The organism is Rhizobium sp. S152, assembly GCF_030380735.1.
Lineage (GTDB): Bacteria > Pseudomonadota > Alphaproteobacteria > Rhizobiales > Rhizobiaceae > Rhizobium.
Genome location: NZ_JAUDRZ010000005.1, coordinates 1 through 55,015 on the forward strand (window position 1 = coordinate 1; position 55,015 = coordinate 55,015).

Consider the following 55,015-nt stretch of genomic DNA (forward strand, 5'->3'; position numbering starts at 1 on the left):
CCCACCACATCGCCACCCTGCTCGGCAAGCCGGCCGGCTCGATGGTCGGTGAGCTGCTGCGCGGCTCCTCGCAGCCGATCTTCCGCGGCGGCATCAAATCAGGCGTTCCCGCCGACCTGATCCGCAACCGCCCCGACATCCGCGTCGCCGAGCGCAATCTCGCCGCCGCCACCGCCGATATCGGCGTCGCCATCAGCCAGCTCTATCCGACGATCACGCTGTCGGGCTCGATCTCGCCGTCCCTGACCAACCGGGCCGGCCTGAGCAGCAGCAGCATGGCCAGCTGGTCCTTCGGCCCGACGCTGACCCTGCCGATCTTCGACGGCGGCCGCCTGCGCGCCAATGTCGACATCTCCAAGTCGACCGCCAAGACCCAGTACCTCGCCTGGAAGCAGACGGTTCTGGAAGCGGTCGAGGAAGTCGAAAACGCGCTCTCGGCCGTTCGCCGCGACGCCCAGACGGTTGCAGCCCTGCGCGCCCAGGTGAAGACCACCCAGGAAACGCTGGAACTGTCGACCGCCAGCTACAAGGACGGCGCCTCCTCGCTGCTCGACGTTCTCGACGCCCAGCGCCAGGTCTCGCTCGCCCAGGCAAGCCTGGCAGCCGCCGTCCAGCAGATGGCCAGGGACTACGTCTCCCTCAACGTCGCCATCGGCGGCGGATATACCCCGGACGGCAAGCCCACCGTTGCGCCGCCGAAGGCGAGCTGAGGAAGACGCGCGCCACGCCGCGCTTCTTGCCGGATCGCGCTCGCAGGCACTCTCGCTTGTCGCGGACATGCGATCGACGGTCGTGACCATGGCTAGAGGCCAACCAAGCGTGATCACAAAATCGTGAGTTGCATTATCACCGCGAAATAAACGGCGCGCGTCATTGAGCGATTATTAATGTAGATGTGCCGAAATGAAGCGGCTGGAAGTACGAAAACAGTGCATGCGCGAGCGCCGCATTTCCTTTTGATCCAACCCGGCGATCGCGACCCCCAGCCAGCTCCACGCTTAACCTTACCGGATAACCAATCCATTCGCATTCGCTTGAAAATGTTGGGGATTATGGCACTCTGATGCCATGACAAACATTCGTTCACCCAGATATAATGCCGAGGACACAGCTCGTACGCGGGAATGCGAAAACGTCTGCTCCACGGCGATTACCGATGTTGTCCGTCGCGCTGTCGCGGCGGGATGGCGCGAAGAGGAAATCGCGCTGCATTTGGCGGATGCCGCCGAGAATTATGTCATGTATCTCGCGACCAAGGCCGAGCGCAGGTTGATGGCCGCCAACAACAACTGAAGCGCCGACCGCGCGCCGGCATCCGGCCACGCGCGGACCGAGGGGAATGCATGCAGGGCCGCAGAACGATCCGGCAGGCTTGCACCGACTGAACTGTGACGCCCCCCGCACCTTTCGCGGGCGACCAGGCACCGATGGCGCCGCATGAACGCACCAGCCACGCTCTCGTGGCTCAGTGCGACACCGATTTCGAAAACAGATTGACGACGAGCACGCCGGCGATGATCAGCGCGAGCCCGAGGACGGCCGGCAAATCCAGCCGCTGCTTGAAATAGACGAGCCCGACCAGCGAGATCAGCACGATACCGAGCGCGCTCCAGATCGCATAGGCGATGCCAACGGGGATCACCCTCAGCGTGATCGACAGGCAGTAGAAGGCCGCCGCATAGCAGACGACGAGCACCAGCGCCGGGCCGAGACGGGTGAACTGTTGCGACAATTGCAGCGCCGTCGTGCCGATGACCTCGAGCACGATCGCGACGAAAAGCAGCGCATAGACCGCAACGGGCGCCATGGGCAAAATCCTCAACGTTCCCTGTTGGTCATATCGATGAGCCGCGCGATGAGCGCCGCGCGATCCTCCGTGCCGATCTCATGGCTGCCGAGCATGTCGGCGAGCCACAGGCCATCGACGGCGAAGCGCACGATCTGCAGATCGATCGACGAATCCGTGCCGACATACTCTTCGGCCCGCGCCTGCACCCATTGGCGCCAGCGATCCCGAAGCCGCGGCTCGGCGAGAAGCGCGATCGTCACCTGCGCCCAGTGCGCGGCCTCAGCTGGACTATCCCTCAGATCCGAGACCGCCCTCAGATAGGCGCGGCTGAACCGACCGTAGGAAACAGGATCCTCGCGCATCCGCTCTTCCATATCCGCATCGAAGCGGTCGAGCAGGCTCTCGAACAGCGCATCGATCAGCGCGTTCTTGGTCGGGAAATGATGCAGCAAGCCGCCCTTGCTGATGCCGGAGGCGCCGGAGACAGCGTCCAGCGTCACGTATCCCATCCCCTGCTCCATTGTCAGCCGCGCGGCGACATCAAGCAACTGCTGGCGAACGAGAGCGGGCTGTTTGCGGCGGTGATGAGCTGTAGACATGAGCCATAAAGATACCGTCTGGACGGTTTTGTCAAGAAGATCTGGCGGCAGTGCCTGTCGCCAAAGCGAATTGCCGCATCCATGCTGCAACGGTTGCGATCCAGGCTCGGGCGATGCAAATAAGAGCAGACGATCGAGGATTGAATTGTGAGTGAAGAAGTCATCACGCTATATCAGGCCGTTGGCGGGGAGCCGACCATCCGGGCGCTGTCCCGCCGCTTCTACGAGCTGATGGATACGCTGTCGGAAGCAAGCCACGTCCGCGCCGTGCATCCGCCGACGCTGGAAGGCAGTGAAGCGAAGTTCTACGACTACCTGACAGGCTATCTCGGCGGCCCGCCGCTCTATACCGACAAGCACGGCCATCCCAGATTGAGGAGCCGGCACTTCGTCGCCGAGATCGGCCCGGTCGAGCGTGACGAATGGCTGCTCTGCTTCCGCCGGGCGCTGGAAGAAACGGTGCCCCATCCCAAGCTGCGCGCGCTGATATGGGAACCGATCGAGCGCCTCGCCTTTCACATGCAGAACAAGGAATAGCCGGATGATACCGAATACCCGCTTCGTGCCGGCCTTCTATGTGCTGTCAGGCATTTTCGGCTTCGCCGGCGTCGCCCTCTCGGCCGCCGCCGCGCACGCCGGTGGCGATCCGCATCTTCTGGCCTCGGCCGCCGCGATGTGCCTGGCTCACGCCCCTGCCCTGCTGGCGCTTGCGATCGGCGCAGAGAAGCTGAAGACAGCGGCGATAGCGGGCGTCCTGATCGGCCTCGGCACGATCCTCTTCGCCGGTGACCTCGTCATGCTGCGCTTCGCCGGATCCGGCTTGTTTCCGATGGCGGCGCCGACAGGCGGTTTTGCGATGATGTTCGGCTGGCTGTCGGTGGCAGTCGGCGCCTTCTTCCGCACCGGCGTCAAGGCTGGCTGAGCGGTATCCGCCCGAAGCGGAGCAGATTGCCGTGCGGATCATGGATATAGAACTCTTCCATGTTCCACGGCCGCACCTGAAGCCCGGTCAGGCTTTTCACGCCCTTCGCGTCATATTCGGCGTGCAGGGCGCCGATACCACCGCCGCGCAGGTACACTGAGGTGCGCTCGCAAAGCGAACGATCATCGGTTCGCCAGAAATGCAGTTCCATGTCGTCCCGACGCACGATCAGGTAATCCTGCGCGTGATAGACGATCTCCCTGAAACCGAGCTCGCCGCGATAGAAGGCCAGCGTCTCCTCGATATCGAGAGACGGGAGCACCGGCAGAACCTCGATGCGATCGGGATTCTCCGCCATTCTCAGATACCGTCCACGACGTTGAAACCTTCGAAGACCGGCGGCCCCTTGTACATGGCCTTGCGATCCCCCGCATTGCGGTGCGCCGCACGGAATTCCTCCGATTTCGTCCAGTTCAGGAAATCGGCCTCGCTCTTCCAGATCGTGTGCGAGGCAAACAGCGTGTAGCCGCCCTCGACATTCTCCTTGCCGCGGAGCATCCGGAATTCCACGAACCCAGGAACCTTGGAGAGACTGGAATCGCGGTTGCGCCACACATCCTCGAAGTCCGCCTCAGAACCGGTCACCACCTGAAAGCGGTTCATCGCAATGAAGGTCATGGCCTCAAGCCTTTCGCTTACGCTCGGCCCTCGTCGACGCGAAGGCGACGACATTATTGCCGTTGGCGGCATCCGGGCCAAGCGGCTTTTCGGAAGGCTGGCCGGAAAGCCGCGCTTCCCATGCCGGGAATTCCGTGACGTTGGGATAGTGCTCGCGCCGTTCGGCATTGCGCATCATCAGGTCGTAGAGTTCGGGCACAAGTCCATCGCCATTCTGAGCGGCGAGCTTGTGCAGGCCGATCATCATGAAGCCCTCGGGGCGTTCGTCATTCATCTGGAAGCGTCTCGTTCATTCATCGTGGTGAGCGCGCGCTCGAGGCTGGACTTGCTGCCGTTGCGCAGCGGAATGAAGGTCTTGCCGAACTTCTTGCAGCCGGTCTTAACGCGCAGACACGCATCGTGGCTAATACAGTCGATGGGGCAGAATACGCAGTCGACCGACGGAAGCACGGTGTCGATGCGCGAAACCGCCTCGCGCAGCCCGCCATCGTGGTGGATCAGCTCGGCGCCGAAACTGCTTGCGATCTGCCTCAGATGCGCCACCTGGCAGTCACGCCCGCCGACATAGAGGAAGCTGCGACCATCGAGCTTGGAGCGCCCGGTCTCCTCCTGAACCGCGCGTGCATCCACGTTAACGCGGATCTCCCGGTTCGTCCCCTTCTTCCCCTTACGCGCCATTTACCACCCGTTCGCTCATTGATCGGCACACGATTCCCGTGTGTATGAGCGGACCTTAGTAAACTTGATTTTTATAGTAAAGTATAAAGTTGATTTTTTTTATCATATTTTCTCATCGGCCGCTCGTCAGCTGCACTTCCTGACTGAACGGCCACGTCGGCTTCCCCCATTCCGCAGGCAACGGAGGGAACGGCGCCGCGCGGCGTATGCTATCCAGTGCAGCCTGGTCGAGTTCCGGAATGCCGGAACTGCGGGCCACACTCAATCCGCTAAGGGCACCGGACGAACTGATCGTCAGCCTGATGCGGACCGTCATTGCCACGCCCATGCGCTTGAACTTGGTTGGAACCCGCATCGAACGCCTGAGCTTGGCCTCCAACTTGCCTTGATAGTTGGCGACGGCGGCACTTCCCGAACCGCCGACACTTCCAGCGCTGCGGGAATCATGGTCGGATTGCGCGGTCTCGCTGCCATCGGCGGTGCCCCGCTTGCTGTCCTGCTTGTTGTCACCCTTCGATCCAGCCGCCTGCGTCGTCTTCTTCGGCGGCGTCTTCTTCTCCACGGGCTTCGGCTTCTTGACCGGCGTCTCGGCCTTCGGCTTCGGCGTGGGAGTTGGCGTCGCATCCGGCTCGGGCGCGACCTCCGCGGTCTCGGTCGGCTGCACCGGCGTCACTTCCTCCGGTGTCGCCTGCGCGACCGGCGGCGTTTCCGGCGGAACTTCTTCCGGCACCTGCGTCGCCATCGGCTGCACCACGGACGTCTCCGCCGGCGTTTGCGATGTCAGAACCTCTGGCTCCTGGGCCGTTGCGTTCTCGGGTGAAACGCGCGTGACCTGCTGCGTCGGCGCGACAGCCTGCGGCTCGGCCGGTTGGGCCTGCTCAGGCGTGACTTCCGTCGGCTGCACGGTTTCGGGTTGAACGCTTTCCGCGACCACCTGATCGGGCTGCGGATCCTCGACATCCTCGCCGGAGGACTGCTGGTCCACATCGGAATCGCCAAGAATGATCACGCTCACCGTCTCGCCCGCTTCCTCGACAGGCTCCGTCGGCGTGACGACGATACCGATCAACAACGCGGCGACGAGTGCGACGTGAAAGATCAGCGAACTGGCACAGGCGGCGGTGACCACCCACTTGCGCTTGCCCTTTGTCGCGGCTTCCTTCTCCACAGCCGCATCCATGCTGGGAGCGGCCACATGGCCGCTGCTGGCGCTTCTGGGATCTTGCGGGAAAGATTCGATATGCGCGAACCGCGCATAGTGGATGACGGCTTCGGCGGCCGGCTGGCGAGGACAATTGCGCAGGTCCGACATTTCATGTCCCGGATGCATTCCGGGGTTGTTGTCGTTCGTCCCGGCATCAGCGACCGGCTCCTCAATGAGAACATGTCTCAATCTGGACTTTGCTGAAACTGCCATATGCATATGCCTCGGTCAGTTGAACCTGAAACCGCCGGACGTCATGTCCGGCGAGCCACTCAACCCTCGAAAGGAACGGAAACCTGCGAACGGGTCACGAGACCCTTCATGCACTCACCGGCCGCCAGACCATCACAGACGGGTGTGTCGTTGATCAGGATGCGGGTCACGGTCTCGCACTTCACGTTCGGCATATCGAACTGCCGCACGCGCTTCTTGCCCTGCGGCAGGTCGCGGAAGTCGAGAACGGTCACGCGATCGACAGCGTTCTTGTCGTTGAAGAAGGCGAGCTCGAAAGAAATCTTGTTGATCGGCGCCGCCAGGTTGTTCAGCGCCACGAAGGTCATCATGCAGCCCTTCTGCGAAGGCGCCAGAGCGTTCAGTTCGACCTCGAGACCGGCCTTCTGCGCGGCCTCCTGTGCATGGGCCTGCGACACCGCCGATACCGCCAAAAGCAAGCCCGCTACGAGCCTTGTTGCACCGCTCATCGCCATTCCACATTCTCCAGCATTTGCTCAAATATGACTTTTTCAGTCCGCTATTGCGTCTTTAAAAAATGATGACTATGAGAGTCAACATAATTATGAGCAAAACCGCACGCCGCGCGTGCAGTTCTAGCGGAACTAACCGACTGAAATGATGGTTGATAAACCAGACGCATCAAAGCATGTGGCGCTTCAGCGTGCTCCCGTTGCGGAAGTACGCACAATGGAAAGCGCCGATATTTTTCGCGGGGCAAGCGAGATCATGATCCATCACGATGGTGTGATCTATCGCATGAAGATCACCCGGCAGGGCAAACTCATTCTCAATAAGTAGGGGCATTGTAATGACTGACAACACCAAGGTCTCGCCGGCCGACATCCGCGCGTTTCGCGCTGAAAATCCGACGATGCGCGAGCGCGACATCGCTGCCCAGCTGAAGGTTTCGGAGGCAGCCCTCGTCGCTGCCGAAGTCGGCATCAGCGCGACCCGCATCGATGCCAGCGTCGAGAAGTTCCTCGGCCGCATCGCCGAGCTTGGCGAAGTCATGGCGCTGTCGCGCAACGAGAGCGCCGTTCACGAAAAGATCGGCACCTACGAGAACATCAAGTTCGGCCCGCAGGCCTCGATCGTGCTCGGCGAGAACATCGACCTGCGCATCTTCCCGAGCCGCTGGGCCCACGCCTTCGCTGTGACCAAGAGGGATGGCGATCAGGAGCGCCTCAGCCTCCAGTATTTCGACAAGGCCGGCGTTGCCGTCCACAAGGTGCATCTGCGCCCGGAATCGAACGTCGAAGCCTACCGCGCCCTGGTGCGCGACTTCACGCTCGAGGACCAGTCGCAGGACTTCATTGCCGACACCGCGAGCAACCCCGCGGACGAGAGCGGCGATGTGAGCCGCGAGGAGCTTCGCGAGCACTGGAGCAAGATGACCGACACCCACGAATTCTTCGGCATGCTGCGCAAGCTGAAGATCGGCCGCCAGGCCGCCGTGCGCACCGTCGGCGACGATTATGCCTGGCTGCTCGACACGGGCGCCACGACCGAAATGATGCATGCCGCCGCCAATGCCGGCCTGCCGATCATGTGCTTTGTCGCCAATGACGGCATCGTGCAGATCCATTCCGGCCCAATCCACAAGGTCGAAGCCATGGGTCCGTGGATCAACGTTCTCGACCCGACTTTCCACCTGCATCTGCGCCAGGATCACATCGCCGAGGCGTGGGCCGTGCGCAAGCCGACCAAGGACGGCCATGTCACCTCGCTCGAGGCTTACAACGCACAGGGTGAGATGATCATCCAGTTCTTCGGCAAGCGAAAGGAAGGCTCCGACGAACGCGCGGAATGGCGCGAGATCATCGAGAACCTGCCAAAGGCCGCGACCAGCGTCGCAGCGTAAGGGAATATGACGATGAGCAAGATTTCCTATCGCACATGCCTGCGCAGCGCAGCACTCTCTCTGGCAGTGCTTGTATTGCCGCTCGCATCATCCGCTAGGGCCGAGGATATCGACACCAGCCGGCTCGTCTCCGTGGGCGGCGACGTCACCGAGATCATCTACGCGCTCGGCGAGGAAAGCCGCCTGATCGCCCGCGACACCACAAGCATGTACCCCGAGGCCGCGATGAAGCTGCCCGACGTCGGCTATATGCGCGCGCTGTCGCCGGAAGGCATCCTGGCCATGAACCCGACGGCGATCATCGCCGTCGAAGGGTCCGGCCCGCCGGAGGCGCTCACCGTTCTCAAGGGCGCCAGCGTGCCCTTCGAGGTGGTGCCGAACGCCTATACGCGTGACGGCATCCTCGCCAAGATCGACAGGGTCGGCACCCTGCTCGGCATTCCCGACAAGACCAAGGAACTGGAAGCCAAGGTCGGCGCCGATCTCGACGCGGCCATTGCCGACGCCACGAAGCGGCCGGAAGGCGAGCGCAAGCGTGTGCTCTTCATCCTCAGCCTGCAGGGCGGCAAGGTCATGGCATCGGGCACCGGAACGGCCGCCGATGGCATCATCGCGCTCTCCGGCGCCGACAACGCAGTCGGCAACTTCCCGGGCTACAAGCCGCTGACCGACGAAGCGATCATCGAGGCCAAGCCCGACGTGATCCTGATGATGAGCCGCGCAGGTGCCACGACCTCGAACGACGACCTTTTGAAGCAGCCGGCCCTGGCGCTGACGCCGGCAGTGCAGAACAAGGCCGTCATCCGCATGGACGGCCTGCATCTGCTCGGCTTCGGTCCGCGCACGGCGAGCGCCGTTCGCGAGCTCAACGCGGCAATCTACGGGGGCTGACATGGCTCTGCACGACGCCATGGACGGGAAGCGCACAATGTTTTCGGCTGCAAACCTGCGCGCGCGTCACCGCATCGGTGACCGCTCGGCGCTGGCCTTGCTGGTGATCGCATTGCTTGTCGTCTGCTCCGTCCTGGCGTTGCTGTTCTCCGTCACGACCGGCGCCTCCGACGCCTCGTTCCTCGACGTCATCGCCAACCTCGCAGGCTCGCAGGATGCGCTCAATCTGCGTGACCGCATCATCATCTTCGATATCCGCATGCCCCGCGCCATCCTCGGCTTTCTCGTCGGAGGCTCGCTCGCGGTCTCTGGCGCGATCATGCAGGGGCTGTTCCGCAACCCGCTGGCCGACCCCGGCCTTGTCGGCGTGTCCTCCGGCGCAGGCCTCGGAGCTGTCGTCATGATCGTGCTCGGTGGCTCCTTCGCCGCCCCGCTCTATATACTTCTCGGCATCTACGCGCTGCCTCTGGCGGCCTTCGGCGGCGGCCTCGCCAGCACCTGGCTGCTCTATCGGATCGCCACCGGCCACGGCCGAACCTCCGTCGCCACCATGCTGCTCGCCGGCATCGCGCTCGGTTCGCTGGCGGGTGCGCTGACCGGCCTGCTCGTCTACATGGCCAACGACCAGCAGCTTCGCGACCTCACCTTCTGGGGCATGGGCTCGCTGGCCGGCTCCACCTGGACGAAGATTTCCGCGGCCGGCCCGATCATTCTCCTCTCCTTCGCCGCCATTCCCTTCATGGCGCGCGGGTTGAACGCCATCACGCTCGGAGAAGCTGCTGCCTTCCACATGGGCGTATCGGTGCAGCGGCTGAAGAACATCGCCATCGTCAGCGTCGCGGCCGCGACCGGCGCCTCCGTCGCCGTCAGCGGCGGCATCGGCTTCATCGGCATCGTCGTGCCGCACCTGCTGCGCATGGTGATCGGCCCGGATCACCGCTTCCTGCTACCGGCCTCCGCCCTACTCGGCGGATCGCTGCTGATCTTCGCCGACGTTCTCGCGCGCACCGTCGTGGCACCCGCCGAGCTACCGATCGGCATCATCACCGCAGCCGTCGGCGGACCCTTCTTCCTCTGGATTTTGCTGCGGCAGCGCTCGCGCCTGACCCTGTGAGTAAACTTTGATGATCGAAGTATCCGGCCTCTCCGTCCGCCTGTCCGGCAAGACGATCGTAAGCGACGTCGCCTTCACCGCCAGACCCGGCCAATTGACCGCGATCGCCGGTCCCAACGGCTCAGGCAAGACGACGACAATGAAGGCGGTATCGGGCGAACTATCCTACGAGGGCTCGGTCGGCTTCAACGGCCACGAAGTCCGCTCTCTACAGCCGTGGCAGCTGGCCGGCATGCGCGGCGTACTGCCCCAGGCAAGCAATATCTCCTTTCCCTTCACCGTCCGCGAAATCGTCCGCATGGGCCTGACCTCCGGCCTCAACCGGAACCCTGGCAAGGCCGAGCAGACGACCGCCAGGGCGCTGGCATCGGTCGACCTCGGGGGCTTCGAGGGACGGTTCTATCAGGAGCTCTCCGGCGGCGAACAGCAGCGTGTGCAGCTGGCCCGCGTGCTCTGCCAAATCGCCGATCCGGTGGTGGACGGCAAGCCCTGCTGGCTGCTGCTCGACGAACCGGTCTCCAGCCTCGACATCAGCCACCAGCTGACGATCATGACGCTGGCCCGCAAGTTCTGCCGGGCCGGCGGCGGCGTCATCGCCGTCATGCACGACCTCAACCTGACCGCCCTCTTCGCCGATCAGGTCATCCTGATGAAACAGGGCAGCCTCGCCGCAGCGGGAAGCGTCCGCGACGTCTTGACCGACGACATGATGCACTCGGTCTTCGGCTGCCGCCTGCGGATCAATCAAACGCCTCTGGACGATACCCCCTTCGTGCTTGCCCACTCCGCCGTAAGCGCCTGAAACAATCCGGCAATTGCCGCCGGCGACGGAACTTTTCACGCACCGGTGGCGTTAAGCTCGTGATTGATGTGGGTCATTGCCGGGCAACGCGTTTGCATGCACATTCGGCGGCGACCCTGTGTTTAAACAGGCGGCGCCTCGATGCGCCCTATAAAGGAGAAAAACACGTGGCTTCTTCGCTCCTCCATCCCCTTCGCAGCAATCGTCGCAACGGGGCGCTTGCAGATATCGAATCCACCGTCGAGGATCAGATCGAAACGTTGCGCGAAGAGATCGCGGCACTCACCAAGCTCGCGGGCAAGCAATCGCGAAAGCAGGGTGACAAGGTCCGCGCTCAAGCACTTGCCGGCTACGACGATCTCATCGCCCGCAGCGAGGATTTTCTGACGGAGTTGCAGAACGGTTATCTTCGCGGCACAAAGGAAGTGCGCAACACCGTGCGCAAACATCCTATGGCGACGGTTGGCGCGGCAGCAGCTTTTGGCCTTGTGCTCGCCCTCCTCGCTCGGCGTTAAGGGGGATTGATGCTTTTTCCGCTCATTAGCCTGCTCGTAGGCACGAGTGTTCACAAGACCGTTGCGCGCACCAAGCGCAACGGTATTTTCATTGGCATTGCCGCCATTCTGTTGCTGACTGCCTACGCGCTAGCGATCGTCGCCGGCGCCATCTGGCTCGCCGGCATCTATGGCCCGATCGGCGCAGCGCTGTTTCTCGCCGCCGGTGCATTGCTGGTGGCGATCATCGTGCTGGTGGTCATGATGATCATAAACGCCCAGGAAGCGCGGCGCGCCAAGGAACGCAAACAGGCAGTGGAATCGCTCGCAGCCGTCGGCATCGGCCTCGTTCGCTCTCAACCGCTACTGACCGCGGGCATCCTGGCCGCCGTCGTTGCCGCCAATTTCATGGGCTCCCGCAGCGACGACTAACCCCATCCGGCTATCATTGGCGGTTTTACCTGAACAAACAAAAGCCGGCGGCCCTTGGGCCGCCGGCTTTTTCCTCCCGTCTTTTTATGACGGTCCTCAGAAGGCAAAGGCCTTCGAGGTCAATGGCGAAGACGTCGCATCCGGCCCGAAATCGGCCTCGCCGCTGATCTGCAGAAGTTCCTGCAAACGCTGGCGAGCACGGTTCACGCGGCTCTTGATGGTACCGACCGCGCATTCGCAAATCTCAGCGGCTTCCTCGTAGGAGAAGCCCGACGCACCGACCAGAATGATCGCTTCACGCTGATCCGGCGGCAGTTGCTCAAGCGCCTTCTTGAAGTCCTGAAGGTCGAGCGCACCGTACTGCGACGGATGGGTCGCCATCGATTCCGTGAACAGGCCATCGCTGTCCTGGATCTCGCGACCGGCCTTGCGCATCTGACTGTAGAGTTCGTTGCGAAGGATGGTGAAGAGCCAGGCCTTCATGTTGGTGCCCATCTCGAAGTGATCCTGTTTTGCCCAGGCCTTCATGATGGTGTCCTGCACGAGATCATCTGCACGATCGTGACGACCGATCAGCGAGATGGCAAAAGCACGTAGGCTCGGCAAGGCCGACAGAAGCTCACGCTTGAAGCTAGGTTGCTGCTTATCCATGCGCCACCTTACTTCGCCGTTTTGGCCGAAGCGACGAGCTCGGCCTGGTCGAGTTTTTCCAGCAGGTCGAGAAAACGATCGGGGATCGCCTCCTCCTGGACAGCCGAATACAGCGATCGAAGCTTCACGCCGATCTGGCTGTTCGGATCCAGTATGTCGCTGGCGCGCATCTCCAGTCTTTGCTGATCTTTTTCACTGTTTCCTGTCGTCATCAACTTCACTTCTTGCCTGTTGTGCTTGAGCCCACGTTAAGCAGGTATATCGTCCTATACGTCTGCTTCGGTTCATCCAGCCATGAAAGCCATGAACGCTTCGTGCTGTGAGCGCGGCGGTCCCTCTATGGTAGCCAAGAGAATGCGCGGATGAAAAAAAAGTTCCGCAACCAGTGGAACTTTTTTGGGTTATCGTGCGTTTGCCAGTCATTAGAGCCGGTAACCGGCTATAACGGGAGCTTTCAATGACACTTTCCACACGAATTGCGCCGCATCTTCCATACCTGCGTCGTTATTCACGCGCGCTTACCGGTACGCAGACGTCTGGCGACGCCTACGTCGCGGCCGTACTTGAGGCGATCATTGCCGACCTCACGATTTTTCCGGATACGGCCGATGACCGTGTCGCACTCTACAAACTGTTCACGTCCCTGTTTAGTTCCGCGTCCGTGCAGATTCCCGAGCCCAGTTCTCCCTACGCGTGGGAGCAGCGCGCGACCCTCAACCTCTCCAAGGTTTCTCCCAAGGCGCGCCAGGCCTTCATTCTCGCCTCCGTCGAGAATTTCCGCGTCGCCGAGATCGCCCATATTCTCGATATCTCCGAAGGCGAAGTCGTCAGTCTTCTCGACAGCGCCTCGCGCGAAATTTCGCGCCAGGTCGCAACCGACATCATGATCATCGAGGACGAACCTTTGATCGCGATGGATATCGAGCAGATGGTCGAAAGCCTTGGCCACCGCGTGACCGGCATTGCCCGCACCCACGCAGAAGCGGTTGCCCTCTACAACAAGACAAAGCCAAGCATGGTGCTTGCCGATATTCAGTTGGCTGACGGCAGCTCGGGCATCGATGCCGTTAACGACATCCTCAAGACGGCGAGTGTTCCGGTTATCTTCATCACCGCTTTCCCAGAGCGGCTCTTGACGGGCGAGCGGCCGGAGCCGACCTTCCTGGTCACCAAGCCCTTCAACCCGGATATGGTGAAAGCCCTGATCAGCCAAGCGCTTTTCTTCAACGAATCCACCAAAGCGGCCGCTTGAAGGGAAGTTTCCTGACATTCGGAACAAAGCCAAAAAGAAAGCGTTCCAGTCATTCTGGGGCGCTTTTGCAGCCTTAACGGTTTCTGCAAAGCTTTGCTCTACAAACGAGCTTCCCGCACGGGAACCCTTTTTGAGAGCAAGACGAGACGATGATAGGGAAAGGCAGCTTGGTGGATAGGACGGAACCATTACTCGGTTTGCCTTTCGCTGCTGAGGGCAAGGCCGTGCTGATGGAACGCGCGCTTGCCAGTGCCGGCATTTCCGTTGTCTTCCAGGATCCCGATCTTTCTATCGTCTATGCCGAAAACCTGCCGCCGCATTTCGAGGGAATTGCCGTGCCCGGCGGCAGCGACGCCGAACTCTTCGGCGAAGCGCACGGCGCCAATCTTGAGGCATTGAAGGCGCGAGTTCTCGAAACCGGAGCGCCGGCAAGCACGGAAGTCGATATTGCCATCGAAGGCGAAATGCGCACCTACGAGCTGAAAATCCAGCGCGTCGGTGTCGAACATGTCACCGGCGTGCTGTCGATCATTACCGAAGTCACGGAAGTCAGGCACCGTGAGAAGGTGCTGAAGTCCCTCCTCCGCGAACTCTCGCACCGTTCCAAGAACCTGCTTGCCATCATTCAGGGCATCGCGACGCAGACCGCCCGTAACACCCTGTCTCTGGATGGTTTTCTCGTGAAGTTCCGCGGCCGGCTACAGTCGCTCTCAAACTCCCAGGATCTCGTCACCGATTCCAGCTGGCGGGGCGCTTTCCTCTTCGAACTGGCGCAGAAGCAGTTCGCGCCCTATTGGCCCGAAATGGCCGGCGCCGTTCCGATTTTCGGCACGAATATACATCTGACGCCAAATGCCGCCGTGCATCTCGGCCTTGCCTTGCACGAACTCATCGTCAACTCCGCGTCGCACGGAACGATCGCCCACGGCACGCCCTCGATCGCGCTTGATTGTCAGGAAGCGGCGCTCTCCGGTCGTCGCGCCATCCAGATTTCCTGGATCGAGATCCTGAACGACAAGAGCGAAGTGCACGAGTTCAGCGACAACAGCTTCGGCAAGACCGTGCTCGAACGCGTCGTCCCCTCCTCTGTCAACGGCAAGGCCGAGCTCAACCTTTTGCCCGGACGGATCGAATACCGGCTGACCATCCCTGACGCCGAGTTCGAGATCCTCAAGCGCGCGCCCCAGATGGTGGCCACGCGCTAACTCTCGCTGCTCCGCGTCAACTCGTCATCAATCAGGAAAACAGCGCCAAAACGAAGAACAGCCAGTGCGAGGGCGGCGCACCGGCTGTTCTTCACTCATCGGGAGGGGACCGTGAGTAGTCTGAACGACGGGTTGGGGGCGCGCATATTGGGTCAATGCGGTCATCGTTCAGATACCTCAAAAACGGCCAGTCAGAACTTTGGTTCCATCCATTCCCACAAAAAAACCAAAAAAATTAACGCTTCGGCCCTGCGCCGATTGTGGTGGCTTGACGAAGCGCAATTACGCATTGGGCCTCCTCAAATTAACCATTTAAAAACAACAGCTTGAAGATCGAGAATGGGCAGAAACCGTAAAAATTTTACCGTTTGATAAATTTTTTATCCTGAGTTACGCTTCGTTCCACTGGCCGTTTACCTATAATGAGGGAACTTCAATGGAACGTCTGGACACTGGGATTCATGCTGGCCGGCTTTCGCCCGCCGAGTATGACAAGAATTTTTCCGATCTTCACCCGCGCCTCGACAAGCACGAGGCTTTGGTCGCCGCCGACCGCTGTTATTTCTGTTACGACGCGCCCTGTATGACGGCCTGTCCCACCGCCATCGATATCCCGCTCTTCATCCGGCAGATATCGACTGGCAATCCCCTCGGCTCCGCCAAGACCATCTTCGACCAAAACATTTTGGGCGGCATGTGCGCCCGCGTCTGTCCCACCGAAGAGCTCTGCGAGCAGGCCTGCGTGCGCAACACGGCCGAGGAACGCCCCGTCGAGATCGGCCGCCTGCAGCGTTACGCCACCGATGCGGCGATGCAGGCCGGCAAGCAGTATTACACCCGCGCTGCTTCATCAGGTAAGAAGATCGCCGTCGTCGGCGCCGGCCCGGCTGGCCTCGCCGCCGCGCACCGCCTCGCGGTCAAGGGCCACGAGGTCGTGATCTACGACGCCAATCCGAAATCCGGCGGTCTCAACGAATACGGCATCGCCACCTACAAATCGGTCGACGGCTTCGCGCAGAAGGAAGTCGACTATGTGCTCTCAATCGGCGGCATCGATATCCGGCACGGCCAACAGCTCGGCCGCGATCTCCATCTCGCCGACCTGCAGGCACAATATGACGCCGTCTTTCTCGGCATCGGTCTCTCCGGCGTCAACGCATTGCGCGTCGAAGGCGAAAACCTCTCGGGCGTCGACGACGCCGTCGATTTCATCGCCGCATTGCGCCAGACCGACAACAAGGCCGACATCGCCATCGGCCGCCGCGTCATCGTGCTCGGCGGCGGCATGACCGCCATCGATGCGGCCGTGCAGGCGAAACTGCTGGGCGCCGAGGAGGTGACCATCTGCTACCGCCGCGGCAAGGAGCACATGAACGCCTCCGAGTTCGAGCAGGATCTGGCAACCTCCAAGGGCGTCATCATCCGCCACTGGCTGGCGCCGAAGGCGATCCTTGCACAGGACGGCAAGGTCGCGGCCCTTGAGGTCGAATACACCACGCTGTCGGAAGGACGCCTGGCGACCACGGGCGAAACCGGCGTCATCGCAGCCGACCAGATCTTCAAGGCGATCGGCCAGGCCCTCGTCTCGTCGAGCCTCGGAAGCCTGCGTCTGGAGTCCGGCCGCATCGTCGTCGACGCCGAAGGCCGCACCTCGCTTGACGGCGTCTGGGCCGGCGGCGACTGCGTCTTTGGGGGCAACGACCTCACCGTCTCGGCCGTCGCCAATGGCCGCGACGCCGCAGAATCCATCCACCGCATGCTGGCCGCTGGTGTGCAGCCAGCCGTTGCCGTCGCCTGAAGGGGAGAGTGAACCATGGCTGATCTCCGCAACAATTTCGTCGGCATCAAATCGCCGAACCCCTTCTGGCTCGCCTCGGCGCCGCCGACAGACAAGGCCTACAACGTCGAGCGTGCCTTCAAGGCCGGCTGGGGCGGCGTGGTCTGGAAGACGCTCGGCGAGGAAGGCCCGCCGGTCGTCAACGTCAACGGCCCGCGCTACGGCGCCATCTGGGGCGCCGACCGCCGCCTGCTTGGCCTGAACAACATCGAGCTCATCACCGATCGCGACCTCTACACCAACCTGCGCGAGATGAAGCAGGTGAAGATGAACTGGCCGGACCGCGCCCTAATCGCCTCGATCATGGTCCCCTGCGAGGAAGAGAGCTGGAAGGCGATCCTGCCGCTGGTGGAGGAAACAGGCGCCGACGGCATCGAGCTCAACTTCGGCTGTCCGCACGGCATGTCCGAGCGCGGCATGGGCGCCGCCGTCGGACAGGTGCCCGAATATATCGAGATGGTGGTGCGCTGGTGCAAGCAATACACCCGCATGCCCGTCATCACCAAGCTGACGCCCAACATCACCGACATCAGGAAGCCCGCCCGCGCCGCCAAGTCGGGCGGCACCGACGCGGTCTCGCTCATCAACACCATCAACTCGATCACCTCGGTCAATCTCGACACCTTCTCGCCGGAACCCTCGATCGACGGACGCGGCAGCCATGGCGGCTATTGCGGCCCGGCGGTCAAGCCGATCGCGCTCAACATGGTGGCCGAGATCGCCCGCGACCCGGAAACCTACGGTATGCCGATCTCGGGCATCGGCGGCATCACCACCTGGCGCGACGCCGCCGAATTCCTGGCGCTCGGCGCCGGCAACGTGCAGGTCTGCACGGCGGCGATGACCTACGGCTTCAAGATCGTCCAGGAGATGATCACGGGCCTCTCCGACTGGATGGACGCCAAGGGCCACCGCAACCTCGACGACATCACAGGCCGCGCCGTGCCGAATGTGTCCGACTGGCAGTACCTGAACCTCAACTACATCGCCAAGGCGAAGATCGACCAGGACGCCTGCATCAAGTGCGGCCGCTGTCACATCGCCTGCGAGGACACCTCGCACCAGGCGATCACACAGTTCGTCGATGGTGTCAGGCACTTCGAGGTGATGGAAGACGAATGCGTCGGCTGCAACCTCTGCGTCAACGTCTGTCCCGTCGAAAACTGCATCACCATGGAGCAGCTGCCCGCAGGCAGCCTCGATGAACGCACCGGCAAGACCGTCGACCCCAACTACGCCAACTGGACGACGCATCCGAACAACCCGATGGCCCGGCAGGCCGCGGAGTAGGCATTGCGCCTACCGGCAAAACACACGGCCATACCGTGAAGCAAAGCTTCACGGTATGGCCCCGCCACACGCGGTGCCACTATCGTCGGCATTTTAGCGATCTTTTACACGAGATCCTAAGTCGCCCCCCGATACAACCCTAAGAGGTTTTCGGGGTGGATCATGAAGTTTCCAATCGTTGTCGCCATATGCTCATTGACCTCGTTCCTTGCAGCGGGTGGCTACTCAGTGATGCCCGACGCAGTGCGCTACACATTTGCGACAGACCCCACCCAGCCGATGATCATCAACAGCGGCGTGATCGTTCAGCAGGGAACCTCCTGCAACATAAAAGGCAACGTCAGCATCAATTCCGGCGAACGCATCTTCCATGTACCGGGCCAGCACTACTACGCGGCCACGAAGATTTCGCCACAATACGGCGAGCGTTGGTTCTGCTCGGAGCAGGAGGCCCGCGCGGCGGGTTGGCGCAAGGCCAATTTCTGAAGATCAAACGCACTGCCAACAAACCCAGAGGACTTGACAGCACGCTCGGTGAGAGCGAGCTATGTCAGGTCAGCTGAACCCGACAATCCCCGGGATACGCCCATGATCGACGCACTTGGTATACGCGTGAAGAGCCCGGCACATCCGGGAGACTTTCTGAAGCACGAAGTTCTGGAAGACTTGGAGCTTTCGGTCACCGATGCCGCGCGCGTCCTCGGCTTCACCCGCCCTGCTCTCTCCGCGCTGCTCAACGAGCGCTCGTCCCTATCTCCGGAAATGGCGCTGCGGTTCGAGATAGCATTCGGGCTGTCCATGGACACGCTGATGCGAATGCAGAGCAGCTTCGATATCGCTCAGGCACGCAAGCGCGAAATGGACATTGACGTCCAGCCTTACCGCGCCCCCACGCATCCCTAACTCACCCCGCAAACGTCCTGCGATACGCCCCCGGGCTCGTTCCCAGCCGCTTGCGAAAGTGATGCCGCATCGTCGCCAGCGTGCCGAAGCCGCTCGCTTCAGCGATATCGTCCAAGGATATGCCGCCTTGTCTTTCCAGCAGCTGCCGGGCATGGCGCAGCCGTTCCATCAGCAGCCACTCGCCGACACTATGGCCTGTCGTGCTCTCGAACCGGCGCTGAAAGGTTCGCTGGCTCATCCCGGCCTTCGCCGCGAGCAGGCTGATCGGCTGCTCTTCGTTCAGCCGCTGCCGCATCCACTCGATCAGCGGCCCGAGCCGTATGCCCTCGCGCTCCTGAGGCACGGGTGCATGGATGAACTGCGCTTGCCCACCCTCGCGATGCGGTGGCAGCACCAGACGCCGCGCCACGCTGTTGGCCGCTTCCGCGCCGAAATCGCCGCGCACGACATGCAGGCAGAGATCGATCCCGGCAGCGCTGCCGGCGGCTGTCAAAAGACTGCCCTCGTCCATGTAGAGAACATCGGCATCGAAACGGATGTCAGGATAGCGCGCCGCGATCGCCGCGACATAACGCCAATGCGTCGTCGCCCTGCGCCCGTCGAGAAGGCCTGAGGCTGCGAGCACGGCGACACCGGAGCAGAGTGACATGATCCGTACACCGCGCTGGTACGCCGCGCGCAAGGCATCGACGAGCGCATCCGGCACCGGCGCATCGATCGCGCGCCAGCCGGGCACAACGATCAGATCTGCCTCACCGAGCACATCCAGCCCGTGATCCACGGAAACCATGAGCCCGCCCGCCGCCCGAAGCGGCCCGGGCTCGACGCCGCAGACCGAGTAGCGATACCACCCCTCGCCCATTTCAGGGCGCGACAGTCCGAAAACCTCGTAAGCGATGCCGAACTCGAAGGTGCAGAGCCCGTCATAGGCGAGCACCGCCACATGCGGGCCTTTCAACGTATTTGGCATGATCTTCACGCTATCCGTCATTATGGCCAGTTTCGCCAAGCCATAACATCGGCGACAACAGGCGGCAACGTCAACCGAGAGGAAACGCCATGCCAAGCTTCGTCGCCGAACCCCCTGCCGCCTCGTCCGAGGCCACCGCCGCCTACTACGCCCGCAAGCTCGCCTTCGAGACCGATTGCTGGGATGTCCACGCCTCGCTGGCCGCCGGCCATCGCGACTTCGTGCTGCTGGACGTCCGTTCGCCCGCGCATTACACAGCCTCCCACATCCCCGGCGCCATCAACCTGCCGCACGGCAAGATGACGGCGCATCGTATGTCCGAATGGCCTCAGGACACGCTCTTCGTCGTCTACTGCGCCGGCCCGCACTGCAACGGTACCGACAAGGCGGCATTGCGGCTTGCCCGCCTCGGCCTAGCCGTGAAGGTAATGATCGGCGGCATGACCGGCTGGGCCGACGAGGGCTTTGCGTTCGAAAGCGCGCCAGCGATATCGGCCGCCTGACCGGAGATTGAAATTTCTCGCGCCGCTCGCGATAGTCATCCGGCAAACGAGGTGGTTTCCGGATGACACAGCATATCATCGCGATCGGGCAGTTGCCGCCGCCGCTACACGGCTTCTCGCAGGCCACCGCGGGCATGATCTCGGTGCTGGCCGAGGAAAACGGCGTCACAACCTACGACATCGCGCCGCCCCCCGATGCGGGACGGCTTACCCGGCATCTCAGGAAGGCGCTGCGTGTTATCCGTGCCTGCACTGCTTTGTTTCGTTGGCACGGCACAAGCGTCTGCTATCTCGGCTGCGAGGGCGGCCTGGGCCTCGTCTATACGCTGCTCTTGGTCGCGTGCGCGAGAGCATCCAACCACCCGGTTTACCTGCATCACCATAGCTTCAGCTATATCGACAAGCCGAGCCTTTTGATGCGCGCCATCCTTGCGGTCGGCGGTCGCAACCTGACGCATATCTTCCTCTGCGAGATCATGCGCGAACGCTTCAGCGATACCTATCCCGCGCGGATTGACGCAAAGGTCGTCTCCAACGCCGCCTTCATTCCGCCTGCCGAGATAGAAACCGAAGAAGCCGAGCTCCGGCCTTTGACCATCGGCATACTGAGCAACCTGAACCGGGAAAAGGGTCTGCGGACGTTTCTCGAACTCGTGGCAGAGGCCCGCCGCGCGGGGATGCCGTTGCGCGCAATCCTTGCCGGCCCCGCGACCGACAGCGACGATCGCGCCGCTATCGAGACCGCCATGAAGGAAAGTGGCGGCTTACTTGACTACCGCGGCCCAATCCACGGTGATGCCAAGAGCCGGTTCTATCGGGACATCGACGTCTTCGTCTTTCCCACCACCTACGCCAACGAAGCCCAGCCACTGGTGATCTTCGAGGCCAAGGCTGCCGGCAACGCCGTCATCGCGTTCGATCGCGGCTGCATCCGGAAGCAGTTGGATACCACCGATCTCCTCATTTCCCGACAGGGAGATTTCGTCGCGACCGCGCTTGCATGGCTGTCGGAATTATCTCCCGAACCCGCACTTCGGGCCAAACGCAGCACCACCCGCGACGCCTACCGACAGCGTCACGCGGTCGCACGGGAAAATGCCAGATCTTTGCTTCGGGTAACTGTTCCGCGAAGAAATATCTCACTATAGCTGGAAATGGGCTCCATCCGGAACATATGCCCCACCCAAAACACTTAAAGAATTAAATTAGGAAATCCTGCAGCATGCCATTACGCAATGCACTACGCACTGAAACAACCGATAGCCACGCGACCGTCGACGACATCTTCAGCCGGTTCGACCTCGGCAATTCTCGCGACTATACCGCCTTCCTGAGGGCGCATGCGCGCATCCTCCCCGCTGTCGAAGCCGCACTCGAACAGGCCGGCATCGCCGACCTCCTGCCGGATTGGGCGGATCGCCGCCGAACCGACCAGTTGGCCGCCGATCTCGCCGACCTCGGAATCGAGCAGCCTGAGCCGCTGGAAGCCCCTGTCCTGAAGAGCGAAGCCGAAGTCTGGGGAACGATGTACGTTATCGAGGGCTCCAAGCTCGGCGGCGCGCTACTCGCCAAGTCTGTGCCAGCAAATATGCCGTCGCGCTACCTGACGCCGACAGGCCCCAAGGGCAACATGAAGATCTTCATGGATCGGGTCGATGCGGTAGAGATCGAAGACTCCAGCGAGGCCGTCGCGGCCGCGCGCGCAACCTTCGCACTCTTCCGCAAGGCGGCGGAGATGGAACTGGAACCATCTATCTCGTAGCGAGACAGAGCGGTTGCAGGGCGACAATTGAAGCGGCACGACGGTCCCGATCCGCAGCATGAAGCCTAATGGCTCTCGCATCCCGATGCGAGAGCGATCGCACCCTGCAACAAATATCCGCGGACGTCCGCAGGATTGGCTGCATATGCGCTTCCTGCGTTTCAGGGAGCTTTCGTTTCACGACATTATATTCGGCTGAACGTCTCGTCAGACTTGCGGCAAAATGTTCGTGGGCGGGGAAGCGTAAGTTCCGTCTTCGTCCTGCTGTATGAGCAGAGTATCGGAAGTGTCCTTGTCGTTCTCCTCGGTCAGACCGGCCTGTTTTTTCAGCGCTTCGCTAACCTTGTCGTCCTTCTCAGTATCCTTGGCGCTGTTGATGACGTCATCCAAAGAGACACCCAGCCTGTCGAGGCCGAGATCGCGCTCGATCTTGGAGACAACCTGCTCCCAACCTTTCTGGCCCTTTATATTTGTAACGACATTCTTCATTGCCGCCACGAAGTCGTCCATCGAAGCATAGTCATCTTTGTCAACGCCCAACTCTTGACCCGTCCGAGCGATCAAGGCGAGTTTCATCTGGGTGACGCTTGGATTGCTGACGTCGAACAAGGATTCGGAAATTTTTGACTGAGATTTGGTGGGCTGCGCGCTTGTACCAACCGTCTGATTTGCAGGCTGGCCATTGGCGGTCGCCACGAGATCTTGACCAACGTCCTGAGCCTTTTCGGTCGGGACGAGCGGCTGACGTCGAAGAATGAGCAACGCCACATTGGAGCTGGAAGAAATGGATGTCATCACTGATCCCTATGCGCACACTGTTTCAACGGAGACAGTGAACCAAATTGGTTGGGCAATCATGCCATAGTAAAAATGCAACTGAGATGCGTTCTTGATAGATAGGAACCGTTAAAAAGGCATTGATTCCTACACCTTGCCAACAACCTCTGGTAGGAAACAGGCCTGTCTGCGCACCGTCAGGCGGACATTCGACCCACAAGAACGCCTTGCAACGACAAGGCAACGGTCGCGGGCGTGGGGCACCGGGCAGTTTCGCTTGCATCCCGAACAGTGGAAAGCCGGTGTATTTTTTCCATTGTTCGCTGGAAAACATGAGCTCCTGCCGTATATCGCTAATTCACCGGTGAGCAGCCGGCATTGTAGCTCGGTCATTCGGAATACGATCGCATGTCACTTCTTAGCGCGCTTTGCGCGAAAACCAGCGATTGTCACGCTGAAATCAATGAAATCGCCGGCCGCTTCGATCTGGCGGGTACGGCAAGTTTTCAAGTCGTCGTATCTGCCTATGAGCATAGCATGTCCGCTGCCGAGGCCGCGCGTGGGGCTTTCGAACTATTCCGCGGAGCGGCGGAAATGGAACTGGAGCCGTCTATCTCGTGACAGAAACCTTTGACCGGGTCGACCTGACCAATTGTGACCGCGAGCCCATCCATCGGTTGGGCGCCATTCAGCCCTTCGGCTTTCTCCTTGTGGTCTCGTCCGATTGGTTCGTTGTTCGAGCATCCACCAATCTCGAGCAATTTGTCGGTATCCCTTACCAAGATGCGCTCGGTCAATTGGCCTCCACGATCATCCACGCACCGACGCTGCATGCTCTGCGCAACCGACTGACCGTCATGCGCGGTCCCGACATGGTCGAGCGGCTCTTCGGCGTCACCTTTTCGGAAAAAGGCCCACTGTTCGATATCGCCATTCACCTGAGTGACGGGCAGATCGTTATCGAGGCCGAGCCGTCACAAGATGGCAGCCAGGGCGGCACCACCATGTCGATCCGCAGCATGATGGCACGGCTCGACCAGGCGGAAACGCTCGAAGCCTTCTTTCGGGAAGGGGCGCGGCAAGCCCGCGCCCTCACCGGCTTCGACCGCGTCATGGTCTATCGCTTCGATGAAAGCGGCTCCGGCGAAGTGGTGGCGGAAGCGGCCCGCGCCGGCATCGGCTCTTTCCTCGGTCTGCACTATCCAGCGTCCGACATTCCCGCCCAGGCCCGGACGCTCTATACGCGCAACCTCTTCCGCATCATCGCCGATATCAACGCCGTAAACATTCCCGTGGAGCCCGAGCTCGACGAAGTCGGCCGGCCGCTCGATCTCTCCATGTCGATCCTGCGCTCCGTCTCGCCGATCCACATCGAATACCTGAAAAACATGGGCGTCGGCGCCTCGCTGTCGATCTCCATCGTGCTTGACGGAAAGCTTTGGGGGCTTTTTGCTTGTCACCACTATTCCGCCCGCCTTCCCTCCTTCGAGCGTCGCACCACGGCGGAGCTTTTCGGCCAGATGTTCGCCTCGCGTCTGGAAAGCCGGGAACGCCGGCTGGCGCTCGAGTTCGAGACCAAGGCTCGCCGCATCGCGGATCGGCTTCTGACCTCCGTCGCAGACAATGCCAGCCTGCTTGACGATCCGGCATGGCTCATCGAGGCGCTGTCGGACGCTGTTCCCGCAGATGGCATCGGGGTCTGGATCAACGGTCGCTCGGCCCTGAGCGGCCTGACACCGTCGCAGGGCCAGTTCGCCGAACTGGTAAAGGTATTGAACCGTAATGCTGCCGGCCGCGTGTTTGCGACAGACCATATCGCCGGATTCTGGCCCGAAATCGATCCGGCCGGGGTCGCGGCCGGACTTCTGGCCATCCCGATTTCACGCTCGCCGCGCGATTATGTCGTGCTCTTCCGCCAGGAGATCGTACGCACCGTGCGCTGGGCCGGCGATCCCCACAAGCCGGTGGAATACGGACCCAACGGCCCGAGGCTGACACCACGCAAGAGTTTCGAGACATGGTCCGAGCTGGTGCGCGGCCGCTCGCAACCCTTCACCGCGGCGGAGCGCCGGGTCGCCGAGACCATCCGCGTGACGCTGATTGAGGTCGTGCTGCGCCTGACGGATGAAGCCAACGCCGTGCGCATCCAGGCTAATGAACGCCAGGAAGTGCTGATTGCCGAGCTCAACCATCGCGTCCGCAATATCCTCAGCCTCATCAATGGGCTCATCCGCCAGTCGCGCGGCAATGCCGACAATATTTCGGAGTTCGTGGAGCATCTGGAAGGACGTGTGCAGGCCCTTTCGCGCGCGCACGACCAGATCACCCGCGACCACTGGGCACCGGCCTCCCTTCGTGCGCTTCTGCAAGCGGAGGCGGCCGCCTATCTGGGCAATAACGCGGCGCGCATTCTGATCGATGGCGATGAAGCGCTGCTGGCGCCGCAGGCATTCTCGACGACGGCCCTGGTTCTCCACGAACTGGTCACTAATAGCGCCAAGTATGGCAGCCTCTCCGACAGCGGCACGGTCAAGACCTCGTGGGAGAAGGACGAAAACGGCAATCTCGTCATCGACTGGCAGGAGAGCGATGGACCGCCGGTGAAAGAGCCCACACGCCAGGGCTTCGGCACCACTATCATTCGCCGTTCTATACCCTATGACCTCGGCGGCAAGGCGGAGGTGCATTACGACCCAGCCGGCCTGCGCGCGCAATTCTCTATCCCGGCCAAATATGTGACTTTCGCGGAAGGCCCGGTATCCCTACTGCCGTCGGCGCCCGAAGAAATGACCGCCGAAGCCCGCGCGCAGGTAGCGCTCAAGCCGTTGGCCGGCATCCGCATCCTGCTCGTCGAGGACAATCTGATCATCGCGATGGATGGAGAGGACATCTTCCTGCAGCTCGGAGCAGCCGAGGTGGCGCTGGCGCCGAGCGTGGCATTGGCGCTGGACCTCGTCGAGAAGCATGAATTCGATCTTGCCGTGCTCGATTTCCATCTCGGCGAGGAGACAAGCGCTCCCGTCGCCGACCGCCTGCGCGCCAAGGGGACACCGATCATCTTCGCGACCGGCTACGGCGAAACGACGATGCATGCAAGCCAGATGTCCGGCGTCGATCTGCTGCAGAAACCCTATACGATCGAAAGCGTCGCAAGCACCCTTGCCCGCATCATGCCCGCCAAGGTGTCATGAGGCGGGCTTCACCCGCAGGCCGTCGATAAACAGCTGTTCGAGGAAGCGGGCCGCATCCTCGAACCGACCGCCGCCGCCGTGTTCCTGCCCAAGCACCGCCAGCACCTGCACATCGAAATCTGCATAATGCTGGGTCGTGGACCAAATCGAAAAGATCAGGTGGTAGGGATCGCATTTCGCGATCTTGCCCGCCTTGGCCCACGCCTTGATGACCCCCGCCTTCTCATCCACCAGATCCTTCAGCGGCCCCTTCAGCTCGTCCTCGATATGCGGCGCGCCCTGCAGCACCTCGTTGGCGAAGAGACGGCTCTCGCGCGGAAAGTCGCGGGCCATCTCCAGCTTTCGCCGGATATAGCTGCGGATCTCGCTTTCTGGATTTCCATTGGCATCGAAGGCGCGCAGCGGCTCGAGCCACGTGTAGAGCACACGGTCGATCAGAGCCCGGTGCATCGCCTCCTTGGTCCGGAAATAATATAGCAGATTGGGCTTCGACATGCCGGCGACATCGGCGATCTGATCGATGGTCGAGCCCCTGAAGCCGCTCACGGAAAACACGTCGAGCGCGGCTTCCAGAATCTTCTCTTCCTTCTCCTCCTGGATGCGCGTGCGCCGTTGTGTTTTTGCCGCTCTGGGTATCGCCATGTGTTATTTTTTCTCGTTCAAATTCAACCGCATCACTCAACTTTAAGCGACGACGAAGCATCGCCGAAAAATTGAGCAGATGCCGGTAATTTTGTCTGTATTTTTCCTGATTTTCGCCTTGAGCCCGACGCCGGAAGTTGTAATGTTTACCAGTCGGTCAAATTATCCGTCAGAAGCCAACCAAAGGCAACTGACGATTTTCAGACGCCAATAAAACAAACAACGGCGCTGAAACTGACCACGGGAACAAGCGGACATGCTGACGCATGCGCCGCATAAACTGGTGAGGAATACGGATATGGTGGCAGCACCAGGCGAGAACATGCGCGTCAACGGGGACCGTCTCTGGGACAGTCTCATGGACATGGCGAAGATCGGCCCGGGGATTGCGGGCGGCAACAACCGCCAGACGCTGACCGACGCCGATGCTGAAGGCCGCAGCCTCTTCAAGACATGGTGCGATGCCGCGGGCATGACCATGGGCGTCGACAGGATGGGCACGATGTTCGCGACCCGCCCCGGCACCGATGCCGATGCGCTCCCCGTCTATGTCGGCTCCCATCTCGACACCCAGCCAACCGGCGGCAAGTATGACGGCGTGCTCGGCGTGCTGGCCGCACTTGAGGTCGTGCGCACGATGAACGACATGGGCATCAAGACCAAGCACCCCATCGTCGTCACCAACTGGGCCAACGAGGAAGGCGCGCGCTTCGCCCCCGCCATGCTCGCTTCCGGCGTCTTTGCCGGTGTCCACGACATCGACTACGCCTATAGCCGCAAGGATCCCGAGGGCAAGACCTATGGCGACGAACTGAAACGGATCGGCTGGCTCGGCGAAGAAGAGGTTGGCGCCCGCAAGATGCACGCCTATTTCGAATACCACATCGAGCAGGGCCCTATACTTGAGGCCGAGAACAAGCAGATCGGCGTCGTCACCCACTGCCAGGGCCTCTGGTGGCTCGAATTCACGCTGACCGGCCGGGAAGCCCACACCGGCTCGACGCCGATGAACCTGCGCGTCAATGCCGGGCTTGCGATGTCGCGCATCCTGGAAATGGTGCAGGGCGTGGCGATGGGCGAACAGCCTGGCGCCGTCGGTGGCGTCGGCCAGGTCTTCTTCTCGCCGAACTCGCGTAACGTCCTGCCGGGCAAGGTGGTCTTCACCGTCGATATCCGCACCCCCGACCAAGCGAAGCTCGACCGCATGCGCGCAAAGATCGAGGCGGAGGCCGCCGCGATCTGCGAGACGCTCGGCGTCGGCTGCTCGGTCGAGGCCGTCGGCCACTTCGACCCCGTCACCTTCGACCCGAAGCTGGTCGAAGCCGTCCGCAACGCCGCCGATCGCCTCGGCTACAGCCACATGAACATCATCTCCGGCGCAGGCCACGACGCCTGCTGGGCCGCCAAGGTGGCGCCCGCAACCATGGTCATGTGCCCCTGCGTCGGCGGCCTCAGTCACAACGAGGCCGAGGAGATCTCCAAGGAATGGGCGTTAGCCGGCGCGGACGTTCTGTTCCACGCGGTGGTGGAGACGGCGGAGATTGTGGCGTGAACCGATTGCGCCTATATTCCAGGGGTGAGTTCCCGCCAACGGAGGCTGGTGCATGTCGTCTGACAACCTCATCCTTGAACATTTGCGTGCCATCCGTGGCACGGTTGAGCGATTGTCCGACGACATACTGGTCATCAAGCAGCGTCTCGGCAGCCTCGAACATCAATACGCGACCATTTCGACAAGGCTCGACCGTCTCGACGAACGCGTCCTGCGTATCGAAAAACGGCTCGACCTCGTCGACAGTTGACGGAAATCGGCATCGCCTCTGCTTCGGTCTCAAAGGGATTGAGCAATGTCAGACAAGGTCACCAACGAGCTTATCTACGAAACCCTCACGCGGATTCAGGAAACGCTCGGACTACACACGCAATATCATCTCGAAACCACGGAACGGCTTGGTCTTCTCGGGCAGCGATATGCAAGCATCTCGCGGCGCGTCGATCGCATCGACGAACGCCTTGAACGCGTCGAGCGCAGACTCGACCTCGTCGAGACCTGAACCAGCCTTCGACAGACGTTTTCCGGAAGGCGTATTTCATATTCATTAGACTGCTGGACACGGCGCGACGGCATCGTGAACGGTGCCCCGTCTCATAAAAACAGGGAACCCGACCAATGAGCACAGTCATCAAGAACGGCACCATCGTCACCGCCGACCTCACCTACAAGGCGGACGTGAAGGTCGATGGCGGCAAGATCGTCGAGATCGGGCCCAACCTCTCCGGAACCGAAACGCTTGATGCCACCGGCTGCTACATCATGCCCGGCGGCATCGATCCGCACACCCATCTTGAAATGCCCTTCATGGGTACCTATTCCTCCGACGATTTCGACAGCGGCACACGCGCAGCGCTTGCCGGCGGCACCACGATGGTGGTCGATTTCGCCCTTCCCGCTCCCGGCCAGTCGCTGCTCGAGGCGCTCACCATGTGGGACAACAAGTCCACCCGCGCCAATTGCGACTATTCCTTCCACATGGCGATCACCTGGTGGAGCGAGCAGGTCTTCAACGAGATGAAGACGATCGTTCAGGACAAGGGTATCAATACCTTCAAGCACTTCATGGCCTACAAGGGCTCGCTGATGGTGAACGACGACGAGATGTTCGCCTCCTTCCAGCGTTGCGCCGAGCTCGGCGCCCTGCCGCTCGTCCACGCCGAAAATGGCGACGTCGTCGCCTCCATGTCGGCAAAGCTGCTCGCCGAAGGCAATAACGGCCCCGAGGCGCACGCCTATTCCCGCCCCGCCGAAGTCGAGGGCGAGGCCACCAACCGCGCCATCATGATCGCCGATATGGCCGGCTGCCCTGTGTATATCGTCCACACCTCCTGCGAACAGGCCCACGAAGCCATCCGCCGCGCCCGCCAAAAAGGCATCCGCGCCTATGGCGAGCCGCTGATCCAGCACCTGACGCTCGATGAGAGCGAATATTTCGACAAGGACTGGGACCACGCCGCCCGCCGCGTCATGTCGCCGCCCTTCCGCAACAAGCAGCACCAGGACAGTCTGTGGGCGGGGCTCGCCTCCGGCTCGCTGCAGGTGGTCGCCACCGATCACTGCGCCTTCACCACTGACCAAAAGCGCTATGGTGTCGGTGATTTCACCAAGATCCCCAACGGCACCGGCGGCCTGCAGGACCGCATGCCAATGCTCTGGGCCTACGGCGTCAACACCGGCCGCCTGACGATGAACGAATTCGTCGCGGTCACGTCGACGAACATCGCCAAGATCCTCAACATCTACCCCCGCAAGGGCGCCATCCTCATCGGCGCCGATGCCGACCTCGTGGTCTGGGACCCGAAGCGTTCCAAGACAATTTCGGCGAAGAGCCAGCAATCTGCCATCGATTACAACGTCTTCGAGGGCAAGCAAGTCACAGGCCTGCCGCGCTACACGCTGAGCCGCGGCGTTGTCGTCGTCGAGGAGGAGACGATGAAGACTCGCGAGGGCCATGGCGAATTTGTGAAGCGCGAGCCGGTCACGGCCGTCTCCAAGGCACTGTCGACCTGGAAGGAAATCACAGCGCCGCGCAAGGTCGAGCGTGCTGGCATTCCGGCAAGTGGGGTGTGAGAGACACGCATGAGGGGCACTGGCTTTAACACTTCATCTTCGTTTGACACGCCGCGACATCGTAAGCACGGCGGCGAAGACATGACGTGTGCCACCAAGACCCCTCCCCAACCCCTCCCCACAAGGGGGAGGGGCTATGCCGCACCGTATCGAACACGGTCAGCACGAGCGAGCGCCACGAGTCTTCTCCCCCCTTGTGGGGGAGATGGCCGGCAGGCCAGAGAGGGCCTTGGCTCACACCGGCACCAGCCTCTCCAGCTCCGGCAGCAGCACGACGCTCTCCTGCTCGTTGGGGTCGGTGCGCGCGATGATCGCCGTGCAGGGCGTGGTGCTGAGATTGGCCGGCAGGTGCGGCACGCCGGCGGGGATGTAGAACAGCTCACCGGCATGCACGACCACATGGTGCTCGAGGTCGTCGCCGTACCAGGTGTGCGCCTCGCCCGACAGCATGTAGATCGCCGTCTCATGTGCCTCGTGCAGATGCGCCTTGGCGCGTACACCGGGCGGGATGGTCAGAAGATGCATGCAGAGGCCCTTGGCGCCGACCGTCTCGGCGGCAATGCCCTGGAAATAGCTCAGCCCCTGCTTTCCGTCATAGGAATGGTCGGGGCGCACGATATGGCAGGTCGGTTTTGATGTCGCATCCATCGTCGTCCTCCTCAAAGCTTGCCGGCGCGGCCCAAACCGCCGCTCATGATATCACGCAAACCGCCGCCGCGCGGGGAAAACAGGATCGATCCGCATTGACGCAAGCTGCCTCCGTCGTATCCGCCAAGGATTTGTGTCTCACCTACCAGGCCAATGACGCGCCGGTGCATGCGCTGAGCAACGTCAACCTCGATGTCCGCAAAGGTGACTTCGTCTCCTTCATCGGCCCGTCGGGCTGCGGCAAGACCACCTTCCTGCGCGTCATCGCCGACCTGGAGAAGAAGACCTCGGGCGATATCACCGTCAACGGCATGACACCCGAGGAAGCCCGCAAGGCCCGCGCCTATGGTTATGTCTTCCAGGCGCCGGCGCTTTATCCTTGGCGCACGATCGACAAGAACATCGCGCTGCCGCTGGAGATCATGAACTACCCGGCCGATGAAAGGCAGAAGCGCATCGCCGAGGCGCTCGATCTCGTCGGTCTGACCGGCTTCGAGAAGAAGTTCCCCTGGCAACTCTCCGGCGGCATGCAGCAACGCGCCTCGATCGCCCGCGCGCTGGCCTTCGACGCCGACCTGCTTCTGATGGACGAGCCCTTCGGCGCGCTGGACGAAATCGTCCGCGACCATTTGAACGAGGAACTGCTGAAGCTCTGGGCCCGCACCAACAAGACCATCTGCTTCGTCACCCATTCGATCCCCGAGGCGGTCTATCTGTCGACCAAGATCGTCGTGATGTCCCCCCGCCCCGGCCGCGTCACCGACATCATCGACTCGCCGCTGCCCCGCGAACGCCCGCTCGATATCCGCGAGACGCCGGAGTTCCTCGAGATCGCCCACCGCGTGCGGGATGGGCTGAGAGCGGGGCACAGCTATGAGCATTGAACTTAAGACCCCTCCCCAACCCCTCCCCACAAGGGGGAGGGGCTTCATTGCCACCACCATCTCGAACACCAGAAGCGTTCCACATATTCGAGCTTTGCTGTGTTTCGCAGCGGGCGCCACGGGCCGGCCCCTCCCCCTTGTGGGGAGGGGTTGGGGAGGGGTCTAGATGCCACACTCCAACATCACCCCAAAAACTCGGGAACGAGCGAGACGCCTCCGCCGCGAACTGACCAAGGCGGAAGCCGCCATGTGGGACATGCTTCGAGACCTCCGCCCCTACGGCGCCCGCTTCCGCCGCGAAACGCCTGTCGGCCCCTATATCGCTGATTTCGCGTGGCTCTCCGCTCGACTGATCATCGAAGTCGATGGCGACAGCCATGAAACGGATCCCGGCCGCAGGCACGACAGCGCGCGCGACGCATTTCTACGCAACGAAGGCTTCACCGTGCTCCGCTTCGACAACGACCAGGTGCTGGATGGACCGGATCACGTTTTCATCCAGGTCCAGAACCATGCCGCCAAGTTCCTGAAGGAGCAAGCCGCATGACCCCCGACACCCTCAAGGACAAGATCATCCCTGTCACCACCATCCTGGCGGCCCTCGTCGCCATCTGGTACGTCGCGGCAATCCTGATGAACGCCCCCTTCCAGCGCGACATGGACACCCGCGCCAATGCGACGCCGACGACGATCGAGTTCATCGAGAAAACCCTGTCCCAGCCGAAACCCCTCCTGCCCGCCCCGCATCAGGTGGCCCAGAACGTTTTCGAGAACACCTTCCTGCGCAAGCTCTCCAGCAACCGCAGCCTCGTCTATCACGCAGGCGTGACGCTCTCCTCCACCGTGCTCGGCTTCACCCTCGGCACCCTGCTCGGCATCCTGATCGCCGTCGGCATCGTCCATATCAAGGCGCTCGACCGCAGCCTGATGCCGTGGATCATCACCTCGCAGACCATCCCGATCCTGGCGATCGCGCCGATGGTGATCGTCGTGCTTGGCGCCATCAACATCACCGGCCTCATCCCCAAGGCGCTGATCTCGACCTACCTCTCCTTCTTCCCCGTCACGGTCGGCATGGTGAAAGGCCTGCGCTCGCCCGAGATCATGCTGCTCGACCTGATGTGCACCTATAATTCGTCGGCCGCCCAGACCTTCTGGAAACTGCGCGTGCCGGCCTCCGTGCCCTATCTCTTCACCTCGATGAAGGTGGCGATCGCCGCCAGCCTCGTCGGCGCCATCGTCGGCGAGTTGCCGACGGGAGCGGTGGCCGGTATCGGCTCCAAGCTGCTCGCCGGCTCCTATTACAGCCAGACCATCGACATCTGGGCGGCGCTGATCGCCGGCTCACTGCTCGCGGCACTCCTGATCATGGTCGTCAGCATAGCCGCCAAGATCGTCGATCGCGCCATGGGCGGGAGGTCGGCATGAAGAACGCGTCCTGGCAGGCAATCGTCGCCCTCCTCCTCACCATTGCGACCGCTGCGACGCTGCCGCTGTTCTCCGCTGCGGCCGCAAAGCCTCCGTCGAGCGGCACAACCGCCATCATTCTCATCCTCATTGCGGCATCCGCGCTGATTTCGCTGTTGCCGCAATCGCGAACCAGCCGGTCGACCGTGCTCTTCATCGGCGCCCATGTCGGCGCCTGGATGCTGCTGTCGAGCCTTGGTGGCAATGAAGGCTTCGCGGCGAAGCCGTTCTTCCTCTTGATGGGCGCCTGCTGGCTGCTCGCCTGGCGCACAGTCAGCGAGATCGTCGAAATCAGAACCGCCTCGCGCGGCGACGACACTGCCCTGCGGCTGCTGGTACCCGCCATCTTCGGCGCCTGGATCCTGATCCTCTGGGAAACCGCCACACGCGGCGCCGGCATCCCCTTCGTGCTCTTGCCGCCGCCGAGCGCCATTGCCGGCCGCATCGTCGGATCGCTCCCGATCCTCGGCGACGACGTCAGGCAGACGATCTTGAAGGCCGTGCTGGCGGGATATGTCATCGGCTGTGGCGCCGGCTTCGTGGTCGCCATCCTCGCCGACCGCGTCGCCTTCCTGCGCCGTGGCCTGCTGCCGATCGGCAACATGGTCTCGGCCCTGCCGATGATCGGCATCGCCCCGATCATGGTCATGTGGTTCGGCTTCGACTGGCAGTCCAAGGCCGCCGTCGTCGTCATCATGACCTTCTTCCCGATGCTGGTGAACACCGTCGCCGGCCTTGCCGCATCCGGTCCGATGGAGCGCGACCTGATGCAGACCTACGCCTCGAGCTACTGGCAGACGCTTCTGAAGCTTCGGCTTCCGGCCGCCATGCCGTTCATTTTCAATGCATTGAAGATCAACTCGACGCTGGCGCTCATCGGTGCCATCGTCGCGGAGTTCTTCGGTACGCCGATCGTCGGCATGGGCTTCCGCATCTCCACCGAGATCGGGCGCATGAATGTCGACATGGTCTGGGCCGAAATCGCCGTCGCGGCGCTGGCTGGCTCGATCTTCTATGGCGTCGTCGCCCTCGCTGAGCGGGCGGTGACGTTCTGGCATCCGTCTATCCGTGGTGGCTAGGCGACGTCTATTCCCGGCACTGGGGCTGGGCATAACGAAAGAAAGAGGGAACAAGAAAATGAAAAAACTGGTTCTTGCAATGATGGCGAGCGCCATGGCGATGGCGGCAAGCCACGCGATGGCCGCCGACAAGGTGACGCTTCAGCTGAAGTGGGTCACCCAGTCGCAGTTCGCCGGCTACTACGTCGCCAAGGAGAAGGGCTACTACGAGGAAGAAGGCCTCGACGTCGACATCAAGCCGGGCGGTCCTGATATCGCGCCCGAGCAGGTGATTGCCGGTGGCGGCGCCGATGTGATCGTCGACTGGATGGGCGGCGCGCTGGTTGCCCGCGAAAAGGGCGTTCCGCTCGTCAACATCGCCCAGCCCTACCAGAAGTCGGGCATGGAACTGATCTGCCGCAAGGATGGCCCGATCAAGACCGAAGCCGACTTCAAGGGCCACACGCTCGGTGTCTGGTTCTTCGGCAACGAATATCCCTTCTTCGCCTGGATGAACAAGATCGGCCTGAAGACCGATGGCGGCAAGGATGGTGTCACGGTGCTGAAGCAGAGCTTCGACGTGCAGCCGCTCCTGCAGAAGCAGGCCGATTGCATCTCCGTCATGACCTATAACGAATACTGGCAGGCGATCGATGCCGGCTTCAAGCCGGAGGAACTGACGGTCTTCAACTACACTGAAATGGGCAACGACCTGCTCGAGGACGGCCTTTACGCCAACGAGGAAAAGCTCAAGGACCCGGCCTTCAAGGAAAAGATGGCCAAGTTCGTCAAGGCTTCGATGAAGGGCTGGAAGTATGCCGTCGAAAACCCCGACGATGCAGCCGAGATTGTCGTCGATGCCGGTGGCCAGGACGAAAACCACCAGAAGCGGATGATGAGCGAAGTCGCCAAGCTGATCGGCGACGGCACGGGCAAGCTCGACACCACGCTCTACGACCGCACCGCCAAGGCCCTGCTCGACCAGAAGATCATCACGAAGGAGCCCTCCGGCGCCTGGACGCATGACGTGACCGACGCGGCCGCGAAGTAAGCGCCTGCAATATGCACCTGAAACGCGCAGAGGCCACTCTGCGCGTTTTTTTGCGACCGGATCAAAAAAATCTCAGCGCATCTGTCGCATCCGTGTCTGGTCATCCGTCATAGGAATGACAGGATTGCGATCAACAAACCGAATGCCGGCATCACGGAATGGTGATTGATCTCAAGACCATCGATCACTAATGTGCGCCGCAAGGAATTATTTTCCGCCGGACTTGTGCGTGGAGCAAAACGATACCACCTACGAGTCGATTTGCCGACGAGGGTCATCTTACGAAGTAAGAGACGGCAATGATGCGGGAATATTTCTGAGCTTACTACGACGGGAGCAGGCCACCGCGAGCTGAGGACAACGCGCGAGTTTGGCCAACCTTTTCAAAGACTGGACCAAGACGCATGGTACGCATGACGCCTAAAACTCTACGCGCCTCCACCCTGATTGCGGCTGTTCTTGCCGCATCGGCCGCTTTCGCGCAGGAAAACCAGCCATCGAAGGCGCAGCAGAACCTGCCTGTGATCGTGGTCACGACCGCGGCCAGGCGCGCGCTGGTCGACCGCGTCATAGGCACCGGCACGATCCGCCCGATCGAGGAAGTCTATATCCAGCCCCAGGTCGAGGGTCTCTCCATCCGCTCGCTCAACGTCGATGTCGGCGACAAGGTCGAGGCCGACAGCACGCTTGCCACGCTGAACGAGGATGCCCTCGTGCTGCAGAAAGCGCAGATGATGGCGACCAAGGCGAAGGGTGAGGCTAGCCTCGCCCAGCTTCGCGCTCAGCTTCTGGAAGCCAAGGCCACGGCCGAGCAGGCCCGCCTGCAACAGGCGCGTTCGGCCGAGATGGGCAAGAAGGGCACGGTGTCTACCGCTCAGGTCGAACAGGCGGATGCCTCCGCCGCCACCGCCAATGCGCGCGTCAGCTCCGCCCAGCAGGCGATCGAAGTCGCCATCGCCGACCTCAAGGTCGTCGACAGCCAGATTGCCGACGCCGATCTCAAGCTCGCGCGCACCGCGGTAAAAACGCCTGTTGCAGGCGTGATCTCCGCCAAGAACGCCCGCATCGGCGCCATCGCCGCCGGCACTGGCGATCCGATGTTCACCGTCATCAAGGACAGCGCCATCGAACTCGTCGCTGAATTGTCGGAAACCGATATCCAGAAGATCAAGGTCGGCCAGCGTGCCATCGTCACGCTGTCGGGCAGCCGCACGAAGATCGAGGGCAAGGTCAGGATCGTCTCCCCGACGGTCGACCAATCCACCCGCCTCGGCCTCGTGCACATCTATATCGACGACGAGAGCGCGGCACGCTCCGGCATGTATGCCAGCGCCGACATCATCGTTGCCGAGAAAGACAACATCGCCCTGCCGCTGGCGGCGGTCACCACCGGCCGCAACGGCTCGACCGCCCGCAAGGTCGAGGATGGCGTCGTCAAGCAGGTGAAGGTTACCACCGGCATCCAGGACGGCGGCTTCGTCGAGATCGCCGAGGGTCTCAAGGAAGGCGACACCGTCGTCGCCAAGGCCGGCGCCTTCGTGCGCGATGGCGACAAGATCACACCCGTCACCGAAGCCGTATCGGCACAATCGAACTGACCGAGGCTAATCCATGAATTTCTCCGCATGGTCGATCCGAAATCCGATTGCGCCCCTGCTCGGCTTCGTGCTGCTGCTTTTCGTGGGCATCCAGGCCTTCTACCAGCTGCCGATCACCCGCTTCCCCAATATCGACGTCCCCGTCGTTTCCATCACCGTAACGCAGAGCGGTGCTTCGCCGGCCGAACTCGAAATGCAGGTGACCAAGGAGGTCGAGGACGCGGTCGCATCCATCAGCGGCATCGATGAAATCCAGTCGACGGTCACCGACGGCCAGTCGCAGACCGTCGTCGTCTTCCGCATCGAAAAGCCGACTGCGGAAGCAGTCCAGGACACCAAGGACGCGGTCGACAAGATTCGCAGCGACCTTCCTGCTGGCATCGAGGAGCCGATCGTCAGCAAGGTCGATGTCGAAGGACAGGCGATCCAGACCTTTGCAGTCTCCTCCCCCAACATGACGCTCGAGGAACTGTCCTGGTTCGTCGATGACACCGTCAAGCGCGCGCTCCAGGGCCAGCCCGGCATCGGCCGTATCGACCGCTACGGCGGCGCCGACCGTGAAGTGCGTGTCTCGCTCGATCCCGGCAAGCTCGACGCCTACGGCATCACCGCTGCCGACGTGAACCAGCAACTGCGCGGCACCAACGTCAACCTCGGCTCCGGCCGTGGCCAAGTCGCCGGCAACGAGCAGACGATCCGCACGCTCGGCGACACACGCGACGTCTCGCAGCTCAACACGACAACCATAAGCCTGCCCAACGGCCGTTTCGTCAAGCTCTCCGAGCTCGGCAGGATTGAGGACACTTTCGAGGAGCAGAAGTCTTTCTCGCGTTTCAACGGCACGCCGTCGGTCACCTTCGCAGTGTTCCGCGCCAAGGGCGCCAGCGAAGTCTCGGTCGCCGAAACCGTGTCGGAAAGCCTGACGGAAATCCGCAAGGCCAATCCCGACGTCAAGATCGAGATGGTGGACGACAGCGTCTACTTCACCTACGGCAACTACGAAGCAGCCCTTCATACGTTGATCGAAGGCTCGATCCTCGCCGTCATCGTCGTCTTCCTCTTCCTGCGCAACTGGCGCGCGACGCTGATCGCCGCCGTAGCGCTCCCCTTGTCGGCCATCCCGACCTTCTGGATCATGGATATCATGGGGTTCTCTTTGAACCTCGTGAGCTTCCTCGCGCTGACGCTGGCAACCGGTATTCTCGTCGACGACGCCATCGTCGAGATCGAGAACATCGCCCGCCATATCAAGATGGGCAAGACGCCCTACAGGGCAGCGCTTGAAGCAGCGGACGAAATCGGCCTCGCCGTCATCGCCACCAGCTTCACGATCATCGCCGTCTTCGTGCCGGTGTCGTTCATGCCTGGCATCGCCGGGCAGTATTTCATCCAGTTCGGCCTGACGGTCGCCTTCTCGGTCTTCTTCTCGCTTGTCGTGGCGCGTCTCATCACCCCGTTGATGGCCGCCTATCTGATGCGCTCGGAAGACGGCATGGAAGACCATCAGGACAATGACGGCTGGATCATGCGCGGCTATACCCGCCTGGTCACCGGCACCACGCGCAAGTGGTACTGGCGCTACACGACGCTGCTCTGCGCCATCGCCTTCCTGATCGGCTCGATGATGTTGCTCAGCCGCGTGCCCGGCAGCTTCATGCCGCCGGACGATTCCTCGCGCGTCGTCCTTTCCGTCGAACTGCCGCCGAACGCCACGCTCGAGGACACGGCAGCTGCCTCCACCAAGGTCTATGACGCGGTGCGCGGGATCGACGGCGTGGAAAGCGTCTTCGTTCTCGGCGGCGCCTCGCCCAAGGGCGATCTCGAGCTTCGCCGTGCAACCGTGCGCGTCATCCTCGGCAACATAGATCATTCGCTGCTCAAAACCCTCGTCAACAAGGGCCTCGGCGGGCTCCCCGTCATCGGCAATCTCGTGCCGAAGATGGAAGACCACGGCCGGACGCGTCCCCAGTGGGATGTCGAGAAGGACATCTTCGCCGCCGTCCGCGGTATCCCTGACGTGCGCATCTCCAAGGTCAACGACCGCGCCGAGCGCGATCTCTCCTTCAACTTCCTCTCCACCAATGAGGATGATCTGAACGAGGCTGTGAGCCTGCTGGAATCGAAGCTGCGCGCGTCGCCGATCCTCGCCAACGTCTCATCCGAAGGCGCCCTGCCCCGTCCGGAACTGCAGATCCGCCCGCGCATGGCCGAAGCCTCCCGGCTCGGCATAACGCCGCAGCAGATCTCCGAGACGGTCCGCGTCGCCACCATCGGCGATATCGACGCCAACCTCGCCAAGATCTCGCTCGACGACCGGCAGATCCCGATCCGCGTGCAGGCCTCGCTCGATGTCCGCCGCGATCTGGCTGCCATCCGCGCCATCAAGATCAAGACGGCGAGCGGCGCCAGCGTTCCGCTCTACAGCGTCGCCGATGTCGACTATTCGGAAGGCCCGAGCTCGATCAAGCGCAACAACCGCAACCGCGTCGTCGCCATCGGCTCCGACGTGCCCTTCGGCACGGCGCTCGATACCTCGACCGCCGAGTTCAAGCGCATTGTCTCCGAAACCGAGCTGCCGAAGAGCGTGCATCTGGCCGAAAGCGGTGACGCCAAGGTTCAGGGCGAAATGGTCCAAAGCTTCGGCAATGCCATGCTGATGGGCCTGATGCTGGTTCTGGTCGTGCTGATCCTGCTCTTCAAGGATGTGATCCAGCCCTTCACCATCCTCTTCTCACTGCCGCTTGCGATCGGCGGCGTGGCGGTGGCGCTGATCATCACCCAGAACGCGCTCTCCATGCCCGTGCTCATCGGTATCCTGATGCTGATGGGTATTGTCACCAAGAACGCAATCCTGCTCGTCGATTTCGCGATCGAGATGAAGCGGCATGGCATGGAGCGTGTCGAAGCCGTGGTGGAAGCCGGCCGCAAGCGCGCCCGGCCGATCATCATGACCTCGATTGCCATGTCGGCGGGCATGCTTCCCTCGGCGCTCGGCGTCGGCGAAGGCGGCTCGTTCCGCGCGCCGATGGCAATCGCCGTGATCGGCGGCATCATCGTCTCCACGGTGCTGTCGCTGGTGGTCGTTCCCTCATTCTTCCTGATCATGGACGATCTCTCCCGCCTGCTCGGCTGGATGTTCGGCCGCCTTGTCGGCAGGAAGGACGAGGAGGAGCTGCCGCTATCCCGCGAGGAACTCACGCAGGCTGTCGGCTCGCTCGACGACCGCGTCAGCGCCATCGAGAAGCCGGATGGCAAGCGCGGCAAATCGGGCGGCAACGTCGTCCGCCTACCGCCCTTCGCGGCGGAGTAACGCCTGCGAAAAAGCTGAAAGCCGTGGCCTCAACCGCCACGGCTTTTTTGTTGCCCCTTGCTTGATCTCGATCAATCTGGCGCGGCCGCCCTTTGGCTATCCTTAGCAGCATCGAATGTTTGCATTGCCCGCTGGATCGACCAGGGAGGATTGGATGAACACAGCCTTGAGACTCACCGCTTCGCAAAAAGCCATGCTCGCCGAGACCACGCTTGCAGCGGGTCTCAACGGCGAACAACGCCGGGCGCTTGTCGCCTGCGCCGCCATGGTCGCCTACCAGGCGGAAGACATCCTGTTTCACGAGAATGAAGAGGCGCGTTATTTCTATTGCGTGCTCGGCGGATATGTCAGGCTATATCGGCTTGGCAGTGATGGCCGCGAGGCGGATATCAGGATCTGCGAACCCGGCGAGAGCTTTGGCGAGTGCCTCATCATCGACGGCGAGCATTATTACTACCACGCCCAAGCGACGGAACACACCGTGCTCGCGCGCTTCGATCTTCGCGCCGTCAGGCAGTTGCTGGACGAGCAGCCGCGCATTGCCACGGCGATGATGCGCAGCTTGTCGCAACACCTGCTTTCGACCATGGATTGCCTGGCAAGCAACCGCATGGAAACCGCGCCGCAGCGTGTCGCCCACTATCTGCTGGAGAACTGCCTGCCGGAAGGTGCCACGGCATCGCTACGTCTGCCCTTTCAGAAGAGCCTGCTCGCCCGCAAGCTGGGGCTTGCCCCGGAAGCCCTGTCGCGGGCCTTCTCGGCATTGCGCCCGGCCGGCGTGACGGTGCGCGGCCGCGCCATCGCCATCAGCGACATCAATGCCCTGAGACAGGTGTAGCGCCGCGAGCGACGCTACCGCCGATCAGAGGCCACCATGCTCCTTGAGGAAGCTGACGATCGCACCGATACCGTCGCCACGCTTCATGTCTGAGAACACGAATGGGCGCGTTTCGCGCATGCGGGTCGCATCCCGGTCCATCACATCGAGATCGGCGCCGACATAGGGAGCCAGATCCTTCTTGTTGATGACGAGCAGGTCGGACTTGGTGATGCCAGGACCGCCCTTGCGCGGGATTTCTTCGCCTTGGCAGACCGAGATGACATAGATCGTGATATCGGCGAGATCGGGAGAGAAGGTCGCCGCCAGATTGTCGCCGCCCGATTCGATGAAGACAACGTCGAGGTCAGGGATGCGCTCATTGAGACCGGCGATCGCCTGCAGGTTGATCGTCGCATCCTCGCGAATGGCCGTGTGCGGGCAACCGCCCGTTTCCACGCCGACGATGCGATCGGACGACAGCGCCTGCATGCGCATCAGCGCTTCCGCGTCCTCCTTGGTGTAGATATCGTTGGTGACGACGGCGACGGAATACTCGTCGCGCATCGCCTTGCAAAGTTTCTCCGTCAGCGCCGTCTTGCCGGAACCGACCGGTCCGCCGATGCCGACCCGCAATGGACCATTTCCTGATTTCATGTCCTGAACTCCAATAGAATTCGATCATATCGTGGCAGCGGCACCGCTGCCACTGGCAAATGACGCAGGCGCATTGCGCGCCTACGACCGAAACAGCCGCGTCCCCTGAACCTCATGACGAAGCGGCATCATATCAGCCTGGATCGTCGCAGATCCCAAGTCGTCGAGCGTCGAGATCGCCGCCTTGCCCGCAATATCCGCAATCAACCCTTCCAGCGAGGCAAGGATGGCGACCCCATCCTTCTGCCCTGAGACGCCAAGACGGATGCCGGCGGAAACCGCCTGCGAAAGATAGGCGTGCAGAAAAGCAGCCACGGCCTTCTCCGCCGGTATCCCATGCGCGCCGGCGACAGCACCGACGGCAACCGGATAAGCAACGCTCGACGGCAACCGGACCAACACCGCATCCGGCCACGCCCGCGCGGCGGCGAGAAATGCATCGCCAAGCAGCATCGTCTCCTGGTGGCGCTCCCGCGAACCGGCCAGAGCCTCTGCAAGCTCGGCGACCTCGAGGAGACGCGCCGCCTCCGCTTGACCGCGATGGCTTTCGGCAAGCAGCACGACGTCGTTCCACACCGAGCCCCGCGTGATCGCGGTCGCCGCCCAATCGGAAAGCGAGGCCGGATCGGTCACCAACCCGTCATGCGCCGCCCTCTCCAATCCGCCCGAATAGGCGAAGGAGCCGACGGGGAAGGCCGGCGACAGCCAGGCCATCAACCGCAGAAGCGCCTGGAGATCGCTGTTCTCGCTCATCTCGGCTCAGTCGTGCGCGTGGTGGTGATGGCCGTGATCGTGGCCATGCGAATGGCTGCCATGGGAATGATAGGCGCCGCGCGCCGGCTGGAACGGCTCCGTGACCTCGTTCACCTCCGCGCCCAGCCCTTCCAGCATCGCACGGATCACATGGTCGCGCAGGATCAGGATGCGGTCTTCCTCGATCTGCGCGCCGAGATGCCGGTTGCCGAGGTGCCAGGCCAGCTCAATCAGGTGAAGGCGATCACGCGCCTTGATCTCGAACAGCTTCTCGTCGGCGGCAACGATTTCCACCAGCTCGCCGTCACCGAGAACCAGCATGTCGCCGCTCGAAAACAGCACCGCTTCCTTCAGATCGAGCATGACCATCTCGCCATTGTCGAGATGCAGCAGCTTGCGGCGAAGATGCCTCAGATCATGCGGAAGCACGACCTTGCTGCTCGGATGTGAGGATGGCGTGCCGGCGGGGAGATAGGAGGTAATGTACTGCATGACGGGTCCGTTCTTCTTGGTCATGAGACCATGCAAAATAGCCCCTCTCCTTGCAAGCGATAAAGCGTGCGCGGAGACGATGGCCGCCCTTAATTCACGCGTGCCGAAGCTGCTCGAAATCCACCGCGGCGGCATCGTCGGCCACGCCCTCGCAAACGTGCTCACGCCAAGCGGCGCGCAAGCCCTCGTGTTCGTGCACCACACGGTTCCGCCCTAGAGCTTTAGCGAGATAGAGCGCCTTGTCGGCGGAAACGTAGACCGCCTCCTTCTGCCGCCCGGGCTGGAACTCGGCGATGCCGGCAGACACGGTAAGCGATACCTCGTGGCCAGCAGCCAGGATCGGCGTTTCGGCAAGCTTGGCGCAGACGGAACGAATCTGTTCCGTCCGATCCTCGGGCAACGCGCCAAAGACGATCGCCCCAAACTCCTCTCCGCCCAGCCGTGCCGCCACCGCGTTTTCGCTGAAAGCGGCCGACAGCTCTGCGGCGACCGCGATGATCACCGCATCGCCGCAGGCGTGACCGAAGCGATCGTTGATCGCCTTGAAGCGGTCCACGTCGAAGATCGCAAGGCACGCCTCGCCCTCGACACTTTCTAGCGCTTCTGTAAAGGCACGGCGGTTGAGCAGACCGGACAGTTCATCCGTGCGGCTGAGCCGCTCGAAAGCGGCACGCGACACGCTGACCTGATGCAACGCGAAGCCGGCGATCAGGGACAGCACGCCCGATACCGCGCCGCCGATCAGCCAAGTGAAGACGACGCCGTAAACAATGGCCTCGGACAGTGGAACCGGCAGAACACTTGCCCATGCCAGTACCGGCAGCACCAGGCAGATCACCACTGATGACAGCATCACCGCCACGAAACTCATCTTGAGTGCGAATGCGTAAACTGTACGGCGATCCTGAAAATCGCCCAGCTCAGACTGGAGTAGAATTTCCATCCGAATCGACCTTGTCTCCCGCGCCAAGTCTATTGATTAGATGCCAATTGCTGCCGAGCCTTTAAGGGATCTGTTAAGATTTGAATGAATTGCGCCGCGTTGCGTTAGGATAATGGCGTTCAATTGAAAGCGTGCGTGAAGCGCTTGAATCAAGCCCGCAAACCGGACTTTCAACACGCTGATTTTCCATGAATATTTAAGATGTCGAAACCACCTACGCCTTTCGAAGGCGTCCTATTTGGTGGTAGCGCGGCCCCGCGATTTTCAACTGAAAATATCACCCACCCACAAATGGTGGTGACCGGCCGGCGCGCAAAAGCACCGACCGGCAATCGGATTGATTCAATACATGAAGTAGCGCTGCGCCATCGGCAGCGAGGTCGCCGGCTCGCAGGTGAGCAGCTCGCCGTCGGCGCGCACCTCGTAAGTCTCCGGATCGACCTCGATATGCGGCGTCAGGTTGTTATGGATCATCGAGGCCTTGGAGATGCCGCCGCGCGTGTTCTTGACGGCGACGAGGTCCTTGGCGACGCCGAGGCGGCCCTTCAGGCCGGCATCGAGCGAGGCCTGAGAAACGAAGGTGACCGACGAGTTGGTGCGCAGCTTGCCATAGGCGGCGAACATCGGGCGGTAGTGCATCGGCTGCGGCGTCGGGATCGAGGCGTTCGGGTCGCCCATCGGCGCCGCCGCGATCGAGCCGGCGAGCAGCACCATCTCCGGCTTCACACCGAAGAAGGCCGGATTCCACAGCACGAGGTCGGCGCGCTTGCCGACTTCGATCGAGCCGATCTCGTGGCTGACGCCCTGGGCGATCGCCGGATTGATCGTGTATTTGGCGATGTAGCGGCGGACGCGGAAGTTGTCGTTCTCGCCCGTCTCCTCCTTCAGCCGGCCGCGCTGGCGCTTCATCTTGTCGGCTGTCTGCCAGGTGCGGATCGCGACTTCGCCGACGCGGCCCATGGCCTGGCTATCGGACGAGATGATCGAGAAGGCGCCGATATCGTGCAGGATGTCTTCGGCCGCGATCGTTTCCTTGCGGATGCGGCTTTCGGCAAACGCGATATCCTCGGGGATCGACGGCGACAGGTGGTGGCAGACCATCAGCATGTCGAGATGCTCGGCGACAGTGTTGACCGTGTAGGGCCGCGTCGGGTTGGTGGACGACGGAATGACGTTGGACTGGCCGCAAATCTTGATGATATCGGGCGCGTGCCCACCGCCCGCGCCCTCGGTGTGGAAGGCGTGGATGGTGCGGCCCTTGAGCGCCCCGATCGTATCCTCGACGAAGCCGCTCTCATTCAGCGTGTCGGTGTGGATCATCACCTGGATATCGTATTCGTCGGCCACCGAGAGGCAGCAGTCGATCGCAGCCGGCGTCGTGCCCCAGTCCTCGTGCAGCTTCAGCGAAGACGCGCCGGCAAGCACCATCTCTTCAAGCGCGGCCGGCAGCGAAGCATTGCCCTTGCCGGCAAGTGCCAGGTTCATCGGGAAGCCGTCGAAGCTCTCGATCATCCGCTCGATATGCCAGGCGCCGGTGCAGGTGGTGGCGAGCGTGCCGTGCGCCGGGCCGGAGCCGCCGCCGAGCATGCAGGTGATACCAGACATCAGCGCTTCCTCGATCTGCTGCGGGCAGATGTAGTGGATATGCGCATCCATGCCGCCGGCGGTAATGATCTTGCCCTCGCCGGCGATCGCCTCGGTCGAGGGACCAACAATGATGTTGACGCCAGGCTGCGTATCGGGATTGCCGGCCTTACCGATGGCATGGATGCGGCCGTTCTTCAGGCCGATATCGGCCTTGACGATGCCGGTGTGGTCGATGATCACGACATTGGTGATAACGGTATCGACCGCTCCTTGCGCCCGCGTTGCCTGGCTCTGCCCCATGCCGTCACGGATGACCTTGCCGCCGCCGAACTTCACCTCTTCGCCATAGGTGGTGAAATCCTTCTCGATCTCGATGAAGAGCTCGGTATCGGCAAGGCGGACCTTGTCGCCGGTGGTCGGGCCGAACATGCCGGCATAGGCGGCGCGGGAAATCTTGTAAGGCATGGGTCAGGCTCCTTGGGAGGACGAACGGGATGCGGACGGATAAAACCGCGTGACGCGGCCGGCGGCGACGTAAGCGTCGACGAGCTGCCTTTCGGCGGCGAAGGGATGCCACTCCCAGCCTTGATGGCCGAAGCCGGCAAGCGCGATCGGGGCATCGGGAAATCGGTTCATGACCTCGGATATCACGATCATGCCGCTGCTCGGCACGACGTAAGGCGCGGGATCGAATGCAGCCAGCGCCTGATCGACGCCTTCATGAATCACTTTGTCAACGACCACATGCGCCTTGCCAGCATCGTCGCAGAAGCTGTTGAATTGACTCGTGTAATCGTCGCAGAAATCATCGAGTTCGGGATGCGACAGGGCCAGCGGCGCACGCAAATCCGCGAACTTCTCCGGATCGCGCACGCTCCAGATTTCAGCGGCTTCGACGACGGCGGGATGCGCGCGCCACGCCTCAGAAGACAGCATCGCCTTGGCGGGACGGCCGGTATTGCAGACCGCAACGACATCCGTGCGGCCGGGGCTCGCCTCATAGGATCGGCATTCGTTGAAGCGAATGACGAAGCCGGCGGCGGCAACCGCGGTCGCTCCCTCCACACCGATCTCACCATTGCCGACGATCATGATGCTGTCTGCCACCTCAGTTGCTCATCGCGTCTTCGAGCGTCTTGAGCTCCTTGGTCCTGGCATCGGTCACGTTGGCGATGCAGCCGGCAACCAGCATTGGCTCCATCGTGCCGCCACGCGCCTGGAAGCCGGCCGCTTCGCACTGAGCGTCGCGATAGGCAATCCACGCGCGCTGCGCCGTAACCAGCGCCTTCTCGGCGCCCTTCATGTTGTCATCCTGATCGCTATCGACGGCGACCATGGCGGCACGGGTCTTCTTGTACTGGGCGTTGAGCGCCTTGTCGGCATCGTCCTGCCGCGCCCGCTCGCAGAGCGTCATGTCCGTCTGCGTGGTCGGGCTGGTGCAATCGAGATCCTCGGCACTGGCGCCACCGGCCGCCATCAGCACCAGCAAGCCAAAGCCTATCGGCATAAAGAAACGCATCATCTCCTCCCGAGACATGATCACAGCTTGCCCATCACCAGCTGGCGGAAGCCGTAGACTTCGCGCTTGCCGGATAGCGGGATCAGCGTCACCGAACGCGTCTGCCCCGGCTCGAAGCGCACGGCCGTGCCGGCGGGAATATCGAGCCGCATGCCATGCGCCTTCTCGCGATCGAAGGAGAGCCCGGCATTGGTTTCGCCGAAGTGATAGTGGCTGCCGACCTGCACCGGACGGTCGCCGGTATTCGACACCTCGATGGTGACGGTCGGCGCGCCGGCATTGAGTTCGATTTCGCCTGGTGCGGCAATGATTTCGCCTGGGATCATGATTTTCTCCTCACGCAGCCTTCACGGGCGCGCAGCCCTCGGCCTTCAGTACGCGTTTCGTCGATGCCGGGTTGTTGATGAGTTTTGCCGCTGGCCGGACCGGCCGCCGTACGAGCTCGCCGCCGCAGTTGGGGCAAACGCCTGACAGCACTGTCTCGGCGCAGGGAGCGCAATAAGTACACTCGAAGCTACACATCATTGCTTCCCGGCTCTCGGGCGGCAGATCCCGGTCGCAGCACTCGCAATTGGGGCGAAGTTCGAGCATGGCGACCTCAGCGGATCGGTTCGTGAACGGTCACAAGCTTCGTTCCGTCAGGGAACGTCGCTTCCACCTGCACGTCATGGATCATCTCGGCGATACCGTCCATCACCTGGTCGCGACCGATGACATGGGCGCCGGCTTCCATGAGCTCGGCCACCGGCCGGCCGTCACGCGCGCCCTCGACGACGTAGTCGGTAATGAGCGCGATCGCCTCGGGATAGTTGAGCTTGACGCCACGCTCCAGCCGCCGCCGCGCGACCATCGCCGCCATCGAAATCAACAGCTTGTCTTTTTCTCTCGGTGTGAGGTTCATCGTGCATCCATCTGCTTGAACTAGAGATTCCAGACTTTCGGCACAGGCGCGCCGTTGCGCAAGGCTGAAATGATCGGGATCAGGATTTTTCGAAGTGCGAAGCCATCCGACGCCGCCAGCCGAACGACGAGCTTGCCCGCCCAGCAGCTTGCGCCGCCCATATGACCGTCGAGCAACGGCCTGACCGCATTGAGATAGCCTTCCGCCTGCGGCCCGACATAAAGCAACGTCGCGAAGGCGACCTTGCCCGATAGCACCGCCTGCTCCCGCGTCAGCATCTGGACCTCGCCTGCGAGCCTCAGATCCTCGGCATGGCAGAGCCGGCCTTCTCTGCGGATGCGCCAGCGGTCGCGGAACAGACCTGAGACAACCGCCTCGCCCATCGCCTTGCGCCCGAGCAGGATCGCTTCCACGGCCAAAAACTCCGCGCCCTCGTCGAGATCGACGTCCAGCCGGCGATAGAGCGAGGAGCGGTCGAAGAGAATGGTTTCCTGCGGCAGCCAGTCGACGCGTGCATCGGCGCCGACCTGAATCTTGGTGGTGATCTCGGCGGTGCCGGCGGAAGCCTTGTAGATCTTCTCGCAGGCCTGCGTGGTCACGTCGATGCGTGTGCCGGGACCGGCCACAACGCTCCAGTCCATGCGGTCGCCGCCAGTGAGACCACCGGCCGTATTGATGATGACGGCCTCCATCGAGGCATCGAAGGTATCCGGCAGCCGGATCTTTGCCGCGCCCTCCTGATAGAGCTCACGGATGCGCGTACGCCCGCCCAGCGACTTCGCGGCCAGATGCCCGCGGCCTTCTGCCCTTTGCGGTCTCGTGGCTGCCGCGGCGTTCGTCATTCCATGCCCTTTTCATGCCGCCGGTTTGCCCGGCCGTTCTCATTCAATCTTGTAACCGATTGAAAGCAAGCAATTTCCATGCCGCGCGCTGGACGCGGCAATCGCGGCACAGGCCAGCCGGGCGCACTACGACCCCGTGCCTCTAAAAGCGGCGAATGCCGATCAGACGGTCAGATGCCGGCGTGCCTCTGATGTATCCAGCGTCTCCGCCAGCCCCTCATGCACGATCTCGCCGCGATCCATGATGTAGACGTAGTCGGCGAGTTCGCGGCAGAAATCGAGATACTGCTCGACCAGCAGGATCGCCATGCCGGTACTGTCCCGCAGATAGCGGATCGCCCGGCCGATATCCTTGATGATCGACGGCTGGATGCCCTCGGTCGGCTCGTCGAGAACAAGGATCTTCGGCCGCGTCACCATGGCCCGGCCGATCGCCAGCTGCTGCTGCTGCCCACCCGACAGATCGCCGCCGCGCCGCCCGAGCATGGTCTGCAGCACGGGAAACAGACTGAAGATATCGTCGGGGATGTTCTTGTCGCGGCGCGGAAGCGGCGCAAAGCCGGTCTCGAGGTTCTCCTTCACCGTCAGCAACGGAAAGATTTCGCGCCCCTGCGGAACGTAACCGATCCCCTGCTTTGCCCGCGCGTATGGCGCAAGCCCGTTGAGCTTGGTGTCATTGAACGTCACCGTACCCGCCGACAGCGGATGCTGGCCGGTGACGGCGCGCAGCAGCGAACTCTTGCCGACGCCGTTGCGGCCGAGCACGCAGGTGATCTTGCCCATCTCAGCCTTCAGCGAGATGCCGCGCAGCGCTTGCGCCGCGCCATAGTGGAGGTTTGCGTTTTCGACGGTCAGCATGGTGCCATCTCCTGGCGAATTGCGGATGGAAAGACCCCTCCCCAACCCCTCCCCACAAGGGGGAGGGACTGAGCTGCGGCCACGGCTTCAGCGTACATCCTCCCAGGAAGTATCGAGCGGGTCTGGCAGAAAGGGTTCGCCCTGGTTAAGCCCCTCCCCCTTGTGGGGAGGGGTTGGGGAGGGGTTTCGCCTGCAATAAAGAGCGCCAACATCCCTCACCGCCCCAGATAATTCTCGATCACCTTTGGATCGGAACTGACGAAATCGATCGACCCCTCGGCGAGCACCGAGCCCTCTGCCAGACACGTCACCTTGACCCCAAGATCGCGGATGAACCCCATGTCGTGCTCGACGACCACGACGGACCGCGTCTTGGCGATCTCCTTGAGCAGGATAGCCGTCTCAGCCGTCTCAGCATCGGTCATCCCGGCCACCGGCTCGTCGACCAGCAACAGCTTCGGCTCCTGCGCGAGCAGCATCCCGATCTCCAGCCATTGCTTCTGCCCGTGGCTGAGATTGGCGGCAAACTCATCCCGGCGATGCGTCAGCCGAACGGTCGCCAAAATCTCGTCGATGCGCGCGCGATCCTCCGCGGACAGTCGATAGAACAGCGTCGAAAACACCCCGCGCCGGCGGTTCAACGCCAGTTCGATATTGTCCCAGACCGTGTGGCTCTCGAACACCGTCGGCTTCTGGAACTTGCGGCCGATGCCGAGCTGGGCGATGTCTGCCTCGTCGAGCTTGGTGAGATCCGTCTGACCGTTGAAGAACACCTCGCCGCTATCCGGCCGGGTCTTGCCGGTGATGATGTCCATCATCGTCGTCTTGCCGGCGCCGTTCGGGCCGATGATGGCGCGAAGCTCCCCGGGCTCGATAACGATGGAGAGCGAATTCAGCGCCTTGAAGCCATCGAAGGAGACGGAGACGTTGTCGAGATAGAGAACGCTGTTGGGTTTGACGTCAGGGATCATGGCGCTCACTCCGCGGGCTGGATTTCTGCATCGACACCGTCTTCGCGCTTTGCGGGCGGCGTGTCGCTGGAGGATGGCTTGCGCTTGCCGATATATTGGCCGATCGTGCCGACGATGCCCTTGGGCAGGAACAGCGTTACCGCCACGAACAGGCCGCCAAGCGCGAAGAGCCAGAATTCGGGGAAGAGGCCGGTAAAGATCGTCTTGCCGCCGTTGACCATGATCGCGCCGATGATCGGCCCGATCAGCGTCGAGCGACCGCCGACCGCAGTCCAGATGACGACTTCGATCGAGTTGGCCGGCGCGAATTCGCCGGGATTGATGATGCCCACCTGCGGCACGTAGAGCGCGCCGGCAATCCCCGCCATCATCGCCGAGACAACGAAGGTGAAGAGCTTGAAATGCTCGACCCGGTAGCCGAGGAAGCGGGTGCGGCTTTCCGCGTCGCGCACGCCGACCAGCACCTTGCCGAACTTCGAGCGCACGATGGCCGACGCGATCAGCAGCGACAGCGCCAGAAAGATCGCGGTGGCGGCGAAGAGGGCGGCGCGGGTGCCGTCGGCCTGGATGTTGTAGCCGATGATGTCCTTGAAGTCGGTGAGGCCGTTATTGCCGCCGAAGCCCATGTCGTTGCGGAAGAAGGCGAGCAGCAGGGCGTAGGTCATCGCCTGGGTGATGATAGAGAGATAGACGCCGTTGACGCGGCTGCGGAAGGCGAACCAGCCGAACACGAAGGCGAGCAGCCCCGGCACGACGAGCACCATCAGCGCCGCGAACCAGAAATGATTGAAGCCATACCAGAACCACGGTAGCGCCTTGTAGTTCAGGAACACCATGAAGTCCGGAAGGATCGGGTCGCCGTAGCTGCCGCGCGTGCCGATCTGGCGCATCAGATACATGCCCATCGCATAGCCGCCGAGCGCGAAAAAGGCGCCGTGACCGAGCGAGAGAATGCCGCAGAAACCCCAGACGAGATCGAGCGCCAGCGCCAGAAGTGCATAGGTCAGATATTTGCCGAACAGCGACATGATGTAGGTCGGGATGTGCAGCGGGCTTGTCACAGGCGTCATCAGGTTCAGGACCGGCACCAACACGGCGAGCGCCAGCAGGATGACGAGTGCGACGACGATCTTGCGATCGAGAGACCGGAGAAGGAAGGCCGTAATCATGCTTCCACCGCCCTTCCTTTGAGTGCGAAGAGCCCACGCGGCCGCTTCTGGATAAAGAGAATGATGAGGACGAGCACCAGGATCTTGCCGAGCACCGCCCCCGCGAAGGGCTCGAGGAACTTGTTGACGACGCCGAGCGATAGCGCGCCGACAAGCGTCCCCCACAGATTGCCAACGCCGCCGAACACCACGACCATGAAGCTGTCGATGATGTAGCTCTGGCCGAGATTGGGCGAGACGTTATCGATCTGCGAAAGCGCCACGCCCGCCATGCCGGCGATGCCGGAGCCGAGCGCGAAGGTGAAGGCATCGACCCAGCCGGTGCGAATACCCATCGACGAGGCCATGCGGCGGTTCTGTGTGACCGCGCGCATCTGCAGGCCGAAGGCAGAACGCTTCAGCAGCATCAGCAGCGTGACGAACACCGCCATCGAGAAGACGATGATCCACAGACGGTTCCAGGTGATCGACAGGCCGCCGAGCTCGAAGGCGCCCGACATCCAGCTCGGATTGCGCACCTCGCGGTTGGTCGGCCCGAAGATCGACCGCACCGCCTGCTGCAGGATGAGCGACACGCCCCAGGTGGCAAGCAGCGTTTCCAGCGGTCGGCCGTAAAGGTAGCGGATGACGACGCGCTCGATGACGAGCCCGACGAAACCGGTGAAGATGAAGGCGGCCGGAACGGCAAAGGCCAGCGAATAGACTTCGAGGCCCGGGAAAGTCGAGGCGATATATTGCTGCACGACATAGGTCGTGTAGGCGCCGATCATCACCATCTCGCCATGCGCCATGTTGATGACGCCCATGACCCCGAAGGTGATGGCAAGGCCGATGGCGGCGAGCAGCAGCACCGAGCCGAGCGACAGCCCGTACCAGACATTCTGCACCACGTCCCAGAGCGCCAGACTGCGGTTGATGCCGTTGATATGCGTCTGGATCTCGCCCTTGAGTTCTTCGGGCGCGGTCGCCATCGCCGTCGTCAGGATCGTCAGCGCATTGCGGCCGCCGCGCGCGGCGATGGTGTCGATGGCCGACTTTTTGTCCTCGGCGCCGACATCGCTTTTCAGCATCATCACGGCGCGCGCCGCTTCCATCGTGTCCTTGATTTCACCGTCTTTCTCGGCGGCGAGCGCGGAGTTCAGTAGCTCGAGATTATCAGGATCGGCATCGCGCAGCAGCCCTTGCGCGGCGGCGAGACGCGCCCCGCGATCGGGAGAGAGCAGCGTCAGCTGGCTCATCGCAGAGCCGATGACTCCGCGCAGCGAATTGTTGATCCTCACCTTCGACATGTAGTCGGGGTCGATATCGGCCACCGCCTCGCCCGAGATCGGATCGGAGAAGGTCGGCTCGTCCTCGGTGCCGCCCTGGAGCAGCACCGGGCCGCCGGTTTCGGAATTGACGTAGAGTTGGCCGTCGCTGAGCTGCTGCAGGATCTGACTGACATGGGGATCGCCGGATGCGACCAGCGCCTTGATGGCGGCTTCGCGTTCCGGGAAGTCGCCGACCCCGAGCGCATCGACGAGCGCGTGGATGTCTTCCTGCGCCTTGAGCACGGTCGCGAGGACAGGCAGAGCCAGGCAAATCGTCAGGAGAAGGATCTTGAGGGCGCGATACATCGGCGTCTTGCCTCGGTTATCGTTGGCCTTCCGGCACAATCGGGAAAGGGTGAACCTTATGTCGGCGTCGGTCCAAAACGCGGACCGGCTGCCGTCCGAAGCATCAAGGCCGCACTTCGGAGAGAGAACTTCCGCCCGGACAGGAGGGCCGGACGGAAGCTGTTTTCAGGCTTCAGAGCGAAGGGTGTACACTCAGGAGCCCTTGCCGCCGCACTTGCCCGTTGCGACATTGAAGTTGCCGCAGTTCATGGGCTTGCGCCAATCGGAGATCAGGTCCTTGGAGTCGGGCAGGTAGTCAGACCATTCGTCGCCGACGACAGCAGGGGTCTGCTGGACGATTTCGAACTGGCCGTTCGCCTGGATTTCACCGATCAGGACCGGCTTGGTGATGTGGTGGTTCGGCATGACGGTGGCGTAGCCGCCCGATAGGTTCGGAACCGTGGTGCCGATGATCGAGTCGAGCACCTTGTCGGTGTCGGTCGTGCCGGCGGCCTGTACGGCCTTAACCCATGCGTTGAAGCCGATATAGGCGGCTTCCATCGGGTCGTTGGTCACGCGCTTGTCGTTCTTGGTGTAGGCATGCCATTCCTTGATGAACTTCTTGTTGGCCGGGCTTTCGACCGACTCGAAGTAGTTCCAGGCAGCCAGGTGGCCGACGAGCGGCTTGGTGTCGAGACCGGCAAGCTCTTCTTCGCCGACAGAGAAGGCGACGACAGGAATGTCGGTTGCCTTGACGCCCTGGTTGCCGAGTTCCTTGTAGAACGGAACGTTGGCGTCGCCGTTGATGGTGGAGACGACGGCGGTCTTCTTGCCGGCGCCGCCGAATTCCTTGATCTTGGAGACTTCCGTCTGCCAGTCGGAGAAGCCGAACGGCGTGTAGTTGACGATGATGTCTTCCTTCGGAATGCCCTTCGAGATCAGGTAGGCTTCCAGGATCTTGTTGGTGGTGCGCGGATAGACGTAGTCGGTGCCTTCGAGAACGAAGCGCTTAACGCCTTCCTTCTCCATCAGGTAGTCGACCGCCGGGATCGCCTGCTGGTTCGGCGCGGCACCCGTGTAGAAGATGTTGCGCGAGGATTCTTCGCCTTCATACTGAACCGGGTAGAACAGGATGGAGTTGAGCTCTTCGAAAACCGGCAGGACCGACTTGCGCGAGGACGACGTCCAGCAACCGAAGACGGCAGCGACCTTGTCCTTTTCGATCAGCTCGCGTGCCTTTTCGGCAAACAGCGGCCAGTCGGAAGCCGGATCGACGACGACGGCTTCGAGCTTCTTGCCGAGAAGGCCGCCCTTCTTGTTCTGCTCGTCGATGAGCATCAGCATGGCGTCTTTCAGCGTCGTTTCGGAGATCGCCATCGTGCCGGACAGCGAATGCAGAACGCCGACCTTGATGGTGTCGTCAGCCGCAACGGCTCCATGGAATGCGGCCGAAGCCGACATGACGGCGCCGAGCACGGCACCTGAAACATATGATCTCAGATTCATCTGGTTGATCCCCTCTCTTTTGTTCGGCAACAGGCCGAAACGGCGATTAACTGTTGCTTAAGGGACTATCCGGTGCTGCACTG

The 55,015-nt window shown here is 62.0% G+C and carries 63 protein-coding genes and 1 pseudogene; 34 read left to right on the forward strand and 30 right to left on the reverse strand.

What is annotated here, in order from left to right; genetic code table 11:
- Positions 1–710: efflux transporter outer membrane subunit (locus QTL95_RS08745; protein ID WP_289719599.1), on the forward strand; the 710-nt coding region annotated here is incomplete at its 5' end.
- 358 nt (positions 711–1,068) lie between these two features.
- The gene (locus QTL95_RS08750; RefSeq protein ID WP_289719600.1) at positions 1,069–1,293 is read left to right on the forward strand and encodes a hypothetical protein; all 225 of its coding nucleotides are present in this window, start codon (positions 1,069–1,071) and stop codon (positions 1,291–1,293) included.
- A 172-nt stretch (positions 1,294–1,465) separates the two neighbouring features.
- Here QTL95_RS08750 and QTL95_RS08755 read toward each other — a convergent pair whose 3' ends face one another.
- Both QTL95_RS08755 and QTL95_RS08760 read right to left on the reverse strand, forming a co-directional pair.
- Positions 1,466–1,807, reverse strand: coding sequence for an SMR family transporter (locus QTL95_RS08755; RefSeq protein ID WP_289719601.1), 342 nt, complete (start codon positions 1,805–1,807; stop codon positions 1,466–1,468).
- Positions 1,808–1,818: 11 nt separating this feature from the next.
- Entirely contained in the window at positions 1,819–2,388 is a 570-nt protein-coding gene (locus tag QTL95_RS08760) for a TetR/AcrR family transcriptional regulator (RefSeq protein ID WP_289719602.1), read from the reverse strand.
- A 147-nt stretch (positions 2,389–2,535) separates the two neighbouring features.
- Between QTL95_RS08760 and QTL95_RS08765 the strand changes: the two genes are divergently transcribed.
- Both QTL95_RS08765 and QTL95_RS08770 read left to right on the forward strand, forming a co-directional pair.
- The gene (locus QTL95_RS08765; RefSeq protein WP_289719603.1) at positions 2,536–2,925 is read left to right on the forward strand and encodes a group II truncated hemoglobin; all 390 of its coding nucleotides are present in this window, start codon (positions 2,536–2,538) and stop codon (positions 2,923–2,925) included.
- A gap of 4 nt (positions 2,926–2,929) precedes the next feature.
- The gene (locus QTL95_RS08770) at positions 2,930–3,310 is read left to right on the forward strand and encodes a DUF423 domain-containing protein (RefSeq protein ID WP_289719604.1); all 381 of its coding nucleotides are present in this window, start codon (positions 2,930–2,932) and stop codon (positions 3,308–3,310) included.
- Here the strand turns inward: QTL95_RS08770 and QTL95_RS08775 are convergent.
- The 6 genes from QTL95_RS08775 to QTL95_RS08800 form a co-directional block, all read right to left on the reverse strand.
- Positions 3,297–3,668 carry a bleomycin resistance protein gene (locus QTL95_RS08775; RefSeq protein WP_289719605.1) on the reverse strand — a complete coding sequence of 124 codons (372 nt, stop codon included), beginning with the start codon at positions 3,666–3,668 and terminating at the stop codon, positions 3,297–3,299. The two genes, QTL95_RS08770 and QTL95_RS08775, sit on opposite strands and share 14 nt — an antisense overlap.
- A 2-nt stretch (positions 3,669–3,670) precedes the next feature.
- Positions 3,671–3,988 carry an antibiotic biosynthesis monooxygenase family protein gene (locus tag QTL95_RS08780; RefSeq protein ID WP_289719606.1) on the reverse strand — a complete coding sequence of 106 codons (318 nt, stop codon included), beginning with the start codon at positions 3,986–3,988 and terminating at the stop codon, positions 3,671–3,673.
- Positions 3,989–3,992: 4 nt separating this feature from the next.
- Positions 3,993–4,262: a hypothetical protein gene (locus QTL95_RS08785; protein WP_289719607.1), complete on the reverse strand. Its 270-nt coding sequence runs from the start codon at positions 4,260–4,262 to the stop codon at positions 3,993–3,995.
- Positions 4,259–4,666, reverse strand: a complete 408-nt coding sequence (locus QTL95_RS08790) for a DUF2325 domain-containing protein (RefSeq protein WP_289719608.1) — start codon at positions 4,664–4,666, stop codon at positions 4,259–4,261. Before QTL95_RS08790 ends, QTL95_RS08785 begins: the two co-directional genes overlap by 4 nt.
- A 112-nt stretch (positions 4,667–4,778) precedes the next feature.
- A complete protein-coding gene (locus QTL95_RS08795; protein WP_289719609.1) occupies positions 4,779–6,083 on the reverse strand; it encodes a TonB family protein in 1,305 nt (434 codons plus the stop codon).
- A 59-nt stretch (positions 6,084–6,142) separates the two neighbouring features.
- Positions 6,143–6,571, reverse strand: coding sequence for a hypothetical protein (locus tag QTL95_RS08800; protein WP_442981275.1), 429 nt, complete (start codon positions 6,569–6,571; stop codon positions 6,143–6,145).
- A gap of 148 nt (positions 6,572–6,719) precedes the next feature.
- Between QTL95_RS08800 and hemP the strand changes: the two genes are divergently transcribed.
- The 7 genes from hemP (at position 6,720) to QTL95_RS08835 (ending at position 11,698) form a co-directional block, all read left to right on the forward strand.
- The gene (hemP, locus tag QTL95_RS08805; protein WP_289719611.1) at positions 6,720–6,902 is read left to right on the forward strand and encodes a hemin uptake protein HemP; all 183 of its coding nucleotides are present in this window, start codon (positions 6,720–6,722) and stop codon (positions 6,900–6,902) included.
- Positions 6,903–6,912: 10 nt separating this feature from the next.
- Positions 6,913–7,965, forward strand: coding sequence for a hemin-degrading factor (locus tag QTL95_RS08810; protein WP_289719612.1), 1,053 nt, complete (start codon positions 6,913–6,915; stop codon positions 7,963–7,965).
- A gap of 6 nt (positions 7,966–7,971) precedes the next feature.
- Positions 7,972–8,856, forward strand: coding sequence for a heme/hemin ABC transporter substrate-binding protein (locus QTL95_RS08815; protein WP_442981274.1), 885 nt, complete (start codon positions 7,972–7,974; stop codon positions 8,854–8,856).
- Position 8,857: 1 nt separating this feature from the next.
- Positions 8,858–9,970, forward strand: a complete 1,113-nt coding sequence (locus QTL95_RS08820) for a FecCD family ABC transporter permease (RefSeq protein ID WP_289719614.1) — start codon at positions 8,858–8,860, stop codon at positions 9,968–9,970.
- Positions 9,971–9,980: 10 nt separating this feature from the next.
- A complete protein-coding gene (locus tag QTL95_RS08825; protein ID WP_289719615.1) occupies positions 9,981–10,772 on the forward strand; it encodes a heme ABC transporter ATP-binding protein in 792 nt (263 codons plus the stop codon).
- 167 nt (positions 10,773–10,939) lie between these two features.
- Entirely contained in the window at positions 10,940–11,287 is a 348-nt protein-coding gene (locus tag QTL95_RS08830; RefSeq protein ID WP_289719616.1) for a DUF883 family protein, read from the forward strand.
- A 9-nt stretch (positions 11,288–11,296) separates the two neighbouring features.
- Positions 11,297–11,698, forward strand: coding sequence for a hypothetical protein (locus QTL95_RS08835; RefSeq protein WP_289719617.1), 402 nt, complete (start codon positions 11,297–11,299; stop codon positions 11,696–11,698).
- Between the two features lie 96 nt (positions 11,699–11,794).
- Here QTL95_RS08835 and QTL95_RS08840 read toward each other — a convergent pair whose 3' ends face one another.
- Both QTL95_RS08840 and QTL95_RS08845 read right to left on the reverse strand, forming a co-directional pair.
- Entirely contained in the window at positions 11,795–12,349 is a 555-nt protein-coding gene (locus QTL95_RS08840; RefSeq protein WP_037186043.1) for an RNA polymerase sigma factor, read from the reverse strand.
- 8 nt (positions 12,350–12,357) lie between these two features.
- Entirely contained in the window at positions 12,358–12,519 is a 162-nt protein-coding gene (locus tag QTL95_RS08845; RefSeq protein ID WP_289719703.1) for a NepR family anti-sigma factor, read from the reverse strand.
- Positions 12,520–12,806: 287 nt separating this feature from the next.
- Between QTL95_RS08845 and QTL95_RS08850 the strand changes: the two genes are divergently transcribed.
- From QTL95_RS08850 to QTL95_RS08880, 7 genes are all read left to right on the forward strand, one after another.
- Positions 12,807–13,601 (forward strand): response regulator, encoded by a 795-nt coding sequence (locus QTL95_RS08850; protein WP_289719618.1) that lies wholly within the window; start codon positions 12,807–12,809, stop codon positions 13,599–13,601.
- Positions 13,602–13,750: 149 nt separating this feature from the next.
- Positions 13,751–14,806: a sensor histidine kinase gene (locus tag QTL95_RS08855; RefSeq protein ID WP_289719619.1), complete on the forward strand. Its 1,056-nt coding sequence runs from the start codon at positions 13,751–13,753 to the stop codon at positions 14,804–14,806.
- 111 nt (positions 14,807–14,917) lie between these two features.
- Complete coding sequence (locus tag QTL95_RS08860; RefSeq protein ID WP_289719620.1) at positions 14,918–15,136, forward strand: hypothetical protein; 219 nt, start codon at positions 14,918–14,920, stop codon at positions 15,134–15,136.
- Positions 15,137–15,242: 106 nt separating this feature from the next.
- Complete coding sequence (locus QTL95_RS08865) at positions 15,243–16,604, forward strand: NAD(P)-dependent oxidoreductase (protein ID WP_289719621.1); 1,362 nt, start codon at positions 15,243–15,245, stop codon at positions 16,602–16,604.
- 15 nt (positions 16,605–16,619) lie between these two features.
- Positions 16,620–17,933: an NAD-dependent dihydropyrimidine dehydrogenase subunit PreA gene (preA, locus tag QTL95_RS08870; protein WP_289719622.1), complete on the forward strand. Its 1,314-nt coding sequence runs from the start codon at positions 16,620–16,622 to the stop codon at positions 17,931–17,933.
- Between the two features lie 162 nt (positions 17,934–18,095).
- On the forward strand, positions 18,096–18,419 hold the full coding sequence (locus tag QTL95_RS08875) for a sunset domain-containing protein (protein ID WP_289719623.1): 324 nt from the start codon (positions 18,096–18,098) through the stop codon (positions 18,417–18,419).
- A 102-nt stretch (positions 18,420–18,521) separates the two neighbouring features.
- Positions 18,522–18,836 carry a HigA family addiction module antitoxin gene (locus QTL95_RS08880; protein ID WP_289719624.1) on the forward strand — a complete coding sequence of 105 codons (315 nt, stop codon included), beginning with the start codon at positions 18,522–18,524 and terminating at the stop codon, positions 18,834–18,836.
- Between the two features lies 1 nt (position 18,837).
- Here the strand turns inward: QTL95_RS08880 and ftrA are convergent, their stop codons facing one another.
- A complete protein-coding gene (gene ftrA, locus QTL95_RS08885; RefSeq protein ID WP_289719625.1) occupies positions 18,838–19,827 on the reverse strand; it encodes a transcriptional regulator FtrA in 990 nt (329 codons plus the stop codon).
- 68 nt (positions 19,828–19,895) lie between these two features.
- Between ftrA and QTL95_RS08890 the strand changes: the two genes are divergently transcribed.
- The 3 genes from QTL95_RS08890 to QTL95_RS08900 all read left to right on the forward strand — a co-directional run bounded on the left by QTL95_RS08890 (position 19,896) and on the right by QTL95_RS08900 (position 22,071).
- Positions 19,896–20,309: a rhodanese-like domain-containing protein gene (locus tag QTL95_RS08890; RefSeq protein ID WP_289719627.1), complete on the forward strand. Its 414-nt coding sequence runs from the start codon at positions 19,896–19,898 to the stop codon at positions 20,307–20,309.
- A gap of 62 nt (positions 20,310–20,371) precedes the next feature.
- Complete coding sequence (locus QTL95_RS08895) at positions 20,372–21,457, forward strand: glycosyltransferase family 4 protein (RefSeq protein WP_289719628.1); 1,086 nt, start codon at positions 20,372–20,374, stop codon at positions 21,455–21,457.
- Between the two features lie 74 nt (positions 21,458–21,531).
- On the forward strand, positions 21,532–22,071 hold the full coding sequence (locus QTL95_RS08900) for a biliverdin-producing heme oxygenase (RefSeq protein ID WP_289719629.1): 540 nt from the start codon (positions 21,532–21,534) through the stop codon (positions 22,069–22,071).
- A 207-nt stretch (positions 22,072–22,278) separates the two neighbouring features.
- Here the strand turns inward: QTL95_RS08900 and QTL95_RS08905 are convergent, their stop codons facing one another.
- Positions 22,279–22,866 carry a hypothetical protein gene (locus QTL95_RS08905; RefSeq protein WP_289719630.1) on the reverse strand — a complete coding sequence of 196 codons (588 nt, stop codon included), beginning with the start codon at positions 22,864–22,866 and terminating at the stop codon, positions 22,279–22,281.
- 599 nt (positions 22,867–23,465) lie between these two features.
- On the opposite strand from QTL95_RS08905, the gene QTL95_RS08910 reads away from it, so the two are divergent.
- On the forward strand, positions 23,466–26,039 hold the full coding sequence (locus QTL95_RS08910) for an HWE histidine kinase domain-containing protein (protein ID WP_289719631.1): 2,574 nt from the start codon (positions 23,466–23,468) through the stop codon (positions 26,037–26,039).
- On the opposite strand, the gene QTL95_RS08915 is transcribed toward QTL95_RS08910, so the two are convergent.
- Entirely contained in the window at positions 26,034–26,681 is a 648-nt protein-coding gene (locus QTL95_RS08915; protein WP_289719632.1) for a TetR family transcriptional regulator C-terminal domain-containing protein, read from the reverse strand. The two genes, QTL95_RS08910 and QTL95_RS08915, sit on opposite strands and share 6 nt — an antisense overlap.
- Positions 26,682–26,979: 298 nt before the next feature.
- Between QTL95_RS08915 and QTL95_RS08920 the strand changes: the two genes are divergently transcribed.
- The 4 genes from QTL95_RS08920 to hydA all read left to right on the forward strand — a co-directional run bounded on the left by QTL95_RS08920 (position 26,980) and on the right by hydA (position 30,306).
- Positions 26,980–28,233, forward strand: coding sequence for a Zn-dependent hydrolase (locus QTL95_RS08920; RefSeq protein ID WP_289719633.1), 1,254 nt, complete (start codon positions 26,980–26,982; stop codon positions 28,231–28,233).
- A gap of 52 nt (positions 28,234–28,285) precedes the next feature.
- A complete protein-coding gene (locus QTL95_RS08925; protein WP_289719634.1) occupies positions 28,286–28,483 on the forward strand; it encodes a hypothetical protein in 198 nt (65 codons plus the stop codon).
- Between the two features lie 45 nt (positions 28,484–28,528).
- Positions 28,529–28,735, forward strand: coding sequence for a hypothetical protein (locus tag QTL95_RS08930; protein ID WP_289719635.1), 207 nt, complete (start codon positions 28,529–28,531; stop codon positions 28,733–28,735).
- Positions 28,736–28,851: 116 nt separating this feature from the next.
- On the forward strand, positions 28,852–30,306 hold the full coding sequence (hydA, locus tag QTL95_RS08935) for a dihydropyrimidinase (RefSeq protein ID WP_289719636.1): 1,455 nt from the start codon (positions 28,852–28,854) through the stop codon (positions 30,304–30,306).
- A gap of 234 nt (positions 30,307–30,540) precedes the next feature.
- Here the strand turns inward: hydA and QTL95_RS08940 are convergent, their stop codons facing one another.
- Positions 30,541–30,954 carry a cupin domain-containing protein gene (locus tag QTL95_RS08940; protein ID WP_289719637.1) on the reverse strand — a complete coding sequence of 138 codons (414 nt, stop codon included), beginning with the start codon at positions 30,952–30,954 and terminating at the stop codon, positions 30,541–30,543.
- Between the two features lie 95 nt (positions 30,955–31,049).
- Between QTL95_RS08940 and QTL95_RS08945 the strand changes: the two genes are divergently transcribed.
- The 8 genes from QTL95_RS08945 to QTL95_RS08980 all read left to right on the forward strand — a co-directional run bounded on the left by QTL95_RS08945 (position 31,050) and on the right by QTL95_RS08980 (position 41,160).
- The gene (locus QTL95_RS08945; protein ID WP_026282748.1) at positions 31,050–31,838 is read left to right on the forward strand and encodes an ABC transporter ATP-binding protein; all 789 of its coding nucleotides are present in this window, start codon (positions 31,050–31,052) and stop codon (positions 31,836–31,838) included.
- Positions 31,839–32,004: 166 nt separating this feature from the next.
- Positions 32,005–32,385: an endonuclease domain-containing protein gene (locus QTL95_RS08950; RefSeq protein ID WP_289719638.1), complete on the forward strand. Its 381-nt coding sequence runs from the start codon at positions 32,005–32,007 to the stop codon at positions 32,383–32,385.
- Positions 32,382–33,266, forward strand: a complete 885-nt coding sequence (locus QTL95_RS08955; protein ID WP_289719639.1) for an ABC transporter permease — start codon at positions 32,382–32,384, stop codon at positions 33,264–33,266. The genes QTL95_RS08950 and QTL95_RS08955 overlap by 4 nt, the downstream gene beginning before the upstream one ends.
- Positions 33,263–34,384, forward strand: a complete 1,122-nt coding sequence (locus QTL95_RS08960; protein WP_289719640.1) for an ABC transporter permease — start codon at positions 33,263–33,265, stop codon at positions 34,382–34,384. The genes QTL95_RS08955 and QTL95_RS08960 overlap by 4 nt, the downstream gene beginning before the upstream one ends.
- A gap of 58 nt (positions 34,385–34,442) precedes the next feature.
- The gene (locus tag QTL95_RS08965) at positions 34,443–35,414 is read left to right on the forward strand and encodes an ABC transporter substrate-binding protein (RefSeq protein WP_289719641.1); all 972 of its coding nucleotides are present in this window, start codon (positions 34,443–34,445) and stop codon (positions 35,412–35,414) included.
- Between the two features lie 404 nt (positions 35,415–35,818).
- Positions 35,819–37,012 (forward strand): efflux RND transporter periplasmic adaptor subunit, encoded by a 1,194-nt coding sequence (locus QTL95_RS08970; RefSeq protein WP_289719642.1) that lies wholly within the window; start codon positions 35,819–35,821, stop codon positions 37,010–37,012.
- 13 nt (positions 37,013–37,025) lie between these two features.
- Positions 37,026–40,322: an efflux RND transporter permease subunit gene (locus QTL95_RS08975; protein ID WP_289719643.1), complete on the forward strand. Its 3,297-nt coding sequence runs from the start codon at positions 37,026–37,028 to the stop codon at positions 40,320–40,322.
- 154 nt (positions 40,323–40,476) lie between these two features.
- Positions 40,477–41,160 carry a Crp/Fnr family transcriptional regulator gene (locus QTL95_RS08980; protein WP_289719644.1) on the forward strand — a complete coding sequence of 228 codons (684 nt, stop codon included), beginning with the start codon at positions 40,477–40,479 and terminating at the stop codon, positions 41,158–41,160.
- Between the two features lie 24 nt (positions 41,161–41,184).
- Here the strand turns inward: QTL95_RS08980 and ureG are convergent, their stop codons facing one another.
- The 16 genes and pseudogenes from ureG to urtA form a co-directional block, all read right to left on the reverse strand.
- A complete protein-coding gene (ureG, locus tag QTL95_RS08985) occupies positions 41,185–41,796 on the reverse strand; it encodes an urease accessory protein UreG (RefSeq protein ID WP_289719645.1) in 612 nt (203 codons plus the stop codon).
- Positions 41,797–41,877: 81 nt separating this feature from the next.
- Positions 41,878–42,549 (reverse strand): urease accessory protein UreF, encoded by a 672-nt coding sequence (locus tag QTL95_RS08990; RefSeq protein WP_289719646.1) that lies wholly within the window; start codon positions 42,547–42,549, stop codon positions 41,878–41,880.
- A gap of 6 nt (positions 42,550–42,555) precedes the next feature.
- Positions 42,556–43,041 carry an urease accessory protein UreE gene (gene ureE / locus QTL95_RS08995; protein WP_289719704.1) on the reverse strand — a complete coding sequence of 162 codons (486 nt, stop codon included), beginning with the start codon at positions 43,039–43,041 and terminating at the stop codon, positions 42,556–42,558.
- Positions 43,042–43,135: 94 nt separating this feature from the next.
- Positions 43,136–43,990: a GGDEF domain-containing protein gene (locus tag QTL95_RS09000; RefSeq protein ID WP_442981276.1), complete on the reverse strand. Its 855-nt coding sequence runs from the start codon at positions 43,988–43,990 to the stop codon at positions 43,136–43,138.
- Positions 43,991–44,326: 336 nt separating this feature from the next.
- On the reverse strand, positions 44,327–46,036 hold the full coding sequence (gene ureC / locus QTL95_RS09005; protein ID WP_289719648.1) for an urease subunit alpha: 1,710 nt from the start codon (positions 46,034–46,036) through the stop codon (positions 44,327–44,329).
- A 3-nt stretch (positions 46,037–46,039) separates the two neighbouring features.
- Entirely contained in the window at positions 46,040–46,663 is a 624-nt protein-coding gene (locus QTL95_RS09010) for a Urease operon accessory protein (RefSeq protein ID WP_289719705.1), read from the reverse strand.
- A 16-nt stretch (positions 46,664–46,679) separates the two neighbouring features.
- Entirely contained in the window at positions 46,680–47,090 is a 411-nt protein-coding gene (locus QTL95_RS09015; RefSeq protein ID WP_289719649.1) for a lysozyme inhibitor LprI family protein, read from the reverse strand.
- Positions 47,091–47,110: 20 nt separating this feature from the next.
- Positions 47,111–47,416 carry an urease subunit beta gene (locus QTL95_RS09020; protein ID WP_047514525.1) on the reverse strand — a complete coding sequence of 102 codons (306 nt, stop codon included), beginning with the start codon at positions 47,414–47,416 and terminating at the stop codon, positions 47,111–47,113.
- Positions 47,417–47,426: 10 nt separating this feature from the next.
- Positions 47,427–47,681 (reverse strand): DUF1272 domain-containing protein, encoded by a 255-nt coding sequence (locus tag QTL95_RS09025; RefSeq protein ID WP_289719650.1) that lies wholly within the window; start codon positions 47,679–47,681, stop codon positions 47,427–47,429.
- A 7-nt stretch (positions 47,682–47,688) separates the two neighbouring features.
- Positions 47,689–47,991, reverse strand: coding sequence for an urease subunit gamma (locus QTL95_RS09030; RefSeq protein WP_018897100.1), 303 nt, complete (start codon positions 47,989–47,991; stop codon positions 47,689–47,691).
- 20 nt (positions 47,992–48,011) lie between these two features.
- On the reverse strand, positions 48,012–48,833 hold the full coding sequence (locus QTL95_RS09035; RefSeq protein WP_289719651.1) for an urease accessory protein UreD: 822 nt from the start codon (positions 48,831–48,833) through the stop codon (positions 48,012–48,014).
- A gap of 162 nt (positions 48,834–48,995) precedes the next feature.
- Positions 48,996–49,691 (reverse strand): urea ABC transporter ATP-binding subunit UrtE, encoded by a 696-nt coding sequence (gene urtE, locus QTL95_RS09040; protein WP_289719652.1) that lies wholly within the window; start codon positions 49,689–49,691, stop codon positions 48,996–48,998.
- Between the two features lie 215 nt (positions 49,692–49,906).
- Entirely contained in the window at positions 49,907–50,662 is a 756-nt protein-coding gene (urtD, locus tag QTL95_RS09045; protein WP_289719653.1) for an urea ABC transporter ATP-binding protein UrtD, read from the reverse strand.
- A gap of 97 nt (positions 50,663–50,759) precedes the next feature.
- Positions 50,760–51,831: pseudogene (gene urtC, locus QTL95_RS09050) on the reverse strand (urea ABC transporter permease subunit UrtC); the annotation flags it as partial.
- A complete protein-coding gene (gene urtB / locus QTL95_RS09055) occupies positions 51,828–53,447 on the reverse strand; it encodes an urea ABC transporter permease subunit UrtB (protein WP_289719655.1) in 1,620 nt (539 codons plus the stop codon). The gene urtB and the pseudogene urtC, both read right to left, overlap by 4 nt.
- Positions 53,448–53,639: 192 nt before the next feature.
- Positions 53,640–54,932 carry an urea ABC transporter substrate-binding protein gene (gene urtA / locus QTL95_RS09060; RefSeq protein WP_289719656.1) on the reverse strand — a complete coding sequence of 431 codons (1,293 nt, stop codon included), beginning with the start codon at positions 54,930–54,932 and terminating at the stop codon, positions 53,640–53,642.
- Between the last annotated feature and the right edge of the window lie 83 nt (positions 54,933–55,015).

Bases quoted from the DNA above. Each gene is read 5' to 3' on its own strand.
- QTL95_RS08750 (WP_289719600.1), top strand. From the start codon at position 1,069: ATGACAAACATTCGTTCACCCAGATATAATGCCGAGGACACAGCTCGT.
- QTL95_RS08755 (WP_289719601.1), bottom strand. From the start codon at position 1,807: ATGGCGCCCGTTGCGGTCTATGCGCTGCTTTTCGTCGCGATCGTGCTC.
- QTL95_RS08760 (WP_289719602.1), bottom strand. From the start codon at position 2,388: ATGTCTACAGCTCATCACCGCCGCAAACAGCCCGCTCTCGTTCGCCAG.
- QTL95_RS08770 (WP_289719604.1), top strand. From the start codon at position 2,930: ATGATACCGAATACCCGCTTCGTGCCGGCCTTCTATGTGCTGTCAGGC.
- QTL95_RS08775 (WP_289719605.1), bottom strand. From the start codon at position 3,668: ATGGCGGAGAATCCCGATCGCATCGAGGTTCTGCCGGTGCTCCCGTCT.
- QTL95_RS08780 (WP_289719606.1), bottom strand. From the start codon at position 3,988: ATGACCTTCATTGCGATGAACCGCTTTCAGGTGGTGACCGGTTCTGAG.
- QTL95_RS08785 (WP_289719607.1), bottom strand. From the start codon at position 4,262: ATGAATGACGAACGCCCCGAGGGCTTCATGATGATCGGCCTGCACAAG.
- QTL95_RS08790 (WP_289719608.1), bottom strand. From the start codon at position 4,666: ATGGCGCGTAAGGGGAAGAAGGGGACGAACCGGGAGATCCGCGTTAAC.
- QTL95_RS08795 (WP_289719609.1), bottom strand. From the start codon at position 6,083: ATGGCAGTTTCAGCAAAGTCCAGATTGAGACATGTTCTCATTGAGGAG.
- QTL95_RS08800 (WP_442981275.1), bottom strand. From the start codon at position 6,571: ATGAGCGGTGCAACAAGGCTCGTAGCGGGCTTGCTTTTGGCGGTATCG.
- hemP (WP_289719611.1), top strand. From the start codon at position 6,720: ATGATGGTTGATAAACCAGACGCATCAAAGCATGTGGCGCTTCAGCGT.
- QTL95_RS08810 (WP_289719612.1), top strand. From the start codon at position 6,913: ATGACTGACAACACCAAGGTCTCGCCGGCCGACATCCGCGCGTTTCGC.
- QTL95_RS08815 (WP_442981274.1), top strand. From the start codon at position 7,972: ATGACGATGAGCAAGATTTCCTATCGCACATGCCTGCGCAGCGCAGCA.
- QTL95_RS08820 (WP_289719614.1), top strand. From the start codon at position 8,858: ATGGCTCTGCACGACGCCATGGACGGGAAGCGCACAATGTTTTCGGCT.
- QTL95_RS08825 (WP_289719615.1), top strand. From the start codon at position 9,981: ATGATCGAAGTATCCGGCCTCTCCGTCCGCCTGTCCGGCAAGACGATC.
- QTL95_RS08835 (WP_289719617.1), top strand. From the start codon at position 11,297: ATGCTTTTTCCGCTCATTAGCCTGCTCGTAGGCACGAGTGTTCACAAG.
- QTL95_RS08840 (WP_037186043.1), bottom strand. From the start codon at position 12,349: ATGGATAAGCAGCAACCTAGCTTCAAGCGTGAGCTTCTGTCGGCCTTG.
- QTL95_RS08845 (WP_289719703.1), bottom strand. From the start codon at position 12,519: ATGCGCGCCAGCGACATACTGGATCCGAACAGCCAGATCGGCGTGAAG.
- QTL95_RS08850 (WP_289719618.1), top strand. From the start codon at position 12,807: ATGACACTTTCCACACGAATTGCGCCGCATCTTCCATACCTGCGTCGT.
- QTL95_RS08855 (WP_289719619.1), top strand. From the start codon at position 13,751: ATGATAGGGAAAGGCAGCTTGGTGGATAGGACGGAACCATTACTCGGT.
- QTL95_RS08865 (WP_289719621.1), top strand. From the start codon at position 15,243: ATGGAACGTCTGGACACTGGGATTCATGCTGGCCGGCTTTCGCCCGCC.
- preA (WP_289719622.1), top strand. From the start codon at position 16,620: ATGGCTGATCTCCGCAACAATTTCGTCGGCATCAAATCGCCGAACCCC.
- QTL95_RS08875 (WP_289719623.1), top strand. From the start codon at position 18,096: ATGAAGTTTCCAATCGTTGTCGCCATATGCTCATTGACCTCGTTCCTT.
- QTL95_RS08880 (WP_289719624.1), top strand. From the start codon at position 18,522: ATGATCGACGCACTTGGTATACGCGTGAAGAGCCCGGCACATCCGGGA.
- ftrA (WP_289719625.1), bottom strand. From the start codon at position 19,827: ATGACGGATAGCGTGAAGATCATGCCAAATACGTTGAAAGGCCCGCAT.
- QTL95_RS08890 (WP_289719627.1), top strand. From the start codon at position 19,896: ATGCCAAGCTTCGTCGCCGAACCCCCTGCCGCCTCGTCCGAGGCCACC.
- QTL95_RS08895 (WP_289719628.1), top strand. From the start codon at position 20,372: ATGACACAGCATATCATCGCGATCGGGCAGTTGCCGCCGCCGCTACAC.
- QTL95_RS08900 (WP_289719629.1), top strand. From the start codon at position 21,532: ATGCCATTACGCAATGCACTACGCACTGAAACAACCGATAGCCACGCG.
- QTL95_RS08905 (WP_289719630.1), bottom strand. From the start codon at position 22,866: ATGACATCCATTTCTTCCAGCTCCAATGTGGCGTTGCTCATTCTTCGA.
- QTL95_RS08915 (WP_289719632.1), bottom strand. From the start codon at position 26,681: ATGGCGATACCCAGAGCGGCAAAAACACAACGGCGCACGCGCATCCAG.
- QTL95_RS08920 (WP_289719633.1), top strand. From the start codon at position 26,980: ATGGTGGCAGCACCAGGCGAGAACATGCGCGTCAACGGGGACCGTCTC.
- QTL95_RS08925 (WP_289719634.1), top strand. From the start codon at position 28,286: ATGTCGTCTGACAACCTCATCCTTGAACATTTGCGTGCCATCCGTGGC.
- QTL95_RS08930 (WP_289719635.1), top strand. From the start codon at position 28,529: ATGTCAGACAAGGTCACCAACGAGCTTATCTACGAAACCCTCACGCGG.
- hydA (WP_289719636.1), top strand. From the start codon at position 28,852: ATGAGCACAGTCATCAAGAACGGCACCATCGTCACCGCCGACCTCACC.
- QTL95_RS08940 (WP_289719637.1), bottom strand. From the start codon at position 30,954: ATGGATGCGACATCAAAACCGACCTGCCATATCGTGCGCCCCGACCAT.
- QTL95_RS08950 (WP_289719638.1), top strand. From the start codon at position 32,005: ATGCCACACTCCAACATCACCCCAAAAACTCGGGAACGAGCGAGACGC.
- QTL95_RS08955 (WP_289719639.1), top strand. From the start codon at position 32,382: ATGACCCCCGACACCCTCAAGGACAAGATCATCCCTGTCACCACCATC.
- QTL95_RS08960 (WP_289719640.1), top strand. From the start codon at position 33,263: ATGAAGAACGCGTCCTGGCAGGCAATCGTCGCCCTCCTCCTCACCATT.
- QTL95_RS08965 (WP_289719641.1), top strand. From the start codon at position 34,443: ATGAAAAAACTGGTTCTTGCAATGATGGCGAGCGCCATGGCGATGGCG.
- QTL95_RS08970 (WP_289719642.1), top strand. From the start codon at position 35,819: ATGGTACGCATGACGCCTAAAACTCTACGCGCCTCCACCCTGATTGCG.
- QTL95_RS08975 (WP_289719643.1), top strand. From the start codon at position 37,026: ATGAATTTCTCCGCATGGTCGATCCGAAATCCGATTGCGCCCCTGCTC.
- QTL95_RS08980 (WP_289719644.1), top strand. From the start codon at position 40,477: ATGAACACAGCCTTGAGACTCACCGCTTCGCAAAAAGCCATGCTCGCC.
- ureG (WP_289719645.1), bottom strand. From the start codon at position 41,796: ATGAAATCAGGAAATGGTCCATTGCGGGTCGGCATCGGCGGACCGGTC.
- QTL95_RS08990 (WP_289719646.1), bottom strand. From the start codon at position 42,549: ATGAGCGAGAACAGCGATCTCCAGGCGCTTCTGCGGTTGATGGCCTGG.
- ureE (WP_289719704.1), bottom strand. From the start codon at position 43,041: ATGCAGTACATTACCTCCTATCTCCCCGCCGGCACGCCATCCTCACAT.
- ureC (WP_289719648.1), bottom strand. From the start codon at position 46,036: ATGCCTTACAAGATTTCCCGCGCCGCCTATGCCGGCATGTTCGGCCCG.
- QTL95_RS09010 (WP_289719705.1), bottom strand. From the start codon at position 46,663: ATGATCGTCGGCAATGGTGAGATCGGTGTGGAGGGAGCGACCGCGGTT.
- QTL95_RS09015 (WP_289719649.1), bottom strand. From the start codon at position 47,090: ATGCGTTTCTTTATGCCGATAGGCTTTGGCTTGCTGGTGCTGATGGCG.
- QTL95_RS09020 (WP_047514525.1), bottom strand. From the start codon at position 47,416: ATGATCCCAGGCGAAATCATTGCCGCACCAGGCGAAATCGAACTCAAT.
- QTL95_RS09025 (WP_289719650.1), bottom strand. From the start codon at position 47,681: ATGCTCGAACTTCGCCCCAATTGCGAGTGCTGCGACCGGGATCTGCCG.
- QTL95_RS09030 (WP_018897100.1), bottom strand. From the start codon at position 47,991: ATGAACCTCACACCGAGAGAAAAAGACAAGCTGTTGATTTCGATGGCG.
- QTL95_RS09035 (WP_289719651.1), bottom strand. From the start codon at position 48,833: ATGACGAACGCCGCGGCAGCCACGAGACCGCAAAGGGCAGAAGGCCGC.
- urtE (WP_289719652.1), bottom strand. From the start codon at position 49,691: ATGCTGACCGTCGAAAACGCAAACCTCCACTATGGCGCGGCGCAAGCG.
- urtD (WP_289719653.1), bottom strand. From the start codon at position 50,662: ATGATCCCTGACGTCAAACCCAACAGCGTTCTCTATCTCGACAACGTC.
- urtB (WP_289719655.1), bottom strand. From the start codon at position 53,447: ATGTATCGCGCCCTCAAGATCCTTCTCCTGACGATTTGCCTGGCTCTG.
- urtA (WP_289719656.1), bottom strand. From the start codon at position 54,932: ATGAATCTGAGATCATATGTTTCAGGTGCCGTGCTCGGCGCCGTCATG.